Genomic DNA, 57671 nt, shown 5'->3' on the forward strand with positions numbered 1-57671 from the left:
ACCTTTCTCGACAACCTGCAATGCCTGGATTGCGGCCACGCCTTTCGAATCGACACCGATTAACCCGTATTTCGCACTTACCCCCTTTCACTGCATGCCAGAGCCCGCCTTGTGCGGGCTTTTTCATGCCGTTTTGGAGTTTCTATGGATATTCGAGCGAGCTGGGCCTGTACCACGTACAGGGCTACGTTAATCCTGAGGAGATTATCAGTACGGCGGCCACCATTTTGTATGGCTGAAAGGTGTCTAGCAAACCGGTGGCGATTCAGCTTGTAGATCGAAGAACGGCCAAGACCGGTATCTCGTATCACTTCTGTTAGCCTCATGAATCGCATGAAATTCTCCTCGTCATTCGTTCATGCGATAGCGCAGCAACGTAAAAACTTACTCACCTCCTCTCTGGCTACAGCCAAAGTTCCTAAACCCATCGTCATAAAGCTTGGTATCCACCTTTGCCAAGTAGCTCATGCGCCTGAACACCTCATGATATTGCGCGGTATACATAGACGATCCTTTTGAAATCAGCTGGACCGGGCTATCAGGGAAATGGACTAAACCGATTCCTTGACTCCCAGTCAGACCAAGAGTGCGACCCCAAGCTCGCTGAATACGCTCTGCCATGTTGCTAACTGCTTGTTCTTCCGCCAACCACCAGGGGAAGTCCGGCTCTTGCTGACCTAAGATACGCCCCAACGCGGAGTAAGCATCCCTATTGACCATAATGGCAATATGATAATGGGGCTGCCCTTCCCCACCGAACTCGCGACACCAGATCATACGAACATGGCAGTCATGAACCCGTTTTCCCTGGCCGCGCTTACGCTTCGAGTCGCACCTGATCTGCGAACGAAGAGAGTTGATGAAGCCGCTTGCCTGCCCCCCTTTGGGACCTGACCAACCGTACGGCAGCCTAGCAACGAAATGGATGACACAGGTTCGTGGATGCTCATTTAAGGCCCGGTCCAAAGTAGACCGGATAGATTTGAGGTAATTCACCGCGAGTGGACGGTCAGGCCTTGCCAGTACCGGCAAGCCCTCCCAGACTGATTCATAGTGGAGTTTGAGGTTGGTGTTGCTTGAATGTCGTTTTCTCATTGTCTGGCACCTATGGTTTCTTCATAGGTACCAGCGCACTGGTTGAAATTTACTCATGAGCAGGCTGGTTTGGTCCAGCCTGCCTGTTACTCAACCAACTGCACTTACCAGCCTTCACAAGTGGGCTGGCTAAGTGACTTTATGACTATATATATCTATTACCGACACTCAGAGCGGGTTATCAAGTACTGAAAGCCCACAACAGGGCCTTTACCCCACAGACGGGAGCCCAAATAGCGCTATCCAGTTAAAACAATCGATTACGAGTTCTGGAACGGGGTTATCGTACCCAGAAGGCCCACAAACCAATAACACTATTGAGCTTGAAGGCTGACATCAATTCACAGCTTAAATCAGTGCTATCCACGGTATGTAACTACCCCTCATCCTCAATACCAACTTCCGTGTCTACAACCTCCTTTTTGGTCTTTACACTTGGCTTAACAAGCAGGCCAATTTCATACTGCTCTTTTGTAGACAAGTCTACACGGTTGATTTCCTTAGTTGATTTTACATAATCGATTGAAGCCCCTTGGTAAATCCCCGGAGTAACATTTCTGCCTGGCGGCGGCGCAACCACAGCCTTTAAAATCAACAACTTACCATTCTCTGTTGATCGCAATATCGATATCCTACCATCTGGTGGCATAAGCAAACGCATCACCCCTAGTTTTTTGCTTAGCACTTCAGATTTCATGCACGCAGCCCTCCATATCCAGCCAGATAGGAACATCGCCGCTCTAGAGGCCGCCTCATCGCTACTCTTTCTCTCCTTTACACATAGCAATGCCTCCATTTCTAAGCGCAGATTGATGCTTGGTTCTGGTAGAAATTGACTGCCAATGAATAAGTATCTATCGGTCAATATTTGACCTACATAATCGTCTAAAACAGCCTGCAGATATTCTTCAAGCCCATCGAGCACAGCATCTTTGAGTCTTTTAGCAACGTCATCTTCACACTTCACCGGCAACAAATAGTTTCTACGGTCATATTCAATGGCAACGTAGGAATCATCCTCACAACCATTACTGAGAATCCTTATCAACTGAGGAATCTCTCGGCCCGGGTGGTACTGATCTTTTTTTTGTATATGAAGGACAAACGCCCGACCACACCAGCTAGCCTCAAAAATAGGGTGAGCCAGGTTGAGAAAATAGATGCTCGGGCACTTGCCGATTCCTATATCACTCACAATCCCAGCAACCACATCTCGCATGTACCCTAAGCGCCAAAGCTTCCTCAAATGCCGGCGTACTCTTTGAACTGACATCCCCACCTGCTTGGCCAAGCCAAAAGTCGAACAATTTCTGACTACACCGCAGGAATCCGCCTCAGTCAGCAACACTATAAGAACCAGCTTGCTACCGACACTCAGGGCATCAGGGTTGGGAGGGCCAAAAGTACGACCTTTCTTTCTCGTGACCTCCAACCCTCCAGGTGAGGGAATACTGAGCAGTGACTTTACCAGCCCCTCATGTCCCACACTCACTGGCCCAACCTGGAGATTCAACCGATCGGCAACGAGCTTTGAAAGTCGATAATCGTAAGACGGCCTTCCGGTCCTACCTTCAACGCGCCGGGCATCAAGAAGACCTTGGTCAACCAGTACCCCTATCGAATGACGGGCTAATCTCTCACTAACTCCCAACTTCCCCGCCAAACGGTCCAGAGACGTTTGAGCCCATTCGCCTATACCAAATTGATAGATAAAGGCAGTCAAAAAATATCGCTCAGCGGCCTGCAGCTCTTCAGACGACAAGCAGTTAAAGCTGGATACTAGAGCATTGCCAAGGTACATATTTGCACAAATGATATCTATTTTTGCCCATTATCAATTATGATCATATTTACGTCAATTCATACGGTATGATTTACTTGTCATGAAAATCTCAAGCATTAGGAGCATTGAAAGTGAAGAAACCAATCCCACCGAAAGAGTGGCTTGGCTCCGACAAGGACAAGTCAGATTGGGCCAGGCACTATTTGCGAAACAACCCCCCATCAGCCCTTTCAGTAAAAGCTCCCCACGAAGAGAACGAGCCGACCTTGATGACACTGGAAAGAATTTGGAATAACGGATTGGGGGCAGATGCTTTTGCACGCATCAAACGAGCATGGAATGCTTACAGCTACCGGAAGAACAAAAACAAGCGGACTTTCAGTTTTGTGCTACCCGTAGAAGAAGCTCTGTTTTTGAAACGTACGTCCAAATATCTAAAGGTGTCACAAAGCGCCCACCTGACAGCTCTGATTTGCCAGGATAGAACACATATCGAGAAACTGAGAAATGAGCATCAACAAAGACTCGAAGGCGCCAGAAAAACGCGCAATTCACTGGTAGAGGACAGAAAAACCAAAGAGCTAGGTCGCCTGCGGAAAGAAAATACGAGGCATGCGGGCATTCTCAAGCAATATGAAGAACTTATAAGAAAGCTAGTAGAGAAAGACCTTGTAAGGCAGGAATTAGAAAGGCAGGGATTGCAGGACCCCATACAACTCGATGCGAACAAAAGGGACGACCTGGACTCTCAAGCCAAAAAGCTGGCAGCAAGACACCTTGAGGATGCTCGAATTGACGCGTCTCGCACTTCTAACTACTCAGCGCCCTGACACCACCTCCAAGTGATCCACCCAACGCTGCAACTACAAGCGTCACCCAGCCTCATAGCTATGGAGTACCCTCAACCCCTTTTCTAGAGTGATCCGGCACAGCTTCAGCCATCTTGCCGGGCATCCAATACGCGCCAGGCCTTTGTAAACGGACCGCCTGACCAATCAGGGAAAACTAAAGGTCAGTGGCGCGTAAAGTAAAGGAGACAGGCCAGCCACAGGGATTAGCTATTGAGAAACGGTGACGGAACGGTGACGAAACACAGAAAAGCATAAGCGACGCCTAAAAACCAAAAAGGCCAGTCATCCATGACTGGCCTATCTCTTTGTTTTTCCGACCTTAATTTGGTCGGGACGGGAGGATTCGAACCTCCGACCCCTTGCACCCCATGCAAGTGCGCTACCAGGCTGCGCTACGCCCCGAGATGTGCTTGGCAGGCAGAGCTACCAAAGCGGCGGCAATCATAGCGGATTTGGTGGGGGGATGGAACCGGTAAAGTGCTGTTTGGTCAGGGTTTGAGCGATGAAGACGCAAGCTTCAAGCTGCAAGGGACAACGCGGGAGGGGGGCGTGCCGACTGGAGTGCCTCGACCCGCGTCCATTAGCGTCGGAGTGCGGGATGAGCGGCGGCTATTCGTTTGGGTAATGGGATCTTTTCTGGTGGGCCCGGTGGAGGGCTGCTGACTCTTCGCCATGCAAGCATGGCTCCAACAGCGACTCGCGGGCATGAAAAAGCCCCGGGAGCTCGGCTGCCGGGGCTTGGTTCGCCATGGCAAGCATGGCTCCTACGGGAAACGGAGGTTATGAGGCTTTAAGGACGTCGAGGACCTCTTCCATTTCCACGATCATCTGCTTGATGATCTGGTGGTACTGGGTGGCCTGTTCGGCGTTGGCGCCGCCGGTGAGCTGCTGGCGGGCGCCGCCGATGGTGAAGCCCTGATCGTAGAGCAGGCTGCGGATCTGGCGGATCATCAGCACGTCCTGGCGCTGGTAATAGCGACGGTTGCCACGGCGCTTGACCGGCTTGAGCTGGGGGAATTCCTGCTCCCAGTAGCGCAGTACGTGCGGTTTTACGTCACATAGGTCGCTGACTTCACCAATGGTGAAATAACGCTTCCCAGGAATCGCCGGTAATTCGTCGTTATGACTTGGTTCCAGCATAGTCCTCAACCCGTTGTTTTAATTTTTGTCCTGGACGGAAGGTGACAACCCGGCGGGCGGTGATGGGAATTTCCTCACCGGTTTTCGGGTTGCGTCCTGGCCGTTCACTCTTGTCCCTGAGATCAAAATTGCCGAAGCCGGAGAGTTTCACGGGCACGTTGTTTTCCAGCGAATGGCGGATCTCTTCGAAGAACATCTCCACCATTTCTTTCGCTTCACGTTTGTTCAGGCCAAGCTCTTCGAACAAACGCTCGGCCATGTCCGCTTTGGTCAGCGCTCCCATCAATAGCTCCCTAACCCTTCCTTAATCAGTCCCTTAAGGCGGCGTTAAACTGTTGTTTTAACTGGGATACTACGGCATCCACCAGGTCGTTTACCTCTTCATCCTTAAGAGTGCGTGAACGGTCCTGGAAGGTCAAGCCCAAAGCGAGGCTTTTGCGATTTTCCCCGATGCTATCACCTTGATATATATCAAAAATCCGCACCCCTGTGAGACGTTCGTCACAGGCATTCCGGACCGCGGCTACCAGCTCACCCGCGGGCACGCTGTCTTCGACCACGAAGGCCAGGTCACGACGCATGCGGGGCTGGTCTGACACACCGGCAAAGTGCGGCAGTACGCCGTCCAGCAGCGGGGCCAGGGCCAATTCGAAAGCGTAGAGCTGGGCGGGCAGGTCCAGATCCGCGGCCAGGCGCGGGTGGATGCGGCCCAGATAGCCGACGACTTCGCCGTCACGCTTGAGCGCGGCGGTCTGGCCCGGGTGCAGGGCCGGATGCTCGCCGGGCTCGAAGCTGAAAGCGTCGGCGTCGGACAGGGTCAGCAGGGCTTCCACATCCCCTTTCAGGTCGAAGAAGTCCACCGGGCGCTTACCTTCCCAGTTCTGCGGCTGGGCGCTGCCGTAGAGCAGGCCGGCGATCATCGGGGTCTGCTCCAGGCTCTCTTCGCCCTCAGACTGACCGGTGGGCACGAAGCGCAGGCCGGTTTCGAACAGGCGCAGGCGGTCGGCCTGGCGGTTCAGGTTGTGGCGGGCGGTGCTGAACAGGCCGGCCAGCAAGGTGGTGCGCATGACTCCCAGGTCCGTGGAGATGGGGTTGAGCAGCGGCAGCGGCTCCACCCGCGGCTCCACCTGCTTGAGCAGGCCCGGCTCCACGAAGGTGTAAGTGATCGCTTCCAGGTAGCCGCGGTCGATCAGGGCGTCGCCCAGGCGGCGCTGGTTGACGGTCTGCTCGGCGACGGGTTCGCCGGAGGGGGAACCGGCAGGCACACGGCTGGGCAGTTTTTCATAGCCGTAGATACGCGCCAGTTCCTCGATCAGGTCGGCTTCGATGGCCATGTCGAAGCGCCAGCTGGGGGCCAGCACCATCCATTCTTTGCCGCTTTCCTGGGTGGATACTTCCATGCCCAGACGGTTGAGGATGTCTTCCACCTGTTCGGCGGGCAGGCCCATGCCCAGCAGGCCTTCGATGCGATCTGCACGCAGGGTGATTTCTGCCTGGCCCGGCAGGTGTGCTTCGTCCACGGCTTCGCTGACCGGGCCTGGCTGGCCGCCGGCGATTTCCAGGATCAGGGCGGTGGCGCGTTCGATGGCCTCGTTCTGCAGCTGCGGGTCCACGCCCCGCTCGAAGCGGTGGGAGGAATCCGTGTGCAGGCCGTAGGAGCGGGCCTTGCCGGCAATGGCCAGGGGCGCGAAGAAGGCGCATTCCAGGAAGATGTCCTGGGTGTCGCTGGTGACGGAGGACGGCTTGCCGCCCATGACACCGGCCAGGGCCAATGCCTGGCTGTCGTCGGCGATCACCAGAGTGTCGTCGCGCAGGGTCAGTTCCTGGTCGTCGAGGGTGAGCAGTTTTTCTTCCGCGTTGGCGTTGCGCACGGTGATGCCACCGCTGAGCTTGGCCAGATCGAAGGCATGCAGCGGCTGACCCAGCTCCAGCAGCACGTAGTTGGTCACGTCGACAATGGGATCAATGGTGCGCAGGCCGGCGCGGCGCAGGCGTTCGATCATCCACAACGGGCTATCGGCGTTGACGTTGACGCCCGTGATCACGCGGCCCAGGTAACGGGGGCAGCCCTGGCTGTTTGCCAGGTTCACGGTGAGGGTGTCGTCGATGGCCGGGGCCACCCTGTCGATGGCCGCATTGATCAGCAGGCTCTGGTTCATCACCCCGACTTCGCGGGCGATGCCGCGCAGGCTCAGGCAGTCTGCCCGGTTGGGGGTCAGATCCACTTCGATGACGGCGTCATCCAGCTGCAGGTACTTGCGGAAATCGGTGCCTACCGGCGCGTCGTCCGGCAGTTCCATCAAGCCATCGATGAGGTCTTCCAGGCCCAGCTCGGAGGCACCGCACAACATGCCGGACGATTCCACGCCACGCAGCTTGGCTTGCTTGATCTGGAAATCGCCGGGCAGGACGGCGCCTACTTGCGCGAAGGGGATTTTCAGGCCGGGGCGCACGTTGGCTGCACCGCACACCACCTGGGTGGTATCGGCGCCATTGCTGACCTGGCAGACGCGCAGTTTGTCTGCATCCGGGTGCGGCTCACAGCTTTCTACCTGGCCGACGACCACGCCGGTAAAGGCCGGTGCGGCAGGTTCCACCGCATCCACTTCCAGGCCGGCCATGGTCAGTTGCTGCACCAGGGTGTCGGTATCGATGGCGGGGTTGACCCATTCCCGCAACCAGGCTTCGTTAAAACGCATTGTCGAATTCCTTTAAATCATGGGAGTTTCTGTTTGGCCGCCGGGAGAATTCGCCTTGTGAACAAGGCTCCAACGGCGGCCTGACGGTACAGAAACGCCTTAACCGAACTGGGACAGGAAGCGGGTGTCGTTTTCGAAGAACAACCGCAGGTCGTTGACGCCATAACGCAGCATGGTGAGGCGCTCCACGCCCATGCCGAAGGCAAAACCACTGTATTCGTTGGCATCCACGCCACCGTGCTCCAGCACGGACGGGTGCACCATGCCGCAGCCCATGACTTCCAGCCAGCCGGTGTGGGAACACACCCGGCAGCCTTTGCCACCACAGCTGACGCAGCCCACATCCACTTCGGCGCTGGGCTCGGTGAACGGGAAGTAGCTGGGGCGGAAACGCACCGGCAGGTCTTCCACTTCAAACACGAACTTGAGGAATTCCGCCACGGTGCCGCGCAGGTCGGCAAAGGTGACGCCCTTGTCCACCAGCAGGCCTTCCACCTGGTGGAACATGGGGGTGTGGGTCAGGTCGGAGTCGCAACGGTACACCCGGCCCGGGGCAATGATGCGGAACGGGGGCTTGCCCTGCTCCATCACCCGTACCTGTACCGGTGAGGTATGAGTGCGCAGCAGGCGGCCGTCACCGAAATAGAAGGTGTCGTGCATGGCCCGTGCCGGGTGATGGGAGGGAATATTCAGGGCTTCGAAGTTATGGAAGTCGTCTTCCACTTCCGGGCCTTCGGAAATATCGAAACCCAGGCGGAGAAAGAAATCCTCAATGCGGCGACGCATGCGGGTGACCGGGTGCAGGTTGCCAGGCAACTCGCCCCGGCCCGGCAGGGTCACGTCGACGGTTTCGCTGGCTAGCTGCTCGGCCAGGGCCGCTTCTTCCATGGCATGCTTGCGGGTGGCGATGGCATCCTGCACTTTCTGTTTGCCTTCGTTGATCACCGCACCGGCCTGGGGGCGCTCTTCCGCGCTCAACTTGCCAAGGCCCTTCATCAGGGCGCTGATCTCGCCTTTCTTACCCAGGTATTTCACCCGCACATCGTCCAGGGCCCGGATATCGCCAGCCTGTTCGACATCTGCCAGGGCAGCGTCCACCAGGGCGTTGAGATTTTCCATTTAAGACTCCGCAGTCTTTAAATCAGGAGAAAGTTGAAAGTTCAAAGTTGCAAAGCGCGATTCCAGACAGATGCCACCCGACACCACTAAAGCCGCGCCTCACCCATACACCGCGGGGAAAGAGCCACTCGATTGGCATTAAAACCCAACCGCGTTTCAACTTTATACTTTCAACTTTCAACTGGTCTTTTTTCAAACAAAAACGGGGGAAGAGCGCGAGCTCTTCCCCCGTTGAGTATGCTGTTTTGTCTAGGACGAAACAGTAATCAGGCGGTGAGACTCGCTTTGGCTTTTTCGGCCAAAGCGCTAAAGGTTGCCTGATCGCGGACAGCGATGTCCGCCAGTACTTTACGGTCTACTTCGATGGACGCTTTCTTCAGACCATCGATCAGACGGCTGTAGGACAGGCCGTTCAGACGCGCAGCGGCGTTGATACGAACAATCCACAGACGACGGAACTGACGCTTACGAACCTTACGGTCGCGGTAGGCGTACTGACCGGCTTTGGTAACGGCCTGAACCGCTACACGGAATACACGGCTGCGGGCACCGTAGTAGCCTTTAGCCTGCTTGAGAATTTTCTTGTGCCGACGACGGGCCTGCACACCACGCTTTACTCGTGCCATTTTTCAGATCTCCAAAAACCGTATCAGTTATGCGTAGGGCATCATGCGTTTAACCAGAGCTACATCAGAATCATGTACCTCGGTTTTCGGACGCAGCTGACGAATAGTCTTGGCAGACTTCTTGGTCAGGATGTGGTTTTTGAATGCCTGCTTGCGCTTGAAACCGGAGGCGGTTTTTTTGAAACGCTTGGCAGCCCCACGATTTGTCTTGATTTTAGGCATGGTACCTTCTCAAGTTGGTTAGTTAGTTCAACAACCGGTTACGGCTGTTTCTTCTTTTTGCCCGGGCTGAGCACCATGATCATCTGGCGCCCTTCCATGTTCGGACGTTGCTCAACAGAACCGTACTCTTCCAGGTCCTTCTCGATACGTGCGAGAAGATCCCGGCCCAGTTCCTGGTGAGCCATCTCCCGACCGCGGAAACGGACGGTGATTTTCGCTTTGTCGCCGGCCTCGAGGAAACGAATGAGGTTACGCAGTTTCACCTCATAGTCACCAATGTCGGTGCCGGGACGGAATTTGATTTCCTTGACCTGGGTCTGACGCTGTTTCTTGCGCCCTTCCTTGGCCTTCTGTTTGGCTTCGAACAGATGCTTGCCGTAATCCATGATTCGACAAACCGGCGGTTCCGCACCAGGGGAGATTTCCACCAAATCCATCTGCTTTCCGGTGGCTTTCTCCAGCGCTTCCTGCAGGGTCACAATACCGACCTGCTCACCGTCTACATCAATCAACCGAACATCGGTTGCCTGGATTTGCTGATTTATATTGGCGCGCTGCTCGCGGCCTTTGCCTCCACGCTTAATGTCGTGAACCTCCAATCTGTTATCGAAAACGAGGCAGGATGCCTCACCGCCTCAGTAAATAGGCGCGCATTGTATGCCACCACAACAGGCACAACAACCCCGACCCCAGTGGCCGGCGTGCGCAACTGACTGAAACGGAATGAATTCTGGCCGGTTGAGGGACTACCCCCACTCCAGACAACTGCGCAAACAGGGCCTGAATTCCGGCAAGGGAGCGTATTTTAAGCAAATCTGGACACTTTTCAAGCAGTGAATCCTGCCGAATGCCCTGTGGTGCGGCATTCCGGCTGGACGTTCCTTCCCGCGCCACACGTTCCAAAATGGGCCACTCGTACCACCCCACCCGCTCCAGGGGGCATTGGATCGCCCTCCTCCTATTCGATATATTTGAACCTGTTAACAATTTCAGGGGCAACAAGCTCTGCCCGGGGGAAGGTACACAGGAATGTCAGCAGCCGATCGAAGCGAACTTACCCATCTGGCGCGGGCAGAAAACGGTCAATCCAGTGCCGATCAGCTCGAAACGGACGACACCCAGGCAGATATTCTGGATAGTCTGGTCACCAGTCTTTACAGCTGTGTTGAACACAAGGACGGCTTCGACCTCTTTCTGCGCAACATCCGCGACACCTTTGGCCTGGTCAGCTGTTGCCTGGCCGTGATACAGAAAGAACCGCAACTGAAAGGGCTGTATGGCTGGGCCGTGGGCTATCCGCCCGGCATCGTCCCCCTGATGCTCAAGACCGGCCTGGTGTTCAAGGACAAGGCCATCGCCAGGGCACTGGAAACGGGCCCCAACGCCCTGTTCAGCTACGCCGATGGTGACCCGGAGAGTAACTTTCTGGCGGATATGTCCACCTTTTCCCGCACCTGGATACGCGCCGCTGGCATTATCGACAGTGCCACCATCGCGTTCACCAACAAGTACCAGCAGCACGTGGTGCTGGTATTCAACCGGCACAAAGACAGCCGCGTGTTCAGCAAGCCGGAAATGGCCATGCTCTCGCGGCTGAAGAAACACGCCGAAATTGCCCTCGATTTGTATGAGCGACTGCACCGCTCAGAGCAGAGTTTCAAGGACCTGCAAAGCAGCATCGCCGTATTGAAACAACCTGTTGCCGTGTTTTCGCCGGTTTCGCTCTTGGTGAGTGCCAGCCCAGCCTTTGTTGAGATTGGCAGACGCTACAAGGTATTCACCATTAATCAGGACAGCCGGGAAATCGTGTTCAGGGATCAACAGTTTGGCAAGGATTTCTACACCCAGCTGATGTTGTTCATTACCGGCAAGACCGGCGCCCTGGACGACAGCGACACCCTTTACCTGCAAACCAGCGCCCTGCCCCTGCGGATCTCCATCACCCCGGTACACAACCGAGAAAGCAACAACAGCAATGTGCTGGTGGAAATCTTCGACCCCAATGTCAGCCGCACCCCAAGCATTGCCGAAATCCGCAAGGTCATCAGCGCCACCGAGGCCGAGGCCCGCGTTTGCCTGTGCCTGCTCAAGGGGGCCAACACCGCCGAAGCTGCCGAGCAACTGGATTTGGCCATTAGCACCATTCGCACCAACATCAAATCACTGCTGCAGAAGAACAGCTTCAGCAGACAGGTGGACCTGATTACACACCTGATGCGGATTTGCTCTTGAGCTTCCCGGCGCCGGCGACAGTCCTGGAGCGCCATAAAAAAGGCGGCCTTATGGCCGCCTTTTTTCATTGTGCTTCGCTCATTCCCACTCAATCGTCGCCGGGGGCTTGGACGAGATGTCGTAGGTCACCCGGCTGATGCCGGGGATCTCGTTGATGATCCGGCTGGAGACCAGCTCCAGGAACTCGTAGGGCAGGTGCGCCCAGCGGGCGGTCATGAAGTCGATGGTTTCCACGGCACGCAGAGCCACCACGTACTCGTAGCGGCGGGCGTCACCCACCACGCCCACTGACTTGACCGGCAGGAACACGGCGAAGGCCTGGCTGGTCTTGTGGTACAGACCGGCAGCACGCAGCTCTTCGATAAAGATATGGTCCGCCAGACGCAGGGTGTCGGCATATTCCTTCTTCACTTCACCGAGGATGCGCACGCCCAGCCCCGGCCCCGGGAAGGGGTGACGGTAGACCATGTCGTAGGGCAGACCCAGCTCCAGGCCGATCTTGCGCACTTCGTCCTTGAACAGTTCGCGCAGGGGCTCGACCAGCTTGAGCTTCATGTCTTCCGGCAGCCCACCCACGTTGTGGTGGCTCTTGATCACGTGGGCCTTGCCGGTCTTGCTGGCGGCGGATTCGATCACGTCCGGGTAGATGGTGCCCTGGGCCAGCCAGTTGGCGTTTTTCAGCTTGCTGGCCTGGTCGTCGAAGATATCGATAAAGGTGTTGCCGATGATCTTGCGCTTCAGCTCGGGATCCGCTTCGCCGGCCAGTTTGCCGAGGAAGTTGTCTTCCGCGTCCACGCGGATCACTTTCACGCCCATGTTGTCGGCGAACATTTCCATGACCTGGTCACCTTCCTGGTGACGCAGCAGGCCGTTGTCGACAAACACGCAGGTGAGCTGGTCGCCGATGGCCTTGTGCAGCAGCGCTGCCACCACGGAGGAATCCACCCCGCCGGACAGGCCCAGGATCACCTCGTCGGTGCCGACCTGCTCGCGGATGGTGTCGATGGCATCGTTGATGATGTTACTCGGCGTCCACAGGGCTTCGCAGTCACACAGCTCGCGCACGAAGCGCTCCAGCAGACGACCGCCCTGCAGGGTGTGGGTCACTTCCGGGTGGAACTGGATGCCATAGAAGCGTTTTTCATCGTTGGCCATGCCGGCGATGGGGCAGCTGCCGGTGGTGGCGGTCGCCACGAAACCGGCCGGCATCTCGCCGACACGATCACCATGGCTCATCCACACGTCCAGGTATTCCTTGCCCTGCTCTTCGTGATCGACGATGCCGTCCAGCAGGCCGTTCTTTTCCGCCTTGGCGACCCGGGCGTAGCCGAATTCGTGCTTTTCACCGGCAATCACCTTGCCGCCCAGCTGCTCGGCCATGGTCTGCATGCCGTAGCAAATACCCAGCACCGGAATGCCGGCCTCGAATACCGCATCGGGGGCACGGGGCGTTTCGGCGGCGGTGACAGACTCCGGGCCACCGGAAAGAATGATGCCCTTGGGCGCAAACTCGCGGATTTCCTCGGCGGTCATGTCGAAGGCACGGATTTCACAGTACACGCCGATTTCCCGCACCCGGCGGGCGATCAGCTGGGTGTATTGGGAACCGAAGTCCAGAATCAGGATGCGCTGGGCATGGATATCTTGCATGGCTCGCTTTCCGCTGGCGCCTGGCTGGCAGGCTGTAAATACAAGGGCCGGCTACGCCGGCCCTGAATCGTTAACGCTGACACTCGATGGCGGGCTTCAGCCTACCGGGTAGTTCGGCGCTTCCTTGGTGATTGTCACATCATGCACATGGGATTCTTTCATGCCCGCGTTGGTGACTTTCACGAATTCCGGCTTGGTGCGCATCTCTTCGATGGTGGCACAGCCGGTGTAGCCCATGGAGGCGCGCAGGCCGCCCATCAGCTGGTGAACGATGGCGCTCATGGGGCCCTTGTAGGGAACCCGGCCTTCGATACCTTCCGGCACCAGCTTCTCGATGCCGGCGGCGGCATCCTGGAAGTAGCGGTCGGAGGAACCGGTAGAGCCGGACATGGCGCCCATGGAGCCCATGCCCCGGTAGGCCTTGTAGTAGCTACCCTGGAACAGCTCCACGTCGCCGGGCGCTTCTTCGGTGCCGGCCAGCAGGGAACCGATCATGATGGCGCTGGCTCCAGCGGCCACGGCCTTGGCGATGTCACCGGAGAAGCGGATGCCACCATCGGCAATCAGCGGTACGCCGGTGCCTTTCAGGGCTTCCGCCACATCGGAGATGGCCGTGATCTGCGGCACGCCGATACCGGCCACGATGCGGGTGGTACAGATGGAGCCCGGACCGATACCGACTTTTACCGCATCGGCGCCGGCGGCAACCAGATCCCTCGCAGCAGCAGCGGTGGCAATGTTGCCGCCGATCACCTGCACCTCGGGGAAGTGTTTCTTCACCCAGGCCACCCGGTCGATAACGCCCTGGGAATGGCCGTGGGCGGTATCCACCACGATCACGTCAACACCGGCTTCCACCAGTGCGGCCACGCGCTCGTCGGTACCGGCACCGGTGCCGACGGCGGCGCCTACTCGCAGACGACCCTGAGAGTCCTTGCAGGCGTTGGGATATTTGGCGGCTTTCTCGATGTCTTTCACGGTGATCATGCCGCGCAGTTCGCCTTTATCGTTGACTACCACGACTTTTTCGATGCGATGCTTGTGCAGCAGGGCCTGAACTTCATCCGCGCCAGCGCCTTCCTGCACGGTCACCAGCCGGTCCTTGCCGGTCATGATGTCCTGCACGCACTGGTCGTAGTTGGTGATGAAGCGGGTATCACGGCTGGTGACAATGCCGACAACCTCATTGCCTTTCACCACCGGCACACCGGAAATGTTATTGGCTTCGGTAATGCGCAGCAGCTCGGCCACGGTGGTTTCCGGGCTCACGGTGATGGGATCTTTCACCACGCCGGATTCGTATTTCTTTACCATGCGCACGTTACGCGCCTGGTCGGCTGTATCCATGCTTTTATGGAGGATACCGATGCCCCCTTCCTGCGCCATGGTGATGGCCAGGCGGTGCTCGGTAACCGTATCCATGGCTGCGGACGCCAACGGAATATTCAGAGCAATGTCCCGAGTCAGTTTCGATTTCAGGGACACGTCCTTGGGCAGCACATTGGAATGGGCGGGAACAAGCAAAACGTCGTCAAACGTTAGTGCCTCTTGCGCAATTCTGAGCATATTGCACCGTAGGGAGTGAGGGGGGCCCCTGGCAGGTCCGCCGGGTGGAGCGGCGGCACCTCGAGACAGGCACCCCGTTAAATTAGGCGGGCGATTATACGTCAAGGGCGGTCGGTCACACAATCACCGCTGGCCCACGGCAAAAAAACTCGCTACCCTCCCGCGATGACATTTTCATCCCGCGCTGAACCGCTGTCCATCAGTCAACTGAACCTGGAAGCCCAGGGCCTGCTGGAAGGTTCCTTCCCGCTGATCTGGCTGCAGGGCGAACTATCCAACTTTTCCCGCCCGGCCTCCGGCCATTGGTACTTCAGCCTGAAAGACTCGCGTGCCCAGATTAATGGGGCCATGTTTCGAAATCGCAACCGGCTGCTCGACTTTAATCCCCAGAATGGGCAGCAGGTGCTGATCCGCGCCAAAGTCACTCTCTATGTCCCTCGTGGCAACTTCCAGATTGTCGTGGAACACATGGAGCCGGCCGGTCAGGGGGCGCTGAAGGCACAATTCGACGCCCTCAAGGCCCAGCTGCAGGCGGAAGGCCTGTTCGCTCAGGAACGCAAGCGCGCCCTGCCCGCCTGGCCTACCCAGATCGGAGTCATCACCTCCCCCAGCGGCGCCGCCATCCGCGATATTCTGCAGGTCCTCAAACGCCGCTGCCCGTCCATTCCGGTGGTGATCTACCCGGCGGCGGTACAGGGCGCCGATGCACCGGCACAACTGCGTCAGGCGCTGGATGTGGCGATTGCTCGGGACGAATGCGACGTGCTGATCATCGGCCGTGGCGGCGGCTCCCTGGAGGATCTCTGGGCGTTCAACGATGAAGCCCTGACCCGCGCCGTGGCCGCCTGCCCGATTCCCATTGTCTCGGCCGTGGGTCACGAAGTGGATACCGGCCTTACCGATTTTGCCGCCGACCTGCGAGCGCCGACTCCGTCCGCGGCAGCCGAGCTGGTGAGCCCGGACCTGTCGGTGGTCACGCAACGGCTGGGCGGCCTGCATCGTCGCCTGCGCTGGGTGATGGCCCAGCAGTTGCGGACGCCACAGGAACGTCTGCGCCATCTCAGCCAGCGCTTGCGCTCGCCGCGCCAGTCCCTGGAACAAAGCAGCCAACGGCTGGATGAATTGCAGGGCCGTCTGCAGCGCCATATGCAACAACGGCTGGCGCTAGCGCAAAGCCGCCTGCGCCCCAACCAGCAACGGCTGGCCCGGCTATCGCCGGAACGCCTTTTGGCGGACCGCCAGCAACGGCTGCAGACGCTGGAAAAACGCCTGCCGCAGCCCTTGCTGCGGCTGATCCAGCAGCAGCAGGTGCAACTGGGCAATCTGGGCAAACGGCTGCACACCGCCAGCCCCCTGGAGACCCTGGGTCGTGGCTACAGCATTACCTTCAAGGGGGACGAAGCGGTGCGCTCCGTCAGCCAGTTGCAGGCCGGCGATACCCTGACCACCCGCCTGGCAGACGGCGAAGTCAGCGCCCGTGTTGAGCGTGTTCAGGGGTCAGATAAGGGCTCAGCACCCGAGTAAGCTGCTGACGGCGGAAGGGCTTGGCCAGGTGGGCATTCATGCCCGCCACCATGCAGCGGTCGCGCTCTTCGTCCATGGCATTGGCGGTGAGCGCCACCACCGGGATTGGCGCCCGCCCCCGCTCTCTCTCCCATTGCCGTAACTCGCGGGTGGCTTCCAGGCCATCCATCACCGGCATCTGCACATCCATGAGAATGCAGTCGAAATCCCGCTGACGCACTTTTTCCAAGGCTTCGCGCCCGTTGCTGGCGGTCACCACGGTGACCCCCATGTGCTCCAGCAGCCGCCGCGCCACCAGCAGATTCACATCGTTATCTTCCACCAGCAGTACCAGCCCGAAAAGCAGGCCGCCGACACGGTCTTCCTCGTCGGCGGGCACCGCCAGCGGCGCCGGCGCCTGAGTGCGATAGAGCAAGCGCAAGGACAGGGTAAAGGTACTGCCGCCGCCCTCGTCGCTGCTCACTGTCAGGGTGCCACCGAGCATTTCACTGAGACGGCGGGCGATGGCCAGCCCCAGACCGGTGCCGCCAAAGCGACGTGAGGTGGACGAGTCGACCTGCGAAAAGGCTTTGAACAAATCACTCTGGCGATGCTGGGGAATACCAATACCGGTGTCGCGCACCGCCAGGGCCAGGTCCAGCCAGTCATCGCGAACCTGGGCGGTGGTGATCCCCAGAACCACGCCCCCTTCCTGGGTGAATTTCACCGCATTGGAAATCAGGTTATTGAGCACCTGACGCAACCGGGTGGGGTCGCTGCGCACCATTTTACCAGCCAGCTCCCCGGCGTTTTCCAGGCGCAGATACAGGCCCTTGCTTTCCGCCATGTAGCGGAAGGTGGCCACACAGTTTTCCAGCAGCGGCAGCAGCTCGAAAAACACCGGGTCCAGATCCATGCGTCCGGCTTCGATGCGGGAAAAATCGAGAATATCGTTGATCACATCCAGCAGGTGCCCGGTGGATTCCAGCGCGGCAAGGGTGTATTCGTGCTGCTCTTCGCTCTGCGGGGTTTCTTCCAGCAGTTGCAACATGCCCAGCACCCCGTTCATCGGCGTGCGCAGCTCGTGACTCATCATGGCCAGAAAGTCACTCTTGGCCTGGCTGGCAGACTGTGCCTGACGATGTGCATGACGGAGTTTGTCGATGGCAGTCTGCTGCTCGCGATGCGCCCCTTCCAGGCTGCTGGCAAGCTCGTTGATATCGTCCTGCAGTTCTGCCAACTCGCCGCGCAGGTGACTGCGGCCGCGGACCCGATAATCGCCATTGCGCAGGGTGCGCAACAGGCCGGACAGATAGCCCAGCGGGGAAGCAATCTGGCGGGCCAGGTAATGGGCGATCCAAAGGCCGATGATGGTAGCGAACAGGGCCGGCAACAGGCTTGCCAGCAGGATCTCCTTCTGCCGCGCCAGTAGCCGGGCACTGGACATGCCCAGCACCACTTCGCCGATTCGCTCGGGCTGGCTGTCGCTCTCTGCCCCTTCCAACAAATCGCTATCGGATACCGGCTGGCGATAAATGCCGGAGTGGAATTCCAGCACGTCGGCATGGTCCTGACGTTGACCACGCCCCTCGTAGAGCAACACCTTGCCTTCACCGTCGTGGAAGACCACGTATTGCAGGTCTGCCTGCTGCATGGCCAGGCGTGCCTGGCGGCGCAGATCATCATAGTTACCTGCCAGCACCCCATACTCCGACGAGGAGGCAATCTGCTGGGCCAGGTAGCTGCCCAGTTCACGCAAATCCCGATCGGCATCCTCGAAGCGCTGCCAGGTCAGCGCCACCAACAGCAGCAACAGCATGATCAGGGCCGGAATCAGCCCGAGAAGCTGCAGCTGCTTGCGGATGCCCGCCCCTTTTTTCATGGTTTCTTTCATGCCCTCTCTCATGGAGAAACCTCCAGGGCTTCACGAAGGGAGTCGATGTCGTGAAACACCATGTCGAAGCTGTTGGCCACGTGCTCATTCACAGCAACGGTGGGGGTATGCACAAAGCCGGAACGCCGCAACCGCTTGCTGCTTTGGAAAAATTGCAGATGCACCAGCGTCTCGGCGACCAGATCCGCACCGCTGGCATACAGGCTGGCCACGCTCCCCGCCTGCACATAGGCATGATCGGGACCGAACACCGGGCGACGCAGCCGGTAGCTGGTCAGCAACACCAGCTTGGCGGTACCGGGACCAAACAACTCGCCATCCACCGGTAACACCAGGGCATCAAACCTGGCCAGACTTTCGCGCAGGCGATCTCCCATCTCATCCACCGACGAGACCGGCAGTGCGGTCAGCCCCAGGCGACCCTGATAATCCTGCACCATGCCCGGTGTCCAGGCACTGTGCGGGCCGATAATCACCCCCACGCGGCGCGCCAGGGGCATCATGATCTCCAGCATGGCCAGCTGATCGTGCAATGCCACGCCGGCCCAGATGCCCTCACACTGGCATCGTTTGCGCTTGGCCAGGGTGACCGCTGACCGGCTCACATAGACACCCAGTAATGGCTTGTCCAGTTTCTGAGCACGCCGGAACACCTGATCACCGATGGCGATCAGCAACTCTGCCTGTGTGGGATCGGCCACCCGGGTAATCGATGGCGTGGCGGCGTCGTCCAGCGCCTGAATAAAACTGTCGCGGAAGGGCCCATCCTCGGCAAGCACATGCACCGGCAGCGGGGTCTGGGCGCACAGGGACGGCGCCAGCCAGGCCAGCCACAACAAAAGGATGAGGCGTCCCTGCCGTTTCATATCAGGGCCTGTTCGCGCTATGTCTGTGGCCCCTGCTGGAGTCATTTTTTTGTCCAGTGGTGTCAGACGATATGCCGTGTAGTTGCTCTACATAAATATCGTCTGGCGCTGCTGAGCGGAAAAAGGGCCCAGCCCCTCGGGTTGTACCCCAAAATGCGCCACTCGTTGTTGCTCGTCGTTCATTTGGAATAACCAAACATTACTCCTAGCGCCTAGATTTGCGCATTTTGGGGTGCAACAGGGGCCACAGACATAGCGCGAACAGGCCCTTTATATCCTCACCGCCAGTCCCAACCAGAAACGGTCTTCCTGATAGCGGTTTTCCTCGAAGACCACCGGTTCCTTGTTCAGGGCATGCTGTACCACGCCCTTCCATTCCAGCTCCGTGTCGATCACCCGGTGCCGGAAACGCACCTGCAGATCCAGGCGCTCGAACACATTGTCGTTGTAGTCGTTGGCCAGGTAATAGGCGCTGGACAATCCCCAATGCTGGCTCAGCTGCCAGGCCCACAGGGCACTGGCGCTGTCACGGGCCGCCAGACGCCCCTCGGTCTTCTTGTTGACGCGGGTATGGATGTGGGCACCGGTAAGGCGCAGCAAGTGATTCACACCGGGCCGCCAGCTCAGCTGGGCCTCCGTGCCCTGGTGGTCCACCCGGCCTTCGTTGTTGGGTTCGAACTCGAAGGGGTTGAGGGCATGGCTGAGCAGGTCAGTGAGCTCTTCCTGGAAATAGCGCACATCCAGCTCCAGGCCTGGGAACTGGCCGTAATAGCCCAGTTCCCAGGAGCGAATGCGCTCAGGCTTGAGAGTGCCGGGGCTGGTCTGGGTAATAAAGAAACTGGCCGGCGCCCAGCCCAGCAGGGCTTCGGTATTGTCGGCAAAGGGCGATGACAGTTCCCGGGCGCGGATATTGGTGCGCGCCTGGTCTTCGTAGATATCCGGGGTGCGCAGGGCCCTGGAAAACACATAGCGGAAGCTGTGCCCCGGCGCCGCTCGCCAGTTGAGCCCCAGCCGGGGGCTGAAATGCTGGCCGGAGATGCTGTCACGCTCCCAGTAGCCGCCCAGATTGAGGGTCACCGGGCGCAGCAGATCTACTGCCAGATTGCCAAAGGCGCGGTAACTGACATTGTCGTAGGTGCCGGACAGATAACTGTCGGAGCTGACCCGGTCGTGGCGCAGGTTCAGACCGCTGACCAGCCGTACCCGATCACCCATTTGCAGGGTGTCCTGGATTTCCAGGTCGTAACGCTCTTCCTCGATATCCAGCGCGCTGGCGGCACAGAAAGGCGCATTGGCGGACTGCAGGCTAGCGTACCGGTTGGCAAAATCCGGATCACTCTGTGCCGCCGCAAAGGTGGCGCCCACGTCCCGGTTATTTTCCAGATACAGCTCACGTAGCTCCCGGGAAAACAGCACCCCGCCGCCCGGCCCAGGCTGCCCGGTCAGAGGGTCCAGATAGCAGACCGAGAAATCCGTTACGTCGCGGGTGTACTGGCCATAGCCGGTAATCTGCAACTGGTGGTGCTGGTCGAAGGCATGCTGCCATTGCAGGGAGGCAAAGGCTCGCTGGCCTTTTTGTACCGGGTCCTGCTGGTAGATGCCGATATCCTGCACCCCGCCTTCCTGTTGCCGCTCCAGGCGGTTCTGGCTGCCGCCGGCCTGCATGATCAGGGTATTGCGCGGGTCCAGTTCACGGACCCATTCGCCATTGAGAGTTTCAATCCGTTTGTCGTCATTGAGCTGGCGGCCTTCAAAGGGTTCGTCGTAGCCGTCATCCGCGCGCCGTGACAGGGACGCTCGCCAGGCATCTGTGCCCGTCCGCCCTGCGGCGGAGGCATAGCCATCGCGGATGGCGTTATTGCCGCCTTGCACCGCCAGGGTGTGCTTGCTGATATCGCGGGGATCGCGGGTAATGATATTGATGACAGCGGTGAAGGCGTTGGCACCGTAGGCAGCCGCTGCCGGGCCACGGGTGACTTCGATGCGCTCCACATCGCGGATGTCCACGGGCATGTCGTTCCAGTTCACCCGCGCCAGACCGGGCTGATACTGGCTGCGGCCGTCCAGCAACACCAGCATGCGGCGCGAATCCCGGGCCTGGGTGCCGTGGTAGGCCACCGTGGGTACGTTGCCATCTACTTTGACCGCGGACATGCCCGGCACCAGCCGCAGCACCTCGTAGAGTTCCCGGGCGCCGCTGGCTTCGATCAGGTTACGGTCGATGACGGTGACACTGGCGGGCGCTTCAGACTGGGGCTGGCTGACCCGGGCTGGGGTCAGCACCATTGCCGGCTCATCGGCCAGCGGCATCATCGGCTCCATGCCCTGCACGCCCTGCGCACAGGCCAACCCCAGCAGGCCTTGCCCCCAGTATTTGCCCCACGATCCCCGACGTTTGATGTGGCCCCCTCCCCCGTGCAGCGGGGTTACTTCTTGAAGCGTTTGATCATTCTCTTGCGCTTGTGCACCTGGCGATCCGTCAGTGTGTTCTTGCGCCCTTCAAAAGGATTGGAACCGGATTTGAATTCCAGCCGGATGGGCGTGCCGTCCAGTTTCAACAACTCGCGAAAGCGGTTTTCCAGAAAGCGTTTGTAGCTGATCGGCAGAGATTCGGTACGATTACCGTGCAAGATAATCGTAGGCGGATTATTACCACCCAGGTGCGCGTAACGAAGCTTGGCGCGGAAACGGCCATTACGCGGCGGCGGATGACCGGCGGTAATGCTTTCCATGATGCGCGTCATCTCGTTGGTGCCCACCTTGATAAAGGCCGAGTCCCAGGCTTTTTCAATCATGCCCCACAGATCACCCACCCCGGTGCCATGCAGCGCAGAGATGAACTTGATCTTCACCCAGGGAGCAAATTCCAGGCGGCGCCCCAGTTCCACGCGCACCCGTTCCTTGTGGTCCGCATCCAGACCATCCCACTTGTTCACTGCAATCATCAGGGCGCGGCCACTATCGAGCACATAGCCCAGCAGGTGGAGATCCTGATCGGTGATGCCTTCCCGGGCATCGATCACCAGCACCACCACCTGGGCGGCATCCACCGCCTGCAGCGCCTTGATCACGGAAAACTTTTCCACGGTTTCGGCAACCTTGCCACGGCGGCGTACCCCAGCGGTATCAATCAGGGTATAAGCCTTTTCCATGCGCTCGAAGGGAATCTCGATGGAATCCCGGGTGGTGCCGGCGTGGTCGAATACCACCACACGCTCTTCCCCCAGCATGCGGTTGATCAGGGTGGATTTGCCCACATTGGGGCGACCCAGCACGGCCACGCGAATGCTGCCGTCACTGGTATCCACCGGCTCACCCTGTTCATCGTAATAGGGTTCCAGATCTGGAAATGCCGCCAATATGATTTCGATCATGCTGCGCACGCCACGACCATGGGCAGCCGCGATGGGCAGCACGTCGCTGAGGCCCAGGGCATAGAAATCCGCCATGGCCGTATCCGGATCGATGCCGTCGGTCTTGTTCACCACCAGATAGGTGGGCTTGGGGAGCTTGCGCAGCTCCATGGCAATCTGCTCATCGGCCGCGGTCAGGCCGGCCCGACCGTCGACCAGGAACAACACCAGGTCCGCCTCACCTACCGCCAACAATGACTGCTCTGTCATGGGCGCGTCGATGCCATCGTCGTTTTCCCCGATGCCACCGGTATCCACAACGGTATACAGATAATCCCCCAGCCGACCGTCACCGTACTTTCGGTCACGGGTCAGGCCCGGGTAATCCGCTACCAAAGCGTCACGGGTACGGGTAAGTCGGTTAAACAGGGTGGATTTGCCCACATTGGGCCGCCCCACCAGGGCGATGACCGGTTTCATAGTTGTCTCTGCAAGGATGTCTGGGCGCTATGGTAACGCAATTCGGTGATAGAGGCGGAGAGAAGAAAATCAGGAAAACAGGGGCAGGCGCAATGGGAGCGGCCACTTGGCCGCTCCCTCTTGTTGAGATTAACGTTCTTTCAGTTGGTACGCGGCCAGTTTGCCGTCATAGCTGAGCACATAGAGGACACCATCGTAGCTCACGGCGGTGCCGGCAAAGCCATCCCAGTCGTGGCGTTTGCGGGCAACGATGCTGCCATCGTCCACATCCAGCCAGTGCAGATAGCCTTCGAAATCGCCAATCACCACGTGATTGCCCTGTACTGCGGTACCGGTAAGACGGCGACCATAGAGCTTGTCCTGCTTCCACAGAACCGTACCACTGCGCATATCCAGGGCACGTACCACGCCTGTGTCGTCAGCCACGAACAGGCTGCCATTGCTGGCACTGATGATCTGCGCGCTGGACAGTTCCTTTTCCCAGTAGGGGCGACCATTTTCCTGGTCCACCACTGCCGCCTTGCCCTGGAAGGTCACGGCGAACACGCCACCGCCTTCCACGATCAGGTTGCTGTCCACATCCACCAGGCGGTCCAGTTCGGAGCGTCCGGTGGGTTCGGCGATACGTTGCTCCCACAGCGGGATACCGTTCTCCAGATCCAGCGCCGCCAGCTTGGCGTTGGCAAAACCGGCGTAGGCCTTGCCGTTATCCAGGGTAGGCTGCGCCAGCCCGCGCAGGGTCAGGGTGGGCACCGGGGTCTCGTAGTCCCACAGCTGCTCGCCGCTTTCCACATCCAGGGCCGTCACATGGCCATCCTGGGTCTGGAATACAGCAACATTGCCGTCACTGGCGGGAATCGCCAGGGCTTCGCCGGAAAGCGTGGTGCGCCAGAGGGTATCGCCGGTTTCCATGGACAGGGCCACGGCCACCCCCTCGCGGGTACCGTAGAGCACCATGCCGTAGCCGGCATAGAAGCCACCGGCAATGCGGTCCTCGGTTTTCACCCGCCACTGGCGCTTGCCCTTGTCGCGGCTGACCGCATAGACATCGCCAAACACATCACCGGCAAATACCTGTTGCTCGGTCACCGCCGGGCGCAGGGACAATTGACTGTCCTCCACCCCGTTGCCGACGCCCTCTTTCCAGAGCCGCTTGACCTTGTAGCTGGCCTCGAATTTCGGCAAGTCATTGGGCTCAATGGCATTGGGGTTGGAGCTACAGCCGGCCAGCACGAGGCTGGCCAAAATCACGGGGAGAAGGAAATATTTCATTTAGCTCTTCAGGTCGTCCAGTTTCATCTGCACACGGTCTTTTTCACCACCGTCCTGCAGGACATCCAGGGCCTGTGTGTAAAGATCGCGGGCCTGTTCTGCCTCGCCCTGGGCCTTGGCCACATCGCCTCTCAGCTCCAGCGCCATGCCGTTAAAGGCCGACGGAAAGCTTTTGCCGAGCAGGTCATCGGCCTTGTCCCAGGCCTGCTGCTGCAGGAACACCCGGGCCAGACGCAAGCTGGCGGTGTAGCTCAGCTCATCGGTGGCACCATCATCGGCCACCGGCTGCAGGAAGCTCACAGCCTTGTCGTAGTCCGCGTCCTGCACAGCCAGGTTGGCCTTGGCCAGGCGGGCGTAATCCGCATAGGCGCTGCTGGAGAAGTCCTCCATCAGCAGGTCGGCCTTGTCGTTGATGACCGCCGCATCCATGGGGTTGGCGGACAGGGCTTCCACCATGACCTGGTAGTGAGCTGACGCTTCAGAAGCCTGCTCACCCTGATGACCCTGCCATTGACGCCAGCCAATCAGCGCAGCCACCGCCAGCACTACAGTAATCACTGCAGCGGTACCGTTTTCCTGCCACCAGGCCTTGATGCGTTCGACCTGTTCTTCTTCGTCGCGGATGTAATCGACCACCCTGCTCTCCTTTCGTTTTTATTGCCGGGAAGTGTTCTTCCTGACGCTTGGGTATTTCGTTTGTTCCGGTGCACAAATCAACGCCGGGGGTAGCAAACTACAAGCTGCCTATTTATTCCAGAAACGATATCAGTGCGTTGGTGACATCGCCCTGTGCAACCTGCTGCTGCTCACCTTGGCCGCGCAACGGCTTCACCGTGACGACCCCACTGGCCAGTTCATCTTCGCCCATGATCAGGGCGACGGCCGCACCGCTGCGGTCTGCCTTTTTCATCTGGCTTTTAAAACTTCCGCCGCCGCAATGGAGCTGAATGCCACGACCTGGCATGGCATCGCGCAGTTGCTCGGCCAGCGCCATGGCGGGGGTCAGTGCATCACCCATGGCCATTACATAGACGTCCACGGCGGCCGACAGTTCCGGCTTTTCCTGCTCGATCAGCAGAATCAGTCGTTCCACGCCCATGGCAAAGCCCACACCGGGAGTCGGTTTGCCACCCAGCTGCTCCACCAGGCCATCATAGCGACCGCCGGCACAGACGGTGCCCTGGGCGCCGAGGGCGTCGGTGGTCCACTCGAACACGGTCTTGCCGTAGTAGTCCAGGCCCCGCACCAGGTAGGGGTTCACTTTATAAGCAATGCCGTTGGCATCGAGCAAGGCTTTCAGGCCATCAAAATGCTCGCGGGCGTCTTCATTGAGGTAATCCGCCAGCTGCGGCGCATCCTTGAGCACTTCGCGGGTACCCGGGTCTTTGCTGTCCAGCACCCGCAGGGGGCTGCGCTCGAGGCGTTTCTGCGAATCCTCGTCCAGCTGTTCGAAATGGGTCTTCAGGTAATCCAGCAGGGCGTCGCGATAACGGGCCCGGTCGTCACTGTCGCCCAGGGAATTGAGCTCCAGGGTGACCTTGTCGGCCAGGCCCAGGGCTTTCCAGAGACGGGCGGTGAGCAGAATCACTTCCGCATCGATGTCCGGACCGGTGATGCCGAACACTTCCACGCCAATCTGGTGAAACTGACGATACCGGCCAGCCTGGGGACGCTCATGACGGAACATGGGGCCGGTGTACCAGAGCCGCTGGGTCTGGTTATACAGCATGCCGTGCTGCTCACAGGCACGTACGCAGCTGGCGGTACCCTCCGGACGCAGGGTCAGGCTGTCGCCGTTACGATCATCGAAGGTGTACATCTCTTTTTCGACGATATCAGTGACTTCGCCGATGCTGCGCTTGAACAGGTCGGTCTGTTCCACCACGGGCATACGGATTTCCTGGTAGCCGTAGCTGGCCAGCACAGCGCGGACCTTGTCTTCCAGCCACTGCCAGAGACCCGTCTGTTCCGGCAGGATGTCGTTCATCCCGCGGATGGAGGTGATTTTCTTGCTCACGAAAATTCCTTGGTAAAAAAGTCGGACGTCTGATGTCAGACGTCTGACGCGAAAGCCTTCAGGCTTCAGGCGTCTGACATCAGACTCTCGACGTCCGACCTGTCATTCACTTCTTGCGATAATGCCTTTGGCTTCGTCGTCACGCTGTTTCTGCACCTTGGCCCGAACCATGCGTTCCAGTTCATCGACCAGATTGTCCGCGGTGATGTGATGACTCTTTTCACCGTCCCGATACGCAAGATTGTTAGGTGTGCCCCCGGTCAGGCCCACGTCTACTTCCCGGGCTTCGCCGGGACCGTTGACCAGGCAACCAATCACCGCCAGGTCCACGGACTCGTTGATATCTTCCAGGCGCGCTTCCAGCTCGTTGACGGTCTTGATCACGTCGAAGTTCTGCCTGGAGCAGCTTGGGCAGGCGATGATGTTCACGCCTTTCTTGCGCAGGTTCAGGCTTTTCAGAATGTCGAAGCCCACGCGCACTTCCTCCACCGGATCGGCAGCCAGGGAAATGCGGATGGTATCGCCAATGCCTTCCATCAGCAGAGCGCCCAGCGCCACAGCGGATTTCACCGTGCCGGAGCGGAAGGTACCCGCTTCAGTCACACCCAGGTGCAACGGCTGTTCCAGCTGGGCAGACAATTTACGGTAGGCCTGCAGGGTCATGAAGACATTGGAGGCCTTCACACTGACCTTGAAGTCCTGAAAATCATAGCGGTCGAGAATATCCGCATGGCGCATGGCGGATTCCACCAGCGCATCGGACGTGGGCTCACCGTATTTACGCTGCAGCTCCTTTTCCAGGGAGCCGGCGTTCACGCCAATACGAATCGGGATACCCTTGTCCTTGGCGCACTGGATCACTGCCTTGATACGATCTTCGCGGCCGATATTGCCCGGGTTGATACGCAGGCAATCCACGCCACGCTCTGCCACAGCCAGGGCAATCTTGTAGTCATAGTGGATATCCGCCACCAGCGGCACATCCACCTGCTGACGAATCTTTCCGAAGGCGTCGGCGGCGTCCATGCTGGGCACCGAGACGCGCACGATATCCACACCGGCATCCTGCAAGCGGCGGATCTGGCCAACGGTGGCGTCCACATCGCAGGTTTCGGTATTGGTCATGCTTTGCACGGAGATGGGGGCATCGCCGCCCACGGGGACGTTGCCGACAAAAATCTGCCGGGTCTTGCGGCGCTGGATTTTGACTTCCGGTTCCATGGTGTTTCTACCCTCGCGAATCAGGGAATGGAGACTCGCACAACTGTACCGGGGGAATTCGTCGGCAAGGTGACAACCTCGCCATTGAGAATCAGTTCATCAACGGCCCCGGCATCGCCCAGAGTCAGGCTGAACGGCGCTTTGCCATCCAGTTGCAACGCGGCGCCGCCCTGCTGTTCACCCTGGCGCAAGGTGCGGCCAGTGGCGTCCTTGACGCTGATCCAGCAATTGCCGGAAAACGCCATCAGCAGGCGGTCGAGGCCGTTTTCGGCCAACATGCTCGGGGCAGGCTCGTCGCTGCTCTCTACACTATTTAGACTCTCGGCACTGTTACCGTCTGCCGCCGCCCCGGTGTCTTCAGGCTGGGCGTCGTTGGCAGTATCGTAAAGGGACTGGGGGGAAAGCTCGTCACCGGCGCCCTGCTCTGGCGCCGATTCCGGCTCACCGGGAAAAGGGCCAGTTTCGCCGCCGACCTCTTCATCAGCCTGCAGAGAAACACGTTCTTCAGGCGCATTCATTCCGGAGGTAGACAACGGCGCCAGCGCTTCTTCTTCAGGCCACAGCCAGATCAGCAGCGCCACCACAACCAGCAGGGCCACTACCGCCAGCAACGGCTTGCGCCACACGGACGGCGGCGGCGCCATTTTCGGCAGATCCAGCGGCTTATCGAAAGCATCATCGTTAACTATCTGCTGGAAGGTGTTGGCAATTTCATCCGCTGGCAAGCCGAGTAACCTGGCGTAATTCTTCAGGTAACCCTTGACGAAGGTTGCCTCAGGCAAACGCTCGTAGTCATCCGCTTCCAGGGCTACCAGGTAACTCTGGGAGAGATGCATCTTCTTCGCCGCTTCGGCAGGGGTCCAGCCCAGTGCCTCACGGGCTTTGCGACAACGTTCACCCGGTAGCACGACCATGTTATCGCTCATTTCCCGCTCTCCTGAGAGGCTTTCCAATTCTGCCACTCACGGTATTCTCCGGAGCGGCGATGCATGTTTTCCAGTGCCAGCTCATAGCTGGACTGCTGATCTTCGTGACCCAACCTACTTGCCAGACGGATGCCGAGCCACAGGGATCGGGCACTCTGCCGACCACTGCGCTGTAGATACTGCTGGTAGTAATCCCAGGCAAGTCGCATGCGATCTTGCCGCTGGTACAGTTCGGCCAGTTCCAGGTTCGGTGTTACGGCCCTGGGGTCGAGGCGAATCGCTTTGACAAAGGCCTTTTCCGCGGCGTCATCATTGCCCAGCTGGCGATAACACCTGCCCATGTTGGCCCAAGCGCTGCCTCGACCCTGGTAGGAAGGATCATTGGCAGCGCGCTCGAATTTTTCCAGTGCGTCCTGGTAAGCACCACGACTGTAAAGCATGGTGCCGTAATTATTCAGCGCCGGAGCAAAGTTGCGATCTGCCCGTAACGCTTTCTTGTAATGAAACTCTTCCCGTTCGGGGTCATTTTCGTATTTGTAGAGCAGAGCCATGGCGTTGTGCGCCACCGCGCTGTCATCGTTGTGGGCAAGAGCCCGGGAGAAATGCCGGCGCGCCTCGGAAGGATTGCCCTGCTGCATATACTGCAGGCCCGCGGCAACACGGCTGGTTACCGCATCGTCCACTTTGACTTCCCGTTGCCCCGAATCCACCGTCACACACCCGGTAGCCAACAGACTTGCGATCAGCAAGCCTGGAAAAACCCGAAAAAAACGTCTCATTGCGCTTGCGCTGTGTTGTTATCGGTTTGTTCGGAGCGGTGAAAAATGGATTGCTTCCAGCGCTCACTGCGCCGGGTCCGATCTTGCACCTGCCCCACCAGCTGACCACAGGCGGCATCAATATCGTCACCGCGCGTTGTCCTTACGGTAGTCAGCAATCCATTGTCATTCAGGTACTTATGAAACTCCAGAATATCGCTTTTCCGTGACCGTTCATAACCGGCATGGGGAAAAGGATTGAACGGGATCAGATTGACCTTCACCGGAATGCCGTTAAGCAGCTTGACCAGCTGACGGGCATGCTCCGGTTTGTCGTTCACATCACGCAGCATCACGTATTCCATGGTAATGGTTTTATGACGATGGGTGATGTTGTCGCTGTAGCGCTTGCAGGCCGCCATCAGTTCTTTCAGCGGGTACTTGCGGTTCAGCGGCACTAGTTCGTTACGCAGCTCGTCATTGGGTGCGTGCAGGCTGACGGCCAGCGACACATCCAGATCCTGGCTGAGCTGGTCCATCCTCGGGATATGGCCGGAGGTAGAGAGGGTGATGCGCTTCTTGCCGATACCGTAACCCAGGTCATCTTTCATGATGCGCATGGCGGTAAGCACATTGTCATAATTGAGCATGGGTTCGCCCATGCCCATCATCACCACATTGGTGATGGGGTGTTCGCCAAGATTGCGACGGGGACCAAAAGCGCGGCTGGCCTGCCACACCTGGCCGATGATCTCGGCGCTGGTCATGTCGCGCTGGAAACCCTGCTTGCCGGTGGAGCAGAAACTGCAATCCACGGCACAGCCGACCTGGGACGACACGCACAGAGTGCCGCGGCGACCATCAGGGATAAAAACGGTTTCCACAGAACCACCGCCGCTCAGTTCGAACACCCATTTGCGGGTGCCGTCACGGCTGATGCTTTCATGAGCTACATCCGGGCCACGGATTTCCGCCACCTCGGAGAGTTTCTGGCGCAATGCCTTGCCCACATCGGTCATTTGCTCGAAGGAATCCGCCTGATGGTGGTGGATCCATTTGAGTACCTGCTGGGCACGGAACTTCTTCTCGCCCATTTCCAGGAAGAATTCTTCCATTTGCGGACGGGAAAGACCGAGCAGATTGACCTTCTGTTGGGTTGTCATAGCATTCTCCAGTCAGACTGTTTAGTCAGTCTGTATACAAGTCTGCCACGGCAGGCGCCGTGGCAGACAGTGCACCGGCTGTTTTAGCGGGTGCGCGGGCAGAGTTCTTCGTCAGCGAAGAAATAAGCCACTTCACGGGCAGCAGACTCGGCAGAGTCAGAGCCGTGCGCCGCATTTTCGTCAATGGTCTGAGCGAAATCGGCACGGATGGTTCCAGCTTCCGCATCCTTCGGGTTGGTAGCACCCATCAGGTCACGGTTCTTGGCTACGGCGTCTTCGCCTTCCAGAACCTGTACGATTACCGGACCGCTGGTCATGAAGGACACCAGATCCTTGAAGAAGGGGCGCTCCTTGTGCTCAGCGTAGAAGCCACCAGCCTGCTCGTCGCTCAGGTGTACCATTTTCATGGCAACCACTTTCAGGTCGGCCTTCTCGAAACGGGATACGATGTCGCCAATTACGTTCTTGGCCACGGCATCAGGCTTGATGATAGAGAGGGTGCGCTCAACAGCCATCAGTCAGTTCACTCCAGAATTTACGTTAAATGGTCCCCGGGAACCCAAAACAAGCTCCTCCAGGCAGAGAAGGGGCAATCCGGCAACCTTGCGAACGCAAGAACCACAACCACCCCTTTGGAACCGGCGGATTATACGCAAGCAGGGTGAATTATGATACCGTTGCCGCCCCGCCACGGGCCTGCCGCCCTGCCGCCACCGGGAGCCGGTCGAAAGCCCGCCTCTATATGGTCGATGGTCGACAGCGCTCACGAATGGCGTATAATACCTGACTAAATTACTCTGGTATTCAACATCAGGCCCTGACCTATGAGCCAAGCTGAACTGGACAAACTGATTCGCTCCAACTACGAGGCCGGTTTCTCCACCACGGTGGACACCGAAACCCTGCCCCCCGGGCTGAGCGAGGAAGTCATCCGATTCCTGTCCGCCAAGAAAGAAGAGCCGGAATGGATGCTCGAATGGCGCCTGGACAGCTACCGCAAATGGCAGGAAATGCCCTCCCCGGGCTGGGCCCACCTGCACCACGACCCTATCGACTTCAACAAGGTGTCCTACTATTCCAAGCCCAAGAGCCTGGATGACGCCCCGAAGAGTCTGGATGAGGTGGACCCGGAGCTGCTCGCCACCTATGAAAAACTGGGCATTCCCCTGCATGAGCAGGAGATGCTGGCCGGCGTCGCCGTGGATGTGGTGTTCGACTCCTCCTCCGTGTTTACCACCTTTAAAGAGAAGCTGTGGGAAGCCGGGGTGATCTTCTGCTCCATTTCCGAGGCGATCCAGAATCACCCGGAGCTGATCAAGAAATATCTGGGGAGCGTGGTACCCAAGGGCGACAACTTCTATGCCGCCCTCAACAGTGCCGTGTTCTCTGATGGCTCCTTCGTCTATATCCCCAAGGGCGTGCGCTGCCCCATGGAGCTGTCCACCTACTTCCGCATCAACGAAGCCAACACCGGCCAGTTCGAGCGCACCCTGATCATCGCCGATGAAGGCAGCCATGTGAGCTACCTGGAAGGCTGCACCGCACCCCAGCGGGACGAGAACCAGCTGCACGCGGCCGTGGTTGAGCTGGTCGCCCTGCCCGGCGCCGAGATCAAGTACTCCACGGTGCAGAACTGGTACCCGGGCGACGAAAACGGCAAAGGTGGCATCTACAACTTCGTCACCAAGCGCGGTGTTGCCCACGACAACAGCAAGATCAGCTGGACCCAGGTGGAAACCGGCTCCGCCATCACCTGGAAGTATCCGTCCGTGATCCTGCGTGGTGACAACAGCATCGGTGAGTTCTACTCCGTGGCCCTGACCCGCCACATGCAGCAGGCGGACACCGGCACCAAGATGATCCACCTGGGCAAGAACACCAAGAGCACCATTATTTCCAAGGGCATCTCCGCCGGCCGCAGCAGCAACAGCTACCGCGGCCTGGTACGGATCAGCCCACGGGCAGAAAACGCCCGCAACTTCACCCAGTGCGACTCCCTGCTGCTGGGCGACACCTGCGGCGCGCACACCTTCCCGTACATCGAGTCGAAGAACCCCTCGGCCACCATCGAACACGAGGCCACCACCTCCAAGGTGAGTGACGACCAGATGTTCCTGTGCCGCCAGCGCGGTATCGACCCGGAAAAAGCGGTCTCCATGATCGTGAACGGCTTCTGTAAAGAGGTGTTCAAGGAACTGCCCATGGAGTTTGCCGTGGAAGCGGGCAAGTTGCTGGAAGTGAGCCTGGAAGGGGCCGTGGGCTAAGGCCATACCCTGAAGACGACACTGTAGGAGCCATGCTTGCATGGCGAACCATTGGCGCTTTTCAGATCAATCAGCGTCATCATGAGGGATGGCTCCCACGACAAGATCAGCTGCGGGGCTTCTTGCGTATATAGAGCGTCTTGTTGATTTTGGCCACTGTCTCGCCGTCATCGTTGACGATGATCACTGGCCAGCAAGGCAGGTATTTGTTGCCATCGGCAGTGTGCTGGTGGATCTCTTCCAGCATGGTATCAGTTAGTTGGAAGCGGGCATGGACCCGCCCGGTGCCAGGCTTGATGAAATCAATCTCGGCAGCCTTGTCCCAGACGATAAAATCCCGCCCCAGCACGTTCATGACCATGAGCATGTAGAACGGGTCCACCATGGAATAGAGGCTGCCACCAAAATGGGTGCCCACATAATTGCGGTTGTACCAGTGCAACCCCATGGACACCTTCAGCTCGCGAAAGTCTTCCGCCAGATAGTCCACCCGCACACCGGCGCCGAGATAGGGGCCGTAAAGATTCAGGAACCAGCGCAGTCCTCTCGGGGTGCGGGCAAAGCGGGTTAGCAGATTACTCACTGCCGGGCTCCAGCACGGCCAGGGCCTGGTGCAGGCGATTGCGCACGGGGACAGAGACCGGTTGATCGTGGTCCTTCAACAGGCGAGCCATTTCGTCCAGGGCGGCAAACTCTTGCTGCTTCATGGCCGAGGGCAGTTTCTCCAGTTGCCATTGAAGGCGGCGCTGTCGCTCGGCTTCCGGGCTGGGTACGCCGGCCAGTGCCTCGAAGGCAACCGCCAATGTCAGCGATTCGTCACCACATTCATTCACTTCAGAAAGACTTTCTACCGTCTGCTGCAGAGCTTGCCAGTGCTCCCATTCAGTCAGGCGGTCGAGCCTTTCACGGGCACGACGCCGAAGTTGCTGAGCCTGGCGACTCAGAGACTGGGGCAGGGCGGAGCTGTTGAATTGCTCAAGTGCGTGCAGCGCCTCTTTTAAAGCGTGGGCACCTTCCCTTGAAAAAGGCGCATCCAGGCAGCTTTCCAGTTGTGTGACTGCACCTTGCGCTTCCTGTGAGCGGGTTTCCTGTTCCGCCTTTCGCTCGGCATGCTGGCGATTGCGCTCGGCAAACAGGGCATCCATGGCCTTCTTGAATTTTTTCTGGCCGGCGCGATGCTGGGCCGGCGGTAACCAGGGGGTGTCGCGCCATTGCTTCTGTAATTGCTGCGCTTGCCGGGTGGCTTCGCCAACATCATTTAGCTCGGCCAGGTTTTTTGCCTGGGTGATCAGGGCCTGCCGAGAGGTTTCGGCGGCCTCGATATAGTCCTTCAGCCTTTCGTCCAGGCCGGACAGGATGGCGGAGAAGCGTTTCTGTACCTCACGAGCATGAGTAAAGCGCACCGGTTGAATCGCTTTCCAGTCTTTCGGTGCCTGTTGGCGGATTTGCCAGATGCCTTGCCAGTCGGCTTGGCTCCAGTCCTGCGCGTCAATAAATTGCTCGAGTTGCTCGCAAAGCTGGCGACGTTTTTCCAGATTGCTCTGGCGCAGCGCGTCCTGCTCGGCAAAATGTGCCTGGCAAGGCTCATAGGCTCGATCAGAGGCGGCCTTGAAGCGATCCCACAGTGCCTGATCCTCATCCTGATCGGAGCTCATCAAGGCGCGCCATTCATCGTGAAGCGCCTGGATGGCGGAAGCCAGTTGCGGGGCATCCATGCTGCTCTCGGCCAGGGCCTCCATGGATTCGCACAGCGACACCTTCTTCGGTTCGGCAGCAAAGCGGTGCCAGTCCTGCAGTTCGGCACGGCGGGCTTCCAGTTTTTTCAGCTGGCTGGCCAGAGCCGGATCACTTTGCTCGTCGATGATCGCCTGAGCCTTGTGCCAGAGACGGTTGGCATGGCGCAGATTGCCGTCGCGGAGCTCCCGCTTCAGAGCAACCAGCAACCCCATGTGGGGGCTTGGTGCGGGGCGAGCCCGGACCGTTGATGGCTTTTCTTCGCGGGCAGGGGGGACGAGGGTAGTCAACAATGGTGGCTTGGGGTATCCCGTGGGCCACTCGGCCGCCAGGCTGTGCAGACGAGCGGGATCATCGCGGGCTTCGAGAATATCGGCGGCCAGATTGAGCATGCGCTCGAAAGCACTGACCAGATCCTCGAAGGCCAGTTTGTCATTGTCCGGCGCCGGGGCTTGCTCATTGGCGCTGTCCCAGCGACGCTTCTGGGTGGCAAGGGCAGAGCGCAACTCGCCCAACTGGTCTTCCCAGGCCTGTGGGTCGCTCTGACTCAATAGTTGATACAGATTGTGGGCGGCTGCTTCCCGTTCTGCACGGGCGGTATCTGCCAGTGCTTGGCGGTGATTTTCCTCCTGTAGCGTCGCCAGTTGATGGCGGCATTGCTGGAGTGCCTGCTGAACCCGCTCGGCCAGGTCAGGTGTGGCCCGGTTGCTGCTGTCCTGCCATTGCTGTTCCAGCTGTTCCAGACGCGGGCCATAAAGGGCGTCGACGGAGCGGCGAGCGTGCTGTTCCAGCCGGTCGGCCAGTTGCACGACTCGTGCGGACTCGGCCTCTTCCAGCTGAATTTTTTCTTGCAGGGCCTTGGCTTGTTCCCGGGCCAACCGGGTGACGCGTTTGTCGCGACCTTCGCGGCTCAGACGTTTCAGTAGATAGAGACTGCGAAGCTGCTGGGCGGCTTCGAGGCGCAGGGTCTCCGTTCTGCTTTCCAGGGCCAGTTCAAACAACAAATTGTCATCATCAAGACGTTCAATGGCGGCCTGTTGGCACATCTCATCGGGGCTGTTGCGGGCAATAAAGCCCAGCGCCTCGCGATTGCCGGTGAGGCGTATCAGTCTCAATCGGGTTTCGCTGTTCGGGGCGCCATCCGCGGTGCCGGCCAGCAGTGCCATGATGCGCATGGAGGCGGCTTCGCGGACCGAGGGCTCTTCGTCACGCTGGTGGATTTCGTCCAGCAGTGAAAAGTCCATAATTCTGCCGCTGGCGGCGGCTCGCACCAGAGAGTTGGAGTCGCCGCGGGCAAGACGGGCTAGAGTGGCCTCGTCGTCAACGGGGGATAGTTGTTCCACGGCCTTGAGCCGCATGTCGGGATTGCTGTGCTGCCAGCGTGGTTTCAGAAATCGGCCAAACATATCAATTCTCAAAAAGGCGCCAGACGCTTGACGCTCGATGCCTGACGCTGAAGCGGGGTGCGTCAGGCGCCTGGTGTGGTACGTCCGGCGTTATTATTTTCCAGTAAGGCATCCTTTTCCGCCCAGAGGTCGCCAATCCATTGCTGGAATCGGGCGCGGAATTCCGGGTCCGATTCGTAGTCGCCTTCCGAGGCCCAGGCGGGGATCACGCGCTGTTGAACGATGACGTCAACTTCATTCATGGCGCCGCCGAGAAAAGCCAGCAGAGAGCGGGGTGCCTCCGGGGGGTAAATAATGGTCACATCAAGTAAATTTCGCAAATGTCCTGACATGGCATTAAGGGTAAAGGCTGCGCCACCGGCTTTGGGTTTAAGCAGGTGCTTGTAGGGAGATTGCTGCTTGGCGTGCTTTTCTGCCTCGAAGCGAGTGCCCTCAAAAAAATTCATCACCGAGGTGGGGAAGTAGGCAAATTTCTCGCAAGCCTTGCGGGTGGTTTCCAGGTCCTTGCCTTTCAGGGATGGGTTCTTTTCAAGCTCAGCCTTGCTGAAGCGCTTCATGAAAGGAAAGTCCAGAGCCCACCAGGCCAGGCCGAGTAGCGGCACCTTTATCAATTCCTGCTTGAGGAAAAACTTCAGGAAGGGAATTCTGCGGTTGGAGATGAGCTGCAGAACCAGAATATCCGCCCAGGACTGGTGGTTGCAGGTGACCAGATACCACTGATCACGATCCAGGGTGTCCATGCCGGTGATGTTCCATTTCACCTGACTGGTCAGGCCGATAATGGCGTTATTGATGCCGATCCAGGTCTCGGCGATGAAGACCAGTATTTTCGACAATACCACCTGGGATTTTTCCCCGCGCAGCACCAGCCGAAGCAGGGCAAAAACGTAAAGCGGAAGGCAGAGAAGAAGGGTGTTAAGCAGGATGCCCACCAGGGCCAGTGCGCCACGAATCTTGTGCCAGATAGTCATAACTGTCGTCGTCAATAGCAGGGTAAACAGGCATGCTACCCAAAGCGCTTGGGCATGTCCCGTGTCCGTTTCGGTCATTTTTGCCGAAAATACAGGGCGTTGGGGTCCTGGATGCAGCAGAAAGGCCATGCCGGAATGGCATGGCCTTAGCTGGGATAATCAGTGGATGATCAGTTCGCCCAGCCACTATTGCGGCGGCGGCCTGAGCGTGAGCGCATGATCATGCCGGCCACCAGGCCGAGCAGCAGAATGCCGACCCCGGTAATCCATTGCTGGGAGGTGTTGTTGTTACGCAGCATCACGTTCTCGCCTTTCACTTGATCCAGCTCGGAACGGAGCAGGCTTAGCTCCTCATTCAGGCGTCGATTGGCCTGGTCCAGGCGGATTGGGTCAGAGGCCACGTCCTGCAGCTGTTCCAGCTCTTCACTACGGGAGCTCAGGGCATTCTTCAGTTCCGAGGACTGCTCGGAAAGTGCCTCATGCTCCCCTTTGAGCTCAGCCAGCTGAGTGCGCAATTTCGCCGCTTCCGCCTTGGCTTCTTCGCTTGCCTGATTGGCTCGCTCCAGCATGATTTCAGCGGTGGGGCTCTGGCTCAGGTACTGCTTGCCAATATAGCCTTCAATGTCTTTGTAGCGAATTTTTGCCCAGTCACCGTCGAAACCGAGAAACTCGATGCGGGTGCCGCTCTTGATGCCCCGGTGGAGAATGCGGCCAGCGGGGTTGGCAGATGAGCGAATCGGTACATAGATGCTGTCATCTACCCAGGCAGTGGAGGCGACAGCCGTATGGCTGGCTACCATTATTGCCAGGAAACAAACCAGTCTTGCGAGCATGGGGGTCTTTACTCCTTCGTGTCAGGCCGCGCAGTCTAGAGAAGTCATCAGGGTTGCGGCGCTACCATAATCACATTTCGTGCTGTGGGCCGTGGTGTCTTTGTAAAAAATGGCAATCTGTCCAGCTGAAGGTCAGGGCAGTACCTTCTTGAACGGTTTCACCGTCACGCCAGCGTAAACGCCGGCAGCAATGTAGGGATCGGCATCCGCCCATTGTTGAGCGGTTTCCAGCGAGGGGAATTCGGCGACGACCAATGAGCCGGTGAAGCCGGCTTCACCGGGATCGTTGCTGTCGATGGCCGGATGCGGGCCGGCCAGTATCAGCCGCCCCTGTTCTTTCAGGGTTTCCAGGCGGGCGAGATGGTCCGCCCGAGCCTCTTTACGCAAGGGAAGGGAATTTGCCACGTCCTCACTGATAATCGCGTACAGCATGGTTTCGCTCTTTATTCAGGGTTAACGGTGGTGTGCGGCCATGATGTCTTCCAGCTTCAGCCCGGTCAGCTTGCCGATGCGGCGAAACAGAAAGACCATGGCAAGAATCAGCACAATCATGGAGGGCACGACAATAACCGGGTAGCTCAGGGCTGTCATCTTGCCCAACTCGGCATTGAACGCCTCGCTGCCCGGCGGGCTGGTCAGAATCACCTTGGCCAGAACGTAGTTGAGCACCGAAGACAGGAAGAAGGAGGCGGCCACCATCCAGGAGGCCTGTTTGAGGGTCAGCTCGAAGGCGCCGAGGTTGTTATTGTCTTCCAGTTTGGCTGCGATCTTGTCGGTATCCAGCACCTTGTCGTTATAGAGAAAGGTTTTTACCAGCGGCCAGCGGGTGCGCAGGGATACCACCGTTGCGATGCCCAGGAGGGCAGGAATGGCCGCCTCTTTCATGGCGATATACTTGGCGTCCAGCTCCATCAGGCTGATGCCGCCGGTAAGCAGAATGCTGACAACGCCGAGGCCGGAGAAGAAATTGGCCTTGCCGTTCTGCAGGAAATCCCGCAGGCCGTAGAGCAGGGGGAAGGCCAGCGCCACCACGATGGCCCACTTGGTGCCCAGCCAGTCATCCCCGGAGAGTTTGGCCAGGATCAGTGCGGGAATAGCGATATTGATCAGCAGATTGGCCAGCAGACTTTCCTGCTTCGGTGGCGTGGCGCTGGCTGGCTTGCTGTTCTGTTCCGGGGTGTTGCTTTCGCTCATTCGGGATTCCGTTTGATCAGTTTATGGCAGCCGGAGGGCGTTAAAGATGCCGGTGAAGGGCTCAAAAATGCTACCCTGCGCCTTGATTCCCGTTGTCGGCTTGCCGTAACAGGGCCGCATGACGAATTTGAGAGTCATTGCAGACACATCGAGCACCTTGAGAGGATCCGGCTATCTCCCGTAACCACACAATCGACCTGCACAGTCACAGTACTGCGTCCGACGGTATTCTAAGCCCTGCAGCGCTGGTGTCGAGGGCTGCGGACTACGGAGTGACCTGTCTGGCCCTGACGGACCACGATACCCTGGCCGGGTTGCCGGAGGCCCATGAGGCTGCCCGGCAGCACGATATCAGCCTGGTGAACGGTATCGAACTGTCCGTGCGCCACGAAAACCGCGAATACCATGTGCTGGGGCTGTGGCTGGATACCGATTGTGGGCAGTTGCAGGAAAGAGTTGCCGCCCAGCAAGAGGCACGAGTGAATCGTGCCCGGGAGATTGGCCGCCGTCTTGATCGTGCTGCGACCCTGGCCAACAGTTATGAGCGTACCTGTGAACTGGCGGGCACCGATGCGCCGGGCCGTCCTCTGTTTGCCCGGTTTCTTGAAGAAGCGGGCAGGGTGCGCAACCACCGACACGCCTTCAACCGTTACCTGAAGCAGGGCCAATCCGCTTTTGTGGCGACACCCTGGTGCACCCTGGAAGAGGCCATTGCCGATATTCATGCCGCCGGTGGCACCGCGGTGCTGGCCCATCCGCAGGCCTACGGCATGACGCGCAAAAAACTGCGCCAGTTTCTTGCCAGTTTCAAGGAGGCCGGCGGCGACGGCCTGGAAGTGGCCATGCCCGGGCTCTCCCCGCAACAGACCGCGTTGCTGGATGAATGCTGGCAACACTTTGATCTGCAGGTGTCCGCCGGTTCGGATTTTCATTCGCCAGAGCAGAAATGGCTGGCACTGGGGCGATTGCCGCCGGTGCCGAACGGCGCCAGGCCTGTGTGGGAAGGGCGGCTAACTAGTTGACAATTGACAGTGGACAGTTGACAACTAAAACAATGGGTTGCGGCAATGTTTTGACGTTAGCTGTCAACTGTCAATTATCAACTACCAACTGAAGTTATGACCGAAATTCTCTACATCCATCCCGAAACGCCTCAGCCGCGGCTTATCCGCCAGGCGGTAGACGTTATTCGTAACGGCGGGCTGATTGCCTACCCGACGGATACCACCTACGCGCTGGGCTGCGGTATCGGCGAAAAGAATGCGCTGGATCGGCTGATCCGCCTGCGGCAGCTGGACAAGAAGCACCAGTTCACTCTGCTTTGCCATGATCTGTCTGCGCTGGCCATCTATGCCAAGGTGGAAAATCCGGATTATCGCCTGCTCAAGGCCCACACCCCGGGCCCCTATACCTTCATCCTCAAGGGCACCACCGAGGTGCCGCGGCGTTTGATGGACCCGAAAAAGCGCAATATCGGTATTCGCGTGCCAGATCATGCCATCTGCCAAGCGCTGTTGGCCGAGCATGGCGAGCCGATCATGACGTCTACCTGCCATCTGCCCAACGACGAGTTCCCGCTCACTGATCCCCAGGATGTCCGCGACTTCCTGCAAGGGCAGGTGGATCTGGTCATTGATGGCGGTTTCTGTGGCGTAATGGAAACGACCGTGATTTCCATGGCTGACGGTGATGGCCCCGAAGTGGTGCGGGAAGGGGCCGGCCCTGTGGACAGTATTTTCTGAATCTTGCCCTGGCTGACTATGTTTTACCCAGAGTGCCGCAAAGGGGCTGCTTGCCACTGTCCCTGATACCCCGGTTCACCGTATAATCGCGGGCTTTCCCCCGCGTGATGCCTGTCGCATTGCGCGGCTGATCGGGTTTAGTGCGCTCCCGCCTGTGAGCGAGACACAGCGGCGTGCTGATATAACCCAAACAAGATTCTAAGGAGTAGGCTTTGAGTTCCGTGGTTCCTTCCCAGCGAGTTGTTTCCGGCATGCGCGCCACTGGCCGCCTGCATCTGGGTCATTACCATGGCGTGCTGAAAAACTGGGCGCGTCTGCAGCACGAATATGAATGCTTTTTCTTCGTGGCAGACTGGCACGGGCTCACCACCGAATACGAAAACCCGCACAAGATCGAACAGCACGTCTGGGACCTGGTGATCGACTGGCTGGCCGCCGGGGTCAACCCGGGTTCTGCCACGCTGTTCATTCAGAGCCAGGTGCCGGAGCACGCGGAACTGCATCTGCTGCTGTCCATGATGACTCCGCTGTCCTGGCTGGAACGGGTGCCCACCTATAAGGACCAGCAGGAAAAGCTGCGCGAAAAGGATCTCAGTACCTATGGGTTTCTGGGCTATCCGCTGCTGCAATCCGCAGACATCCTCGCCTACCGGGCCGGCCAGGTGCCGGTGGGGGCCGATCAGGTCGCTCACGTGGAGCTGACCCGGGAAGTGGCCCGTCGCTTCAATCACCTCTATGGCCGTGAGCCGGGCTTCGAGGAAGCCGTGGATGCAGCCATCAAGAAAATGGGCAAGAAGCAGTCGAAGGTATACCTCAATCATCGCCGCCAGTATCAGGAACAGGGCGATGAAGCCTCCCTGGAGACTGCGCGTGCCCTGGTGGAAAGCCAGCAGAATATCACTCTGGGTGACAAGGAGCGCTTGATGGGTGACCTGGAGGGCGGCGGCAAGGTAATCCTGCCCGAACCCCAGGCACTGCTGACACCGGCCTCCAAAATGCCGGGGCTGGATGGGCAGAAAATGTCCAAGTCCTACGGCAACTTCATCACCATGCGTGAGGAAGAGGCGGATATCGACAGCAAGATTCGCCGTATGCCCACCGATCCTGCACGGGTTCGCCGGACCGATCCAGGTAACCCGGATAACTGCCCGGTATGGCAGTTCCACATGGTTTATTCCGATGACAACACCCGCCAGTGGGTGCAAGAAGGTTGCACCAGTGCCGGCATCGGTTGTCTGGATTGCAAGAAACCTATCATCGAGGCCGTGCAGGAAGAGCTTGAGCCGATCCGCAAGCGTGCGGAGGAGCATCTTCGCAATCCGGATCTGGTCCGCACCCTGGTCGCTGAGGGTTGTGAGGAAGCCCGTGAGGCTGCCCGCGCCACCCTGGAAGAAGTCCGCGCCGCTATGGGGCTCAATTACCGCTGAGGCGCACTAGCGCACTCGGGAGAGAGAGATGACTGAACCGGCAGAACCCACAGTCACACCCATTATGAAGCCGCTGCATCCCAGCCAGGCAGAGATGCCCTTTGGCTTGATGTATGGCAAGGCGATCACCAAACTGCCGGACGATCTGTATATACCGCCCGACGCCCTGGAGGTCTTCCTGGAAGCCTTTGAGGGCCCGCTGGATCTGTTGCTGTACCTGATCAAGCGACAGAATCTGGACATTCTCGACATTCCTGTCTCCACCATCACGACTCAGTACATGGAGTACGTGGAGCTGATGAAGGCGATGAACTTCGAGCTGGCGGCGGAATATCTGGTGATGGCCGCCATGCTGGGCGAGATCAAGTCGCGCATGTTGCTGCCTCGCCAGAAAGAGGACGAGGAAGACGAAGAACACGATCCGCGTGCAGAGCTGATTCGCCGTTTGCAGGAATACGAGCGCTTCAAGCAGGCAGCAGAAGACATCGATCAGCTGCCGCGCCTGGAAAGGGACATCTTTCCGGCAGAAGCCAAACGCCCTGAATTTACCCGGGAAAAGGCCCAGCCGGATGTGGACATGCGAGAGCTGCTGCTGGCCCTGAAAGAGGTCATGCACCGGGCCGATATGTTCGAGAGCCATCAGGTATCCCGGGAAAAGCTGTCTACCCGGGAGCGTATGGCCAATGTGCTGGACAAGCTCAAGGGCCGGGATTTTGTGCCCTTCGTGGAGCTTTTCACCCCGGAAGAAGGGCGGCTTGGCGTGGTGGTCACCTTTCTTGCCACCCTGGAGCTGGTCAAGGGCAGCCTGATTGAGCTGGTACAGAACGGGCCTTTCGCTCCCATTCATGTGAAAGCGAAGACCCTGGTACTGGAAGAATCTGATGTGCTGGCCCAACTTGAACTGGAAGACGAACCCGATGACGGCGTGGATGATGAACCCGATGCCCATGACGGAACCGAGGGGTAGCTGTGGAAGCTGAACAGATAAAAAGAATCATTGAAGCCGCCATTCTGGTGGCGGAAGGCCCGCTTGACCGGGATGCACTGCAGACTCTGTTTGATGAGGAAGACCGCCCCAGCAAGCAGGATCTGGGTAAATATCTGGAAGAGATCGGTGAGGCCTATGCTGACCGTGGCATCTTTCTCAAAGAAGTCGCTTCTGGTTTTCGTTTCCAGGCCCGCCCGGAACTGGGTCAGTGGGTAAGCCGCCTGTGGCAGGAAAAACCTCCCCGTTACAGCCGGGCCATTCTGGAAACCCTGGCATTGATCGCCTATCGCCAGCCTATTACCCGTGGCGAAATCGAAGAAATTCGTGGTGTTTCAGTAAGCTCTCATATCGTCAAAAGCCTGCTGGAGAGAAACTGGGTACGCGTGGTGGGGCACCGGGATGTACCGGGCCGGCCGGCCATGTTTGCCACCACCAAGCAGTTTCTCGACTATTTTGATCTGAAGAGCCTGGAGGACCTGCCATCGCTGTCGGAGATCCGTGATCTGGACAAGATCAATGAAGAACTGGCTCTCAGCGATGTGCCCCCTGCCAATGCCAGGCCGGGCGATATGGATGAAGCGCCGGAAGGCGAAGATGGCCATGGCATGCTGGAGGGTGAGCGTGAACAGCGGCTGCCAGGCGACCAGGAAGCCTTCCCGGGCCTGGAGCAGGAACCGGAAATTGATGATGACACCTTGATGAGTATGGACAAGGTAGATTCGGTGTTATCCGACTTCGAACAGGAATTCCGCCGCAAACCGGCTGCCGACAAGGACAAGCAGGAAGCCGTTGCCAGCGATGAAAGTGTGGCCGAACAGGCCGAGACGGCTGACAATAGCCCCAATGACGCTGACGGCGAGGATGCCGCTGCGGAAAATAGTGCAGAGGACAGCCAGACACGTCATGACTGAAACTGAAAAATTGCAGAAAGTACTGGCGCGAGCCGGACTGGGCTCCCGACGGGAGCTGGAGAAATGGATCGCTGATGGCCGGGTTTCGGTCAACGGCGCAGTGGCAACCCTGGGTGATCGGGTTGGCAGTGAAGATACCCTACGCGTAGATGGCAGGATTATTAAAGTGAAGGCGGAAGAAGAAATCGTTCAGCGCGTGATCATGTACCACAAGCCGCCCGGCGAAGTGTGCTCCCGCAACGATCCGGAAGGGCGCGCCACGGTGTTTGATAACCTGCCGCGACTGCAGGGCATGCGCTGGGTACAGGTGGGCCGTCTGGACATCAATACCACCGGCCTGCTGTTGTTCACCACCGATGGTGAGCTGGCCCACCGCCTCATGCATCCCTCCAACGGTTTCGTGCGTGAATACGCCGTGCGTGTACGTGGCGGCATGACCCCGGAAAAGCGTCAGGCGATGCTCGACGGCGTGCTGCTGGAAGATGGTGTCTCCAAGTTCGACAGCATTGAAGATGCCGGCGGCGCGGAAGAGGGCGCCAACCACTGGTACAAGGTGACACTGACCGGGGGTAAATACCGGGAAGTGCGTCGCCTGTTCCAGTCCCAGGATCTGGATGTGGCGCGCTTGATGCGGATCCGTTTCGGCGACCTGACCTTGCCGCCCCAGTTGCGCCAGGGCCGCTGGATGGAGCTGGAGCCTGAGCAGATACAGGCACTGATCGGCAAGGTAGAGCTGAAGGGCAAGAAATACACCGGCCTCTACGGCCGCGCCCGCCTGCGTCACCAGCGCGCCGGCAGCAAACCTCCCCGCAAGGCCCGCGGTCCTTACCGCCGTTAAGTCACCCCTGTAGGAGCGCCTCTCGAGGCGCGAATCGCCGGTGCCAATCGGGGTTCGCGGCTCGAGCGCCACTCCTACGGAAGCCTCATGACACGTCCTGCCAGGGCCGGCAGTGCCGTCTCGACTCTCAGAATCCGCGCGCCGAAGCTGTGACAGGCAAAACCCTGTCGCTGCAGCATGTCCACTTCGTAATCCGTCCAGCCTCCCTCCGGGCCGATGGCCAGGGTGACAGGCTCGGCCAGGTCACAGGGCATGGCCGGGTAGTCACCGGGGTGGGCGAGAAGGCGGCGGCCGGGGCCAGCCCAGGTGTCCAGGCCATCTTCCACAAACGGTTTGAAGCGTGGGGCGAGAACCAGCTCCGGCAGTGTGGTGTCGCGGGCTTGCTCCAGTCCCAGCAGCATTTTCTCGCGGAGCAGGTCGGCTTTCAGGTTGGGGGTCTGCCAGTAGCTTTTGTCCACTTTCCAGCTATTGATCAGCACGATGCGCTTGATGCCAAGACTGGTAGCGTCAATCAGAATGCGTTTGAGCATCTTGGGGCGGGGCAGGGCCAGCAGTAGCGATAGAGGGAGTGGCGCTTCAGGGTGAGAGTCCACTTTAAAAGAAACCTCTATCCTGCTGTTTTCTATGGATTCAATTTGCGCCTTTCCCATCGCTCCATCAATAATCCCGGCGCGGCAGGCATCACCAACGGTCAGCCCGAGGATATCGCGGACATGGCAGCATTGACGGTCATCCAGACGCCAGAGATCGCCATGAAGGTGTTGTTGAGGGTGCAGTAACAGCAGATTCATGGCGCGGATTATCGCACAGCCTGACCCGGAATCCGCGCGAAAATCGCCGGATCAGGGTGACGTAAATCGCTGTTTACTTGGCTGTTCTCGCCCTTTGCCTGGCCAGCCGGCCTTGCTAGATTGCTCCCATTACACAATCAGCCCATTCACCGGCGTCAGGATCCCCGGGGATGTGGCTGGATTGGCCCGCTGGTAACTGGCGGCGCCTTCAGGCCGCTGGTAGAGTGTGCCGCCCGTTCACCCGTTCGATTCACTGTTTAAGTGTGGAGAGTTTCATGCAGTTTCAGGGTACTGACCAATATGTGGCCACCGACGACCTGAAAATGGCCGTTAACGCAGCGATTGCGCTCAAGCGCCCGTTGCTGATCAAGGGTGAGCCGGGTACCGGCAAGACCCTGCTGGCCGAGCAGGTAGCTGAATCCCTGGGCCTGCCTCTGCTGTCCTGGAATATCAAATCCACCACCAAGGCCCAGCAGGGCTTGTATGAGTACGACGCGGTGTCTCGCCTACGCGATTCCCAGCTCGGTGCTGAAGGGGTGGAAGATGTGGCCAACTACCTGAAGAAAGGCAAGCTGTGGGAAGCCTTTACCCATGACGGACAGGTGGTTCTGCTGATCGACGAAATCGACAAGGCCGACATCGAGTTCCCCAATGATTTGCTGCAAGAACTGGATCGCATGGAATTCTTCGTCTACGAGACCGGGGAAACCATCCGCGCCGAGCAGCGCCCGATCGTGATCATCACGTCCAACAACGAAAAAGAGCTGCCCGACGCTTTCCTGCGTCGTTGTTTCTTCCATTACATCAATTTCCCCGATGCCCAGACCATGCAGGCCATCGTCGATGTGCATTTCCCGGAGATCAAAAAGAACCTGGTCACCGAGGCCCTGGAAATCTTCTTCGAGCTGCGCAAGGTGCCCGGTCTGAAGAAGAAGCCCTCCACCAGCGAGTTGATCGACTGGCTGAAGCTGCTCATGGCCGACGATATTCCGGCGGACATCCTTCAGAATCGCGATACCAAGAGCGCGGTGCCACCGCTCTACGGTGCATTGTTGAAAAACGAGTCGGACGTACAACTGCTTGAACGCCTGGCGTTCATGAACCGTCGCGAACGCTAACCGCAACGCTGGCTGATTATGCTGATTGGTTTCTTCGAAAATCTGCGCCGTTACCGGGTCCCGGTAACCCTGCGCGAATTGCTGGATCTCTTTGATGCCCTGCAGGCCCACGTGGCTTTCGGCTCCATCGAGGATTTCTATCTGCTCAGCCGGGCGGTAATGGTCAAGGATGAAAAGTTCTACGACCGTTTCGACCAGGCTTTTGCCAACTACTTTGAAGGGCTGGAAAACCTGGAGCCCGATTGGCTCAACAAGGTGATCCCGGATGAGTGGCTGCGCAAGGAGCTGGAGAAGAACCTGAGCCCGGAAGAGTTCGAAAAACTCAAGGGTCTGGGTAGCCTGGAAAAGATCATGGACGAGCTGCGCAAGCGGCTCGAAGAGCAGGAAAAGCGCCACCAGGGCGGTAACAAGTGGGTCGGTACCGGCGGCACCAGTCCCTTTGGTGGCTACGGCGCCAACCCGGAAGGGGTGCGCATGGTCGGGCCATCCCGCAACAAGCGGGCGGTGAAGGTCTGGGAAAAGCGGGAATTCCGCAATCTGGACGATTCCGTCGAGCTGGGAACGCGTAATATCAAGCTCGCCCTGCGCCGGCTGCGCAAGTTTGCCCGTATTGGTCGCGAGGAAGAGCTGGATATGGATGACACCATCCGTTCCACCGCTCGTAACGCCGGCCTGCTCGACATCAAGATGCGTGCGCAGAAGGAAAACCGCGTCAAGGTGCTGATCTTCTTTGACGTAGGCGGCTCCATGGACCCCTACATCAAACTCTGCGAAGAGCTTTTCTCCGCCGCCCGGCTGGAGTTCAAGCACATGGAGTATTTCTACTTCCATAACTTCATCTATGAGTATGTATGGAAGGACAACCGTCGTCGCTGGGACGAGAAGATTTCCACCTGGGATGTGCTGCATAAATACGGCAGTGACTACAAGGTGATCTTTGTCGGTGATGCGGCCATGAGCCCCTACGAAGTGAACTCCGTGGGCGGCAGCGTGGAGCACTGGAACGAAGAGGCCGGTGCGGTCTGGTTCCAGCGTCTTATGGAAACCTACGATAAGGTGGCCTGGCTCAACCCGGAACCGGAGCGTGCCTGGCAGATGACCACCTCCACGCAGTGGATCAAGCAGCTCAGCGAGCACAAGATGTATCCGCTCACTATCGAAGGCCTGGAAAAGGCCATGCGCTATTTGAGCAAGTAATGGTCTTTTTGTAGGAGGCTGCCTGCAGCCGAACGCCACAATCGGGTTCGCGTGCAGGCAAGCTATTTCCTACGTCCCTCAAGAGCAAAAATCTGCATTCCGCTCGTCTGCCCACCCCTGTATTTTGCCGCACTAAACATTTCGTCTAGTAGCGCACAGAGCCCTGCATCCGTATTCTCCGCGCCTTTCGCGTTTCACGCCCCGGACAGCCCACAAGGCACGGAACCCCGGGACGCCGAAGCACAAAGATGAACGCCCACCGTGATCCGGTGGACTTCAGGAGAGATTCCCATGTCCAGGGTGCGAACCACCATCTGGACGACCGTTTTCAGCAGTACCGCATTGGCCACAGCCGGCCTCTATGCGGATACCACCCAGTCTGAAATCCGTCGTCTTCAAAAGGAGCTGGATCGGCTCAAGGCCAACCTGACCCAGGATGCGCCAACCCATTCCCCGTCAAACCATCTGCAGTGGCCCGGCTTTGCCGTGTTCGGCAAGGTCAGCGTGGATGCCATCTACGATGACAAGAATGCGGGGCTCGATGATCTGTTGATCCCGAGCACCATCCCTGCCGGTGATACTCATCAGCAGAATTTTGAGCTACACAGCAAGAACAGCCAGTTAGGCCTACGGGTAGGAGAGGGCAGTGGGCCCCATGCGGTGTTCGCCGTGGATCTGTTCGGCAGCATCGATGGCTACGATTTGCGAGTCCGGGATTTCTATTTTGAGTATGGCGCCCTGCGTGCCGGCTACGGCTACACCGCCTTGCTGGATGGTTCGGCCTGGCCGTTGACGCTGGATTCCCAGGGCCCCAACAGCGCCATTTTCGCCCGCCAGACCGGCGTGCGCTGGCAGGGCGAGCACCTAACGGTGGCTCTGGAGGATCCCAATCCGGAAGTGTATGACCCGGATAACCTGAGCAGCGCCAGCGGCCGCCGGCCTGACATTATTGCCGTCTGGACCCAGTCCCATGGCCGAGGCCACTTGCGGGTCGGCCTGATGAACCGGGAAATCGGTGTGGAATTTGCCGATGGCGGCCAGCAGTTCGCCAATGCCACCGGCGGTGTGCTCAGTGGCACCCTGGCTGTGACCGACAGCCTGACCCTGCTGGCCAGCGGCAGTTATGGTGAAGCCATGGCCCATTACTACAATGACCTGTCTGGCTTCGGTGACAGCAGTATGGATGGCTACGTATTCGCTACCGACGGACTGAAGCCGCTACTGGCTCAAGGCGGCTATCTGGCCGGGCAGTGGCAGTTCCGCCGGGATTGGACGCTGGCCATGGTTGGCGGCGAAATTACCCTGGAAAAGAACAATGAGCTGCCCGGAAATGCCATGCGTCGTACCCGCTACGGCACCCTGAGCCTGATTCGCCAGCACGACGACAGCCTCAGCTATGGGGCCGAGCTGGCTTACGGGATGCGCGACAATCAGGCAGGGGATCGCAGCGAAGCGCCTCGTGTGCAGTTAAACCTGACTTATCGTTTCGAACATACCCACAGCCGCGATCACTGATCAATGCTGAGGCGTAAGGGCTGGAAATGGGGCTCTTTACGCCTCAGGCAACGCCTGCGGTGTTAGCAGGTCAGCTGTTGTTGGAGCTAAAACCTTTAACAGCTGATCATTGGGCGAGAGCGTTATCCCGAGAAAAGATATTATCGCGATATCTCCTATTTAACATAATATACATTATGCGTAGCCATGATTGATTCTTTGCCAGGTCAGCCCGATACAATCCTTACCCTGCTTTTCACCCGGATTTGCCTCCGGCCCTGATAAACTCGCGATTTGCATAATTCTTAGAATAACTGACAAGGACACGCATGCGGTTACTGTCCCTGCTACATCATTTCTTTTTCCGGGTTGTCCTGCTGTCGCTACTGGCCGTGTCCGCGCTGGCGGATGATCGCAAGCCGGTATCCTTGGCTGTGGTGGATTTGTCACGCTCCCAGGATGCGCTGCTGGTGAACGGCACCCTGGTAGCAGATCGAGCAGCCCGGCTTTCAGCGTCTGTTTCCGGGCTGGTGAGCAAATTGCTCGTGGATATCGGCGACAAGGTTGAGACCGGTGCCCCTCTGATTGAGCTGGATGCCGAATTGACCCGTCTGGAGTTACAGCGTTCCCGGGCTGATTATCAGCAGCAACAGGCCACACTGGAAGACGCCCGCCGGCGACTGCAGGAAGCCAACAGCCTGGTGGCGAAGCGAAGCATCGCCGCCAGCGAAGTACGCAGCCTGGAATCTGAGGTTCAGGTGGCCACCTCGGGACTGGCCTCAAGCCAGGCTGACGTGGCGAGGCAGCAAGCCTTGCTCAAGCGACATACCCTTCGCGCCCCTTTCAGTGGTGTTATCAGCGCAAAGCTTACCGAGGTAGGTGAATGGCTGACACCTGGCACCACGGTCTTTGAGCTGGTGGGCAGCGATGATCTGCACGCGGATTTTGCGGTCCCACAACAGTATTTTCCGCAGTTGTCCCTGGATACCGGCCTGGAGGTCTGGCTGGAGAAGGAAGACGACTCGGAGAGCTCGATAGCCGCAAGCATTACCGCAATTGTGCCTGTTAACGACCCTACTGCCAGAACCTTCACGGTGAGAGCCAGTGTTGACGGGAAATCCCTGACGCCGGGCATGGCGATCAATGGCCGGCTACAAATGCGCTCAGCAAATACCCGGCCCTCCGTACCCCGAGACGCCCTGCTCCGTGACAGCCAGGGCAATGTGACGGTCTGGATTGCCGAGGGCGACGATAAAAACCTGGTGGCGCGCCGCAAGGTCGTCAAAATCGCCTCGGGCCAGTCACAGCAGGTCACTATAGTCGAGGGCCTGAATCGTGGTGATCGTGTGGTTATCCGCGGCAACGAGAGCTTGCGGGACGGTGACAAGATCCGAGTGGTGGACTGATGTTCGAGAAGATTGTCCGCAATGGCACCCTGATGACGGTAGTGGTGTTGATCGTCACCCTGCTCGGCGTTCTCGCTGCACTGCGCATTCCGGTTCAGATGATTCCCGATCTGGAAGTGCGAACCATTTCCGTGGTGACAAGCTGGCCCGGTGCCACGCCCCAGGATGTGGAAAAGGAAATCCTCATCGAGCAGGAAGAGTACCTGCGCAATCTTCCCAACTTGCGGCGGATGACCTCCTCCGCCGGCAGTGGCGAGGCGGAAATCGAGCTGGAATTCCCCTTCGGCGTGGATATCACCGACGCACTAATCCGGGTTAATAATGCCCTCAGTCAGGTCCCCAACTATCCGGATAATGTGGATCAGCCGCGCATTCTCTCCAGCTCGTTTTCCAGCAACGCCTTCATGTACTACCGCGTCTCTCCCCTGCCCGATAATCCTCGCGGGCTGGACATGGACATGATGCAGGATTTCATCGACGATGAAGTACGCTCGCGCATGGAGAGCGTGGCCGGGGTCTCCCAGGTGGAAGTGCGCGGCGGTGCCGAACGGCAGGTGCAGTTGCTGCTGGATGCCCAGAAACTGGCCCAGTTCGGGCTCAGTGTGGTGGATGTAAGGGATGCCCTGCGTGAGCGAAACCGGGATGTGTCCGGCGGCGAGCTGGAAAGCGGTAAGCGGCGCTATTTGCTTCGTACTGTGGGGCGCTTCAAGGATATCGACAGCCTCAATGAACTGATTCTGGTCCGCAGCGGTGACTCCCAGGTACGCCTGAAAGATGTGGCTACTGTAGTACTCGATCACTTCCCGGTTCGCAGCCTGTCACGGGTCAATGGCGAGCCGGTGATCAGCTTGGCGGTGCGCCGGGAAACCGGCTCCAATGTCATCGACATCAAGTACGCCATGTTCGACCAGGTAACGCAGATCAACCGTGAGGTGCTGGAGCCGGCCGGCATGCGCATGGCGCTGATCGCTGATGATGTGCGTTACGTGGAAGCCTCGGTGGCCAATGTGTGGACCAATCTGGCCATTGGTGCGGTGTTTGCCACCCTGGTCATGTTCCTGTTCTTGCGCTCGGTGAAGATCACCGCCGTGGGCGTGATCGGCATTCCCATCTGCACCATTGCCGCATTTCTTGGCCTGCTGCTGGCCGGGCGCACCATCAATGTGATTTCCCTGGCGGGTATCGCCTTTGCTATCGGTATGACACTGGACAATTCCATCGTGGTGTTGGAAAGCATCGAGACGGAACGGCGCAAGGGGCTGGATCGCTTTCGCGCGGCAGTGAGTGGCATCCAGAAGGTGTGGCCCGCGGTGTTCGCCTCCACCATGACCACGGTGCTGGTATTTCTGCCGGTGGTGTTTATTCAGGAAGAGGCCGGCCAGCTTTATTCCGATATCGCCATTGCCGTATCCGCGTCGATTCTGGTCTCCATGCTGGTGGCCATGACGGTAATTCCCACCCTCTCCGCCCGGCTAGATTTCAGTGCCGTGGTGGCCCATGACGGCCAGCACAGCCGCTGGATGACTGCCCTGCACCGCCTTTCCGGTCTCCTGTCCAGTAGTCGCCCCCGGCAAGTGATCACCCTGCTGGCAACCGTGCTGATAGGTGGTGCTATTGTGCTGTTCCTGACGCCGCCGGCGGAATATCTGCCTGAGGGTGAGGAACCGAAAACCTTCGCCAGCATGAGCGCCCCTCCGGGTTACAACCTGAGCACCATGGAAGCCATTGCTGACGAAGTAGAAGCAGAGTTCTTGCCGCTGGTGGGTGCCGACCCGGCGGACTACGAGTCAGGAAAGCTGGCCATGCCGCCAATGAAGTATGTGAATATGGGTGTGGATGCGGAGCGCCTGCGCATCATAGCCGAGCCGGTGGATCCGGCGCACATGGAAGCGATGATGGATGCCATCACCGAGGTCTATCAACGCTATCCAGGCATGGGGGTTTTCGCGGCTCGCGGATCGATCATATCCAGTAACGACGGCGGTACCCGCAGCGTGACCCTGGACGTGGCCGGGGCGGATCTGGCGGAAATCTACACAGTGGCCTCACGGCTGGAGCGCGAGGCCGAACAGGTATTTGATAATCCGCGCATCCAGTCCCAGCCCGCCAGCCTGTCCCTGGCCCAGCCACTGATTGAGGTCCACCCGCGCTGGAGCCGTGCCGCCGAAGTGCAGTTTTCCACGCAAGAGCTGGGCTTTACGGTAGCGGCACTCACCGATGGCGCCTATCTGGATGAGTTTTTCCTGGGTGACGACAAGATCGACATCTATGCCTATAGCCATCGTACCGGCACCCGGCCGGATCTGGCTGCCCTCCCCGGCTTGCCAGTCCATACGCCTATCGGTGCTACGGTGCCACTATCATCCCTGGCTACCCTGAAGGAAACCGTGGACACCAGTGTGGTGCGGCGGGTCAACGGCCGGCGCACAGTAACGCTGAATATCATCCCGCCCCGGGGTGTGGCCCTGGAAACCGGCGTCAGCCGGGTGCGCGGCATGATTCAGCAATTGCGCGATGCCGGCGAGATTCCGGATACCATCAGCATCACCCTGTCCGGCGCTAGCGACCAGCTGCAGGCTACCCAGGAATCCCTGTCCGGCAATTATATTGTGGCGCTGATGCTGGTCTACCTGTTGCTGGTGGCTATTTTTACCCATTGGGGCTTCCCGTTGCTGATCATGACTACGATTCCACTGGGCATCGCCAGCGGCCTGCTGGGTCTGGCAATGATGAATGGTGTGGGCGCCTTGCTGCCAGTCCTGGGGCTGCCCCCGCTAACCCAGCCCTTCGACATGATCACCATGCTCGGGTTTCTGATTCTGATGGGCACAGTGGTAAACAATCCGATCCTGATCGTGCATCAGGCGACGCTGAATTTCCGCGATAATGCCATGAGCGCCGTGGATGCCGTGAGCGAGGCCGTTGCCTCACGGTTGCGCCCCATCGCCATGACCACCATCACCACGGTCTGTGGCCTGGCACCACTGGTGCTGATCCCCGGCGAGGGCACTGAGCTCTATCGGGGGGTCGGGGCGATTGTCCTGTTCGGGCTGCTCGGCACCGCCATTGTGACCATCACTTTCCTGCCAGCGCTCACTGCGTTGGTGCTTTCACTTTTCCAAAAGAGGGTTTGAATTCCGCAACGTTTCCTTCCGACGGTTGACGGCAGCGCAAAAAGTGACCACAAAGACATTGTGCCTATCCAAGGATGGGTGAGACATTTTGTCCCAGGGTTACGAACGGCGTAGTTGATCTATATCAAGAAAGCCGGTGAACACGCTTGGTATCGTCTCCCGGCGCATCATTCGGAAGGGAACGCACATGGAAAACTCAGCGGTTTCACCCTCTTACAACTACACGGTGGTACGGCAATTCACCATCATGTCGGTTGTATGGGGGATAGTGGGTATGCTGGTGGGGGTGATCATCGCCGCCCAGCTTGCCTGGCCAGTCCTCAATTTCGAGTTACCCTGGTTCAGTTTTGGCCGGTTACGGCCATTGCACACCAATGCGGTAATTTTTGCCTTTGGCGGCTCCGCCCTCATCGGCACCAGTTACTATGTGGTGCAGCGAACCTGCCAGGCCACTCTGGCGTTTCCCAAGCTGGCCGCCTTCAGTTTCTGGGGCTGGCAGGCGGTGATCGTGGCCGCGGCCATCACCCTGCCCATGGGGTACACCAGCAGCAAGGAATACGCGGAGCTGGAATGGCCCATCGACATCCTGATCACCCTGGTCTGGGTGGCCTATGCCATTGTCTTTTTTGCCACTATCGCCCGGCGTAAACAACCTCACATCTACGTAGCGAACTGGTTCTACGGGGCCTTCATCATTGCGGTTGCCCTACTTCATGTGATCAACAACATCGCCATTCCCGTCTCGGCGATGAAATCCTACTCGGTCTATTCCGGGTCGATCGACGCCATGGTGCAGTGGTGGTACGGGCACAATGCGGTGGGCTTTTTCCTGACCGCAGGCTTCCTCGGCATGATGTATTACTACGTGCCGGTACAGGCCCAGCGCCCGGTATACTCCTACCGTCTTTCCATCGTGCATTTCTGGGCCCTGATCGCCGTGTACATGTGGGCCGGCCCGCATCACCTGCACTACTCTTCCCTGCCCGACTGGGCCCAGTCCGTGGGCATGGCGTTCTCTATTGTGCTGTTGGCGCCCAGCTGGGGGGGCATGATCAACGGCATGATGACCCTGTCCGGGGCCTGGCATAAGTTGCGCACGGATCCGATCATCCGCTTCATGATCGTTGCCCTCTCCTTCTACGGTATGAGCACCTTCGAAGGGCCGATGATGTCCATCAAGACCGTCAACGCGCTCAGCCACAACACGGACTGGACCATCGGCCATGTGCATTCCGGTGCGCTGGGCTGGGTAGCCATGATCACCATCGGCGCTATCTACGTCATGATTCCCCGCTTGTTTGAGCGCAAGCAGATGTACTCCATCGGCTGGATCAATGCCCACTTCTGGCTGAGCACCATCGGTACGGTGTTGTACATCGCCTCCATGTGGGTGTCCGGGATCATGCAGGGGCTGATGTGGCGGGCAGTTAATACGGACGGCACGCTCACCTACAACTTCGTGCAGGAGCTGGTAGAGCGGCAACCGTTCTACGCCATCCGCCTGCTCGGCGGGGTGGTGTTCTTCGCCGGCATGGTGCTGATGGCTGTCAACGTCTACAAGACCATCGTTGCCGAGCGCGATACCCATGGCGACGACAACGTGCTGCAGGCTGCTTGAGGAGACCGACATGTCCAATGCCCATGAAAGAGTGGAAAAGAATGTCGGCCTGATGATTGTGCTGACGTTGATTGCGGTGAGTTTCGGTGGCCTGGCGGAAATCGTGCCACTGTTCTGGCAGAAGGCCACCACTGAGCCACTGGAAACTCTGGAGCCTTACACAGCTCTGGAAATGGAAGGTCGCGACATCTATATCCGCGAAGGCTGCCACGTCTGCCATACGCAGATGGTGCGCCCTCTTCGTGCGGAAACGGAACGCTATGGCGCCTACTCAGTGGCCGGCGAAGATGTCTGGGAGCACCCCTTCCTGTGGGGCTCCAAGCGTACCGGGCCGGATCTGGCTCGTGTCGGTCTGCGGCCGATCACCGAGCAATGGCACCGTGAACATTTGCGCGATCCGCGCCAGGTAGTGCCGGAATCGAATATGCCGGCTTATCCCTGGTTGCAGGAAAATCTCGTGGACTGGGGCGACACGGAACGAACCTTGCGATTGTTCAAGGACACCTTTGGTGTGCCCTACAGCGAACAGGATATCACCGAGCAAATGAACAAGATCAAGGGTGAGTGGGCTGATGCCACGGAAGAAGATGCCCTGGTGGCCTATCTGCTTTCCCTGGGCCAGGAACGTAAGGAGGTAGCACAATGAGCTTTCAAGCCCTGTTTACGCTGGTCTTCTTCGTCGCTTTTATGGCGATGACGATATGGGTGTATCGCCCCAGCCGAAAAAAAGACTACGAAAAACTCTCACACATGGCCCTTGAGGCTGACCGCCGCAAAGAGAGGGACGAGCAATGAGTGATTTCTGGAGCTGGTTCATCATCATTATCGTTGCCATCAATCTGCTCGGTTGTGCGGGCCTGTTGTTGTGGAACAATCAGATCTCTCCGGAGGAGGCTGCCAAGGAAACCACCGGGCACAGCTTTGACGGTATTCAGGAACGCAATGCCCCGCTTCCCCGCTGGTGGCTGTTCCTGTTTATCGGCACATTGATCTTCGCATGCGTGTATCTGGTGCTTTATCCCGGTCTGGGCAAGTTCCCGGGGGTGCTGAACTGGAGCAGTACCCTGCAATACGAAAAGGAAGTCGCCCTGGTGGCGCGGCAGACAGACCCGCTGTTTGAGCAGTTTGGCAAAGTGCCGGTGGATGAACTGATCGAGTACCCGGAGGCCTTGGCCGTGGGTGGTCGTCTATTTGCCAACAATTGCGCCATCTGTCATGGCTCGGATGCCCGCGGCGCGAAAGGCTACCCGAATCTGGCGGATGATGACTGGCTATATGGTGGTGAGCCCAAACAGATCATTGCCAGTATTGCCCAGGGCCGCACAGGCATGATGCCACCCATGGCCGCTGCTATCGGCAATACCGACAAGGCAGTGCGCGACATGGCCATCTACGTGCAAAGCCTGAGCCGACCGGATCTGGTCAACGACGCGGATAAGGCCGCCGCCATCGAGCGAGCGAAGCCCAAATTCGCAGTTTGTGCCGCGTGCCATGGCCAGGAAGGCAAAGGAAATCAGGCCATGGGTGCGCCCGATCTTACGGACACCACCTGGCTTTACGGTCCGCGTCTGGAGGACATCGAGACCACTATTCGCGAAGGACGAAAAGGGGAAATGCCCAAGCATGAAAATCTACTCAGCAAAGAGAAAATTCATGTCATTGCGGCCTACGTTTACAGCCTGTCCAACAAGTCAGCCCCGTAACCCCAGGGCCATTGTCGCAGCCTGCAAAAGGCTGCGACAGGCCGAGTCGGCGGATCACGCCAGCAGTCTTCGAGGTGCGTAATGAGTGAGCGCGACCGCATTAAAACCGTTGATGACAGCCCGGAAGCACAGGGCCCCATTAGCCTCTATGCCAAGCGTAAACGGATCCAGGTGAAATCCATCAGTGGCCGTTTCCAGCGCATTCGCGATTTCAGCATCATCAGCACCATGGGGCTTTATCTTGCCCTACCCTGGATTCGCTGGGATGGACAGCAAGCTGTTCTCTTTGATCTGCCGAACCGGCAGTTCCATATTTTTGGCCTGACTCTCTGGCCGCAGGATTTCCTGTTTCTTTCCTGGGCGCTGATCATTGCTGCGTTCGCCTTGTTTTTTTTCACGGTTCTGGCCGGGCGAGTCTATTGTGGGTATGTATGTCCCCAGACTACCTGGACCCGCTTTTTCCAGT

At 58.6% G+C, this 57671-nt stretch carries 51 protein-coding genes and 1 tRNA gene (1 of these 52 cut by a window edge); 20 read left to right on the forward strand and 32 right to left on the reverse strand.

What is annotated here, in order from left to right:
• Positions 1-77: 77 nt before the first annotated feature.
• The 3 genes from B3Q33_RS16590 to B3Q33_RS03190 form a co-directional block, all read right to left on the reverse strand.
• Positions 78-335 (reverse strand): AlpA family phage regulatory protein, encoded by a 258-nt coding sequence (locus B3Q33_RS16590; RefSeq protein WP_414631547.1) that lies wholly within the window; start codon positions 333-335, stop codon positions 78-80.
• A 49-nt stretch (positions 336-384) separates the two neighbouring features.
• Positions 385-1095 carry an inovirus Gp2 family protein gene (locus B3Q33_RS16595; protein ID WP_082844632.1) on the reverse strand — a complete coding sequence of 237 codons (711 nt, stop codon included), beginning with the start codon at positions 1093-1095 and terminating at the stop codon, positions 385-387.
• A gap of 376 nt (positions 1096-1471) precedes the next feature.
• Complete coding sequence (locus B3Q33_RS03190; RefSeq protein ID WP_272974451.1) at positions 1472-2896, reverse strand: winged helix-turn-helix transcriptional regulator; 1425 nt, start codon at positions 2894-2896, stop codon at positions 1472-1474.
• Positions 2897-3009: 113 nt separating this feature from the next.
• On the opposite strand from B3Q33_RS03190, the gene B3Q33_RS03195 reads away from it, so the two are divergent.
• Positions 3010-3708, forward strand: coding sequence for a hypothetical protein (locus B3Q33_RS03195; RefSeq protein ID WP_035249049.1), 699 nt, complete (start codon positions 3010-3012; stop codon positions 3706-3708).
• A 346-nt stretch (positions 3709-4054) separates the two neighbouring features.
• Here the strand turns inward: B3Q33_RS03195 and B3Q33_RS03200 are convergent.
• The 8 genes from B3Q33_RS03200 to infC all read right to left on the reverse strand — a co-directional run bounded on the left by B3Q33_RS03200 (position 4055) and on the right by infC (position 10119).
• Positions 4055-4131 (reverse strand) — tRNA-Pro (locus tag B3Q33_RS03200).
• 378 nt (positions 4132-4509) lie between these two features.
• Positions 4510-4869 carry a MerR family transcriptional regulator gene (locus tag B3Q33_RS03205; protein WP_272974450.1) on the reverse strand — a complete coding sequence of 120 codons (360 nt, stop codon included), beginning with the start codon at positions 4867-4869 and terminating at the stop codon, positions 4510-4512.
• Positions 4850-5152, reverse strand: a complete 303-nt coding sequence (ihfA, locus tag B3Q33_RS03210) for an integration host factor subunit alpha (protein WP_035249053.1) — start codon at positions 5150-5152, stop codon at positions 4850-4852. The genes B3Q33_RS03205 and ihfA overlap by 20 nt, the downstream gene beginning before the upstream one ends.
• 25 nt (positions 5153-5177) lie before the next feature.
• Positions 5178-7568, reverse strand: coding sequence for a phenylalanine--tRNA ligase subunit beta (gene pheT / locus B3Q33_RS03215; protein ID WP_272974449.1), 2391 nt, complete (start codon positions 7566-7568; stop codon positions 5178-5180).
• Positions 7569-7667: 99 nt separating this feature from the next.
• The gene (gene pheS / locus B3Q33_RS03220; RefSeq protein ID WP_272974448.1) at positions 7668-8687 is read right to left on the reverse strand and encodes a phenylalanine--tRNA ligase subunit alpha; all 1020 of its coding nucleotides are present in this window, start codon (positions 8685-8687) and stop codon (positions 7668-7670) included.
• A 266-nt stretch (positions 8688-8953) separates the two neighbouring features.
• The gene (gene rplT, locus B3Q33_RS03225) at positions 8954-9313 is read right to left on the reverse strand and encodes a 50S ribosomal protein L20 (RefSeq protein ID WP_035249061.1); all 360 of its coding nucleotides are present in this window, start codon (positions 9311-9313) and stop codon (positions 8954-8956) included.
• A 27-nt stretch (positions 9314-9340) separates the two neighbouring features.
• Positions 9341-9535, reverse strand: coding sequence for a 50S ribosomal protein L35 (gene rpmI, locus B3Q33_RS03230; RefSeq protein WP_035249063.1), 195 nt, complete (start codon positions 9533-9535; stop codon positions 9341-9343).
• Positions 9536-9573: 38 nt separating this feature from the next.
• Positions 9574-10119 (reverse strand): translation initiation factor IF-3, encoded by a 546-nt coding sequence (gene infC, locus B3Q33_RS03235; protein WP_035249272.1) that lies wholly within the window; start codon positions 10117-10119, stop codon positions 9574-9576.
• Between the two features lie 445 nt (positions 10120-10564).
• Here infC and B3Q33_RS03240 point away from each other — a divergent pair, with 445 nt between their 5' ends.
• Positions 10565-11767 carry a helix-turn-helix transcriptional regulator gene (locus tag B3Q33_RS03240; RefSeq protein WP_272974447.1) on the forward strand — a complete coding sequence of 401 codons (1203 nt, stop codon included), beginning with the start codon at positions 10565-10567 and terminating at the stop codon, positions 11765-11767.
• A 78-nt stretch (positions 11768-11845) separates the two neighbouring features.
• Here B3Q33_RS03240 and guaA read toward each other — a convergent pair whose 3' ends face one another.
• Both guaA and guaB read right to left on the reverse strand, forming a co-directional pair.
• A complete protein-coding gene (gene guaA / locus B3Q33_RS03245; protein WP_272974446.1) occupies positions 11846-13417 on the reverse strand; it encodes a glutamine-hydrolyzing GMP synthase in 1572 nt (523 codons plus the stop codon).
• A 96-nt stretch (positions 13418-13513) separates the two neighbouring features.
• Positions 13514-14983 (reverse strand): IMP dehydrogenase, encoded by a 1470-nt coding sequence (gene guaB / locus B3Q33_RS03250; RefSeq protein WP_035249070.1) that lies wholly within the window; start codon positions 14981-14983, stop codon positions 13514-13516.
• Between the two features lie 165 nt (positions 14984-15148).
• On the opposite strand from guaB, the gene xseA reads away from it, so the two are divergent.
• Positions 15149-16507 carry an exodeoxyribonuclease VII large subunit gene (xseA, locus tag B3Q33_RS03255; protein WP_035249072.1) on the forward strand — a complete coding sequence of 453 codons (1359 nt, stop codon included), beginning with the start codon at positions 15149-15151 and terminating at the stop codon, positions 16505-16507.
• Here xseA and B3Q33_RS03260 read toward each other — a convergent pair.
• From B3Q33_RS03260 to ndk, 12 genes are all read right to left on the reverse strand, one after another.
• Positions 16452-18380, reverse strand: a complete 1929-nt coding sequence (locus B3Q33_RS03260) for an ATP-binding protein (protein ID WP_272962705.1) — start codon at positions 18378-18380, stop codon at positions 16452-16454. The two genes, xseA and B3Q33_RS03260, sit on opposite strands and share 56 nt — an antisense overlap.
• Before the next feature lie 8 nt (positions 18381-18388).
• Positions 18389-19246, reverse strand: a complete 858-nt coding sequence (locus B3Q33_RS03265; protein ID WP_035249077.1) for a hypothetical protein — start codon at positions 19244-19246, stop codon at positions 18389-18391.
• A 270-nt stretch (positions 19247-19516) separates the two neighbouring features.
• Positions 19517-21595: a TonB-dependent receptor plug domain-containing protein gene (locus tag B3Q33_RS03270; RefSeq protein ID WP_272962706.1), complete on the reverse strand. Its 2079-nt coding sequence runs from the start codon at positions 21593-21595 to the stop codon at positions 19517-19519.
• A gap of 77 nt (positions 21596-21672) precedes the next feature.
• Positions 21673-23079 carry a ribosome biogenesis GTPase Der gene (gene der, locus B3Q33_RS03275; RefSeq protein ID WP_035249081.1) on the reverse strand — a complete coding sequence of 469 codons (1407 nt, stop codon included), beginning with the start codon at positions 23077-23079 and terminating at the stop codon, positions 21673-21675.
• A 129-nt stretch (positions 23080-23208) separates the two neighbouring features.
• Positions 23209-24351, reverse strand: coding sequence for an outer membrane protein assembly factor BamB (bamB, locus tag B3Q33_RS03280; protein ID WP_035249083.1), 1143 nt, complete (start codon positions 24349-24351; stop codon positions 23209-23211).
• Complete coding sequence (locus B3Q33_RS03285; protein ID WP_035249086.1) at positions 24352-24987, reverse strand: YfgM family protein; 636 nt, start codon at positions 24985-24987, stop codon at positions 24352-24354. It lies immediately after the preceding gene.
• Between the two features lie 112 nt (positions 24988-25099).
• A complete protein-coding gene (gene hisS / locus B3Q33_RS03290) occupies positions 25100-26368 on the reverse strand; it encodes a histidine--tRNA ligase (RefSeq protein WP_272962707.1) in 1269 nt (422 codons plus the stop codon).
• Positions 26369-26470: 102 nt separating this feature from the next.
• A complete protein-coding gene (gene ispG / locus B3Q33_RS03295) occupies positions 26471-27589 on the reverse strand; it encodes a flavodoxin-dependent (E)-4-hydroxy-3-methylbut-2-enyl-diphosphate synthase (RefSeq protein ID WP_035249088.1) in 1119 nt (372 codons plus the stop codon).
• Positions 27590-27609: 20 nt separating this feature from the next.
• Positions 27610-28515, reverse strand: coding sequence for a RodZ domain-containing protein (locus B3Q33_RS03300; protein WP_272962708.1), 906 nt, complete (start codon positions 28513-28515; stop codon positions 27610-27612).
• The gene (gene pilW, locus B3Q33_RS03305) at positions 28512-29294 is read right to left on the reverse strand and encodes a type IV pilus biogenesis/stability protein PilW (protein WP_035249092.1); all 783 of its coding nucleotides are present in this window, start codon (positions 29292-29294) and stop codon (positions 28512-28514) included. Before pilW ends, B3Q33_RS03300 begins: the two co-directional genes overlap by 4 nt.
• Positions 29291-30436: a 23S rRNA (adenine(2503)-C(2))-methyltransferase RlmN gene (rlmN, locus tag B3Q33_RS03310; RefSeq protein ID WP_035249094.1), complete on the reverse strand. Its 1146-nt coding sequence runs from the start codon at positions 30434-30436 to the stop codon at positions 29291-29293. The genes pilW and rlmN overlap by 4 nt, the downstream gene beginning before the upstream one ends.
• A gap of 83 nt (positions 30437-30519) precedes the next feature.
• Entirely contained in the window at positions 30520-30951 is a 432-nt protein-coding gene (gene ndk / locus B3Q33_RS03315) for a nucleoside-diphosphate kinase (protein WP_035249095.1), read from the reverse strand.
• 309 nt (positions 30952-31260) lie between these two features.
• Between ndk and sufB the strand changes: the two genes are divergently transcribed.
• Positions 31261-32700, forward strand: a complete 1440-nt coding sequence (gene sufB, locus B3Q33_RS03320; RefSeq protein ID WP_035249097.1) for a Fe-S cluster assembly protein SufB — start codon at positions 31261-31263, stop codon at positions 32698-32700.
• Between the two features lie 106 nt (positions 32701-32806).
• Here sufB and B3Q33_RS03325 read toward each other — a convergent pair whose 3' ends face one another.
• The 6 genes from B3Q33_RS03325 to B3Q33_RS03350 form a co-directional block, all read right to left on the reverse strand.
• A complete protein-coding gene (locus B3Q33_RS03325) occupies positions 32807-33283 on the reverse strand; it encodes a DUF4442 domain-containing protein (protein ID WP_052042412.1) in 477 nt (158 codons plus the stop codon).
• Complete coding sequence (locus B3Q33_RS03330; protein WP_272961813.1) at positions 33276-35840, reverse strand: DUF349 domain-containing protein; 2565 nt, start codon at positions 35838-35840, stop codon at positions 33276-33278. The genes B3Q33_RS03325 and B3Q33_RS03330 overlap by 8 nt, the downstream gene beginning before the upstream one ends.
• A 62-nt stretch (positions 35841-35902) precedes the next feature.
• Positions 35903-36811 carry an acyltransferase gene (locus B3Q33_RS03335; protein ID WP_272961812.1) on the reverse strand — a complete coding sequence of 303 codons (909 nt, stop codon included), beginning with the start codon at positions 36809-36811 and terminating at the stop codon, positions 35903-35905.
• A 170-nt stretch (positions 36812-36981) separates the two neighbouring features.
• The gene (locus B3Q33_RS03340; RefSeq protein ID WP_035244372.1) at positions 36982-37644 is read right to left on the reverse strand and encodes a TIGR04211 family SH3 domain-containing protein; all 663 of its coding nucleotides are present in this window, start codon (positions 37642-37644) and stop codon (positions 36982-36984) included.
• Positions 37645-37776: 132 nt separating this feature from the next.
• Positions 37777-38076, reverse strand: coding sequence for a YciI family protein (locus tag B3Q33_RS03345; RefSeq protein WP_272961811.1), 300 nt, complete (start codon positions 38074-38076; stop codon positions 37777-37779).
• Positions 38077-38097: 21 nt separating this feature from the next.
• Positions 38098-38838, reverse strand: coding sequence for a VC0807 family protein (locus B3Q33_RS03350; protein ID WP_272961810.1), 741 nt, complete (start codon positions 38836-38838; stop codon positions 38098-38100).
• Positions 38839-39035: 197 nt separating this feature from the next.
• On the opposite strand from B3Q33_RS03350, the gene B3Q33_RS03355 reads away from it, so the two are divergent.
• The 6 genes from B3Q33_RS03355 to rluB all read left to right on the forward strand — a co-directional run bounded on the left by B3Q33_RS03355 (position 39036) and on the right by rluB (position 44744).
• The gene (locus B3Q33_RS03355) at positions 39036-39860 is read left to right on the forward strand and encodes a PHP domain-containing protein (protein ID WP_269529904.1); all 825 of its coding nucleotides are present in this window, start codon (positions 39036-39038) and stop codon (positions 39858-39860) included.
• 96 nt (positions 39861-39956) lie between these two features.
• Positions 39957-40580 carry an L-threonylcarbamoyladenylate synthase gene (locus B3Q33_RS03360; protein WP_035244377.1) on the forward strand — a complete coding sequence of 208 codons (624 nt, stop codon included), beginning with the start codon at positions 39957-39959 and terminating at the stop codon, positions 40578-40580.
• A 212-nt stretch (positions 40581-40792) separates the two neighbouring features.
• Positions 40793-42007, forward strand: a complete 1215-nt coding sequence (locus tag B3Q33_RS03365; protein ID WP_084573351.1) for a tryptophan--tRNA ligase — start codon at positions 40793-40795, stop codon at positions 42005-42007.
• Positions 42008-42035: 28 nt separating this feature from the next.
• Positions 42036-42974 carry a segregation and condensation protein A gene (locus B3Q33_RS03370; RefSeq protein ID WP_035244379.1) on the forward strand — a complete coding sequence of 313 codons (939 nt, stop codon included), beginning with the start codon at positions 42036-42038 and terminating at the stop codon, positions 42972-42974.
• 2 nt (positions 42975-42976) lie between these two features.
• On the forward strand, positions 42977-43906 hold the full coding sequence (scpB, locus tag B3Q33_RS03375; RefSeq protein WP_035244380.1) for an SMC-Scp complex subunit ScpB: 930 nt from the start codon (positions 42977-42979) through the stop codon (positions 43904-43906).
• Positions 43899-44744: a 23S rRNA pseudouridine(2605) synthase RluB gene (rluB, locus tag B3Q33_RS03380; RefSeq protein WP_035244382.1), complete on the forward strand. Its 846-nt coding sequence runs from the start codon at positions 43899-43901 to the stop codon at positions 44742-44744. The genes scpB and rluB overlap by 8 nt, the downstream gene beginning before the upstream one ends.
• Positions 44745-44818: 74 nt before the next feature.
• Here the strand turns inward: rluB and B3Q33_RS03385 are convergent, their stop codons facing one another.
• A complete protein-coding gene (locus B3Q33_RS03385) occupies positions 44819-45535 on the reverse strand; it encodes a 16S rRNA (uracil(1498)-N(3))-methyltransferase (RefSeq protein ID WP_272961809.1) in 717 nt (238 codons plus the stop codon).
• Positions 45536-45810: 275 nt separating this feature from the next.
• On the opposite strand from B3Q33_RS03385, the gene B3Q33_RS03390 reads away from it, so the two are divergent.
• The 10 genes from B3Q33_RS03390 to ccoG form a co-directional block, all read left to right on the forward strand.
• Positions 45811-46653, forward strand: coding sequence for an AAA family ATPase (locus tag B3Q33_RS03390; protein ID WP_273010294.1), 843 nt, complete (start codon positions 45811-45813; stop codon positions 46651-46653).
• A gap of 18 nt (positions 46654-46671) precedes the next feature.
• Complete coding sequence (locus B3Q33_RS03395) at positions 46672-47850, forward strand: vWA domain-containing protein (RefSeq protein ID WP_272961808.1); 1179 nt, start codon at positions 46672-46674, stop codon at positions 47848-47850.
• 291 nt (positions 47851-48141) lie between these two features.
• The gene (locus B3Q33_RS03400) at positions 48142-49365 is read left to right on the forward strand and encodes a hypothetical protein (protein WP_272961807.1); all 1224 of its coding nucleotides are present in this window, start codon (positions 48142-48144) and stop codon (positions 49363-49365) included.
• A gap of 308 nt (positions 49366-49673) precedes the next feature.
• A complete protein-coding gene (locus tag B3Q33_RS03405; RefSeq protein WP_272961806.1) occupies positions 49674-50750 on the forward strand; it encodes an efflux RND transporter periplasmic adaptor subunit in 1077 nt (358 codons plus the stop codon).
• Positions 50750-53884, forward strand: coding sequence for an efflux RND transporter permease subunit (locus tag B3Q33_RS03410; protein WP_272961805.1), 3135 nt, complete (start codon positions 50750-50752; stop codon positions 53882-53884). The genes B3Q33_RS03405 and B3Q33_RS03410 overlap by 1 nt, the downstream gene beginning before the upstream one ends.
• Before the next feature lie 187 nt (positions 53885-54071).
• The gene (gene ccoN / locus B3Q33_RS03415) at positions 54072-55502 is read left to right on the forward strand and encodes a cytochrome-c oxidase, cbb3-type subunit I (protein ID WP_272961804.1); all 1431 of its coding nucleotides are present in this window, start codon (positions 54072-54074) and stop codon (positions 55500-55502) included.
• A gap of 10 nt (positions 55503-55512) precedes the next feature.
• The gene (gene ccoO, locus B3Q33_RS03420; protein WP_035244405.1) at positions 55513-56148 is read left to right on the forward strand and encodes a cytochrome-c oxidase, cbb3-type subunit II; all 636 of its coding nucleotides are present in this window, start codon (positions 55513-55515) and stop codon (positions 56146-56148) included.
• Positions 56145-56297, forward strand: coding sequence for a cbb3-type cytochrome oxidase subunit 3 (locus B3Q33_RS03425; RefSeq protein WP_035244407.1), 153 nt, complete (start codon positions 56145-56147; stop codon positions 56295-56297). The genes ccoO and B3Q33_RS03425 overlap by 4 nt, the downstream gene beginning before the upstream one ends.
• Entirely contained in the window at positions 56294-57205 is a 912-nt protein-coding gene (ccoP, locus tag B3Q33_RS03430; protein ID WP_273010293.1) for a cytochrome-c oxidase, cbb3-type subunit III, read from the forward strand. Before B3Q33_RS03425 ends, ccoP begins: the two co-directional genes overlap by 4 nt.
• A gap of 81 nt (positions 57206-57286) precedes the next feature.
• Positions 57287-57671, forward strand: the start of a protein-coding gene (ccoG, locus tag B3Q33_RS03435; protein ID WP_272961802.1) for a cytochrome c oxidase accessory protein CcoG. It continues 1034 nt past the right edge of the window; 385 of the gene's 1419 nt are visible here — the first part of the coding sequence; the start codon lies at positions 57287-57289; its stop codon lies off the right edge, out of view.

The sequence above is a fragment of the Alcanivorax sp. UBA3183 genome (assembly GCF_002364155.1).
Taxonomy (GTDB): Bacteria; Pseudomonadota; Gammaproteobacteria; order Pseudomonadales; family Alcanivoracaceae; genus Alcanivorax; species Alcanivorax jadensis.

Bases quoted from the DNA above. Each gene is read 5' to 3' on its own strand.
- B3Q33_RS16590 (WP_414631547.1), bottom strand. From the start codon at position 335: ATGCGATTCATGAGGCTAACAGAAGTGATACGAGATACCGGTCTTGGC.
- B3Q33_RS16595 (WP_082844632.1), bottom strand. From the start codon at position 1,095: ATGAGAAAACGACATTCAAGCAACACCAACCTCAAACTCCACTATGAA.
- B3Q33_RS03190 (WP_272974451.1), bottom strand. From the start codon at position 2,896: ATGTACCTTGGCAATGCTCTAGTATCCAGCTTTAACTGCTTGTCGTCT.
- B3Q33_RS03205 (WP_272974450.1), bottom strand. From the start codon at position 4,869: ATGCTGGAACCAAGTCATAACGACGAATTACCGGCGATTCCTGGGAAG.
- ihfA (WP_035249053.1), bottom strand. From the start codon at position 5,152: ATGGGAGCGCTGACCAAAGCGGACATGGCCGAGCGTTTGTTCGAAGAG.
- pheT (WP_272974449.1), bottom strand. From the start codon at position 7,568: ATGCGTTTTAACGAAGCCTGGTTGCGGGAATGGGTCAACCCCGCCATC.
- pheS (WP_272974448.1), bottom strand. From the start codon at position 8,687: ATGGAAAATCTCAACGCCCTGGTGGACGCTGCCCTGGCAGATGTCGAA.
- rplT (WP_035249061.1), bottom strand. From the start codon at position 9,313: ATGGCACGAGTAAAGCGTGGTGTGCAGGCCCGTCGTCGGCACAAGAAA.
- rpmI (WP_035249063.1), bottom strand. From the start codon at position 9,535: ATGCCTAAAATCAAGACAAATCGTGGGGCTGCCAAGCGTTTCAAAAAA.
- B3Q33_RS03240 (WP_272974447.1), top strand. From the start codon at position 10,565: ATGTCAGCAGCCGATCGAAGCGAACTTACCCATCTGGCGCGGGCAGAA.
- guaA (WP_272974446.1), bottom strand. From the start codon at position 13,417: ATGCAAGATATCCATGCCCAGCGCATCCTGATTCTGGACTTCGGTTCC.
- guaB (WP_035249070.1), bottom strand. From the start codon at position 14,983: ATGCTCAGAATTGCGCAAGAGGCACTAACGTTTGACGACGTTTTGCTT.
- xseA (WP_035249072.1), top strand. From the start codon at position 15,149: ATGACATTTTCATCCCGCGCTGAACCGCTGTCCATCAGTCAACTGAAC.
- B3Q33_RS03260 (WP_272962705.1), bottom strand. From the start codon at position 18,380: ATGAAAGAAACCATGAAAAAAGGGGCGGGCATCCGCAAGCAGCTGCAG.
- B3Q33_RS03265 (WP_035249077.1), bottom strand. From the start codon at position 19,246: ATGAAACGGCAGGGACGCCTCATCCTTTTGTTGTGGCTGGCCTGGCTG.
- der (WP_035249081.1), bottom strand. From the start codon at position 23,079: ATGAAACCGGTCATCGCCCTGGTGGGGCGGCCCAATGTGGGCAAATCC.
- bamB (WP_035249083.1), bottom strand. From the start codon at position 24,351: ATGAAATATTTCCTTCTCCCCGTGATTTTGGCCAGCCTCGTGCTGGCC.
- ispG (WP_035249088.1), bottom strand. From the start codon at position 27,589: ATGGAACCGGAAGTCAAAATCCAGCGCCGCAAGACCCGGCAGATTTTT.
- B3Q33_RS03300 (WP_272962708.1), bottom strand. From the start codon at position 28,515: ATGAGCGATAACATGGTCGTGCTACCGGGTGAACGTTGTCGCAAAGCC.
- pilW (WP_035249092.1), bottom strand. From the start codon at position 29,294: ATGAGACGTTTTTTTCGGGTTTTTCCAGGCTTGCTGATCGCAAGTCTG.
- rlmN (WP_035249094.1), bottom strand. From the start codon at position 30,436: ATGACAACCCAACAGAAGGTCAATCTGCTCGGTCTTTCCCGTCCGCAA.
- ndk (WP_035249095.1), bottom strand. From the start codon at position 30,951: ATGGCTGTTGAGCGCACCCTCTCTATCATCAAGCCTGATGCCGTGGCC.
- sufB (WP_035249097.1), top strand. From the start codon at position 31,261: ATGAGCCAAGCTGAACTGGACAAACTGATTCGCTCCAACTACGAGGCC.
- B3Q33_RS03330 (WP_272961813.1), bottom strand. From the start codon at position 35,840: ATGTTTGGCCGATTTCTGAAACCACGCTGGCAGCACAGCAATCCCGAC.
- B3Q33_RS03335 (WP_272961812.1), bottom strand. From the start codon at position 36,811: ATGACTATCTGGCACAAGATTCGTGGCGCACTGGCCCTGGTGGGCATC.
- B3Q33_RS03340 (WP_035244372.1), bottom strand. From the start codon at position 37,644: ATGCTCGCAAGACTGGTTTGTTTCCTGGCAATAATGGTAGCCAGCCAT.
- B3Q33_RS03345 (WP_272961811.1), bottom strand. From the start codon at position 38,076: ATGCTGTACGCGATTATCAGTGAGGACGTGGCAAATTCCCTTCCCTTG.
- B3Q33_RS03350 (WP_272961810.1), bottom strand. From the start codon at position 38,838: ATGAGCGAAAGCAACACCCCGGAACAGAACAGCAAGCCAGCCAGCGCC.
- B3Q33_RS03360 (WP_035244377.1), top strand. From the start codon at position 39,957: ATGACCGAAATTCTCTACATCCATCCCGAAACGCCTCAGCCGCGGCTT.
- B3Q33_RS03370 (WP_035244379.1), top strand. From the start codon at position 42,036: ATGACTGAACCGGCAGAACCCACAGTCACACCCATTATGAAGCCGCTG.
- rluB (WP_035244382.1), top strand. From the start codon at position 43,899: ATGACTGAAACTGAAAAATTGCAGAAAGTACTGGCGCGAGCCGGACTG.
- B3Q33_RS03385 (WP_272961809.1), bottom strand. From the start codon at position 45,535: ATGAATCTGCTGTTACTGCACCCTCAACAACACCTTCATGGCGATCTC.
- B3Q33_RS03390 (WP_273010294.1), top strand. From the start codon at position 45,811: ATGCAGTTTCAGGGTACTGACCAATATGTGGCCACCGACGACCTGAAA.
- B3Q33_RS03395 (WP_272961808.1), top strand. From the start codon at position 46,672: ATGCTGATTGGTTTCTTCGAAAATCTGCGCCGTTACCGGGTCCCGGTA.
- B3Q33_RS03400 (WP_272961807.1), top strand. From the start codon at position 48,142: ATGTCCAGGGTGCGAACCACCATCTGGACGACCGTTTTCAGCAGTACC.
- B3Q33_RS03405 (WP_272961806.1), top strand. From the start codon at position 49,674: ATGCGGTTACTGTCCCTGCTACATCATTTCTTTTTCCGGGTTGTCCTG.
- B3Q33_RS03410 (WP_272961805.1), top strand. From the start codon at position 50,750: ATGTTCGAGAAGATTGTCCGCAATGGCACCCTGATGACGGTAGTGGTG.
- ccoN (WP_272961804.1), top strand. From the start codon at position 54,072: ATGGAAAACTCAGCGGTTTCACCCTCTTACAACTACACGGTGGTACGG.
- ccoO (WP_035244405.1), top strand. From the start codon at position 55,513: ATGTCCAATGCCCATGAAAGAGTGGAAAAGAATGTCGGCCTGATGATT.
- B3Q33_RS03425 (WP_035244407.1), top strand. From the start codon at position 56,145: ATGAGCTTTCAAGCCCTGTTTACGCTGGTCTTCTTCGTCGCTTTTATG.
- ccoP (WP_273010293.1), top strand. From the start codon at position 56,294: ATGAGTGATTTCTGGAGCTGGTTCATCATCATTATCGTTGCCATCAAT.